Here is a 42,921-nt window from a genome sequence, read left to right on the forward strand (position 1 = left end):
AAAGAAAAGCGGAAGGGGCTCGTTCTGGGGCGACTAGCATAAGGCGAGTCACCCGGAAAGGCGCTCTTTGCCTTTTTGGGTGACTTGACTTATGACCTCGAGCCCCAAGCCGCCGGAGCTGGACAAAAGAAAAGCGGAAGGGGCTCGTTCTGGGGCGACAAGCATAAGGCGAGTCACCCGGAAAGGCGCTCTTTGCCTTTTTGGGTGACTTGACTTATGACCTCGAGCCCCAAGCCCCTGGAGCTGGACAAAGAAAAGCGGAGGCGGCTTAGTCAAGCCCGACAAGCATATCATCTACTTTCCTGTTACTGCCTTTCCCCGTGAACATTAATAGCTTTCCCATGAAAAAAGCCACTCTCCCTAAGAAAAGTGGCCCTACTTTTATTGCTGTGTTTTTGCCTTTAATTGACTATGTGCTTCTTCGATCACGTCATCCGGTGTGGTGGTAAGAAGGGACTCCCCTTTACCCTCTTGACCCGGCCATTTAAGATGAATGAGGAATTCTATATTCCCATCCCCGCCTGTAATGGGGGAATAAGAGAGACCTGCTATATGATAGCCTTCTTTAATTGCTAATGTCATGATTTTTTCGATGACCATTTTGTGTACGGCAGGATCTCTTACGATCCCTTTTTTCCCGACCTGATCCTTACCCGCTTCGAATTGCGGCTTGATTAAAGCGACACAATCCCCTCCAGGAACCAATAAGGTTTTCAGGACAGGCAATATCAATGAAAGGGATATGAAGGATACGTCGATGGAAGCAAAGCTTGGCATCTCCCCTTGAAGATCCGCAGGGGTCACGTATCGGAAGTTCGTCCGTTCCATGACCACTACCCGTTCATCCTGTCTTAGCTTCCAGGCTAATTGGTTATATCCTACATCAAGGGCATAGGACATTTTTGCGCCATTTTGGAGGGCACAATCCGTAAACCCGCCAGTGGAAGCACCGATATCGAGCATCACTTTACCGTCTACATCCACATCGAAGACCTGGAGAGCCTTCTCAAGCTTCAAACCGCCACGGCTCACATAAGGAATCACTTTCCCCTTCATCGTAAGGGGGATATCTTCACTTACTTTTTCCCCCGGCTTGTCCAGTCTCATTTCATTGGAATAAACAAGACCCGCCATGACAGCCCGTTTCGCTTTTTCTCTTGTATCAATCAATCCTCGTTCTACCAGAAGTACGTCTACTCGTTGTTTTTTTACTTTCATCATTAAGCCCTTTTTTGTTTTTTTGGTGTGATCGTTAAGATGCGATCCACTATGTTTTCTTTTGTCATGCCGATTTCATTCAATAATTCCTTCACGCTGCCATGCTCGATGAAGTAATCAGGAATACCGATGCGGTCGATCACGGCGTCATGGAAGCCCTGTTCCTGTGCGAATTCAAGAACTCCACTTCCGAAACCGCCTTGAAGAACGGCTTCTTCGATCGTCAGCACTGGCATATCTTCTTCCAGGATCCTTTTCAGCATGATCTCATCCATCGGTTTAATGAAACGGGCGTTTACAACCCGGACCGAAAGACCTTGTTTTTCAAGGTCTGCTGCCGCTTCCATGGCCATCGGGATCGTCGTTCCGAAAGTAAGGATGGCTGCATCCGTTCCCTGTTTCAATATTTCCCACGTTCCAATCGGGATCGTTGTAAGTTCCCCGTCCATCGGTACTCCATACCCGTTTCCACGGGGATAACGCAGAGCGATGGGACCATCATTATATTGAAGTGCCGTATTGACAAGGTGCTGTCCTTCATTCTCGTCTTTCGGCATCATGATCACCATATTCGGTAAATGTCTTAAAAAGGCGATATCGAATACTCCTTGATGGGTTTCCCCGTCTGCTCCGACCAATCCGGCACGGTCGATCCCGATGAAGACGTTTAAGTTTTGGCGGCAAATATCGTGAACCACCTGATCGTAAGCCCGTTGCAGGAAGGTAGAATATATGGCTAAGAACGGCTTCATATCCTGCGTGGCAAGACCTGCAGCGACCGTTGTGGCATGCTGCTCGGCAATCCCCACATCGAACATCCGATCAGGGAACTCCTCCGCAAACCCGAGAAGTTTGGAGCCGACCGGCATTGCCGGGGTAATGGCGACAATCCGTTCATCCTCACGGGCAACCCTTCGGACCGTCTCACTGACAAGGCCACTCCATGACGGAGGTGCATTCACAGGCTTGATCAGATCTCCGGTATCGATCTTGTAAGGTCCGGTACCGTGCCAGGTTCCTTTTTTATCCGACTCTGCAGGATGAAACCCTTTTCCTTTTTTCGTGATCACGTGTAAAAGGACGGGGCCTTTCGTTTTCTTCGCATATTGAATATTTTCAGCGAGATCATTATAATCATGTCCATCGATCGGTCCAAGGTATGTAAAACCGAGCTCTTCAAAGAACATTCCGGAAACGAATAAATACTTTAAGCTGTCCTTTACCCGTTCAGCTGTACTGGCTAATTTGCCGCCAACAGCGGGGATGCGCTTAAGGATATATTCCATTTCATCCTTCACCCAGTTGTATTTTCCGGCTGTACGCAAACGGCCAAGTACACTGTGAAGGGCCCCTACATTTGGAGCGATGGACATTTCATTGTCATTCAGTACAACGATCATGTCCTTCTTTTCATGACCGATATGATTGAGAGCTTCAAGTGCCATTCCACCAGTCAAGGCACCATCACCGATCACCGGGATAATATATGAATCTTCTTTCTTGACGTCCCTCGCGATCGCCATACCCATGGCTGCCGATAATGAAGTGGAACTATGACCGGTTTCCCATACATCATGCTCACTTTCATTCCGTTTCGGAAAACCGCATAACCCCTTATATTGACGGAGGGTATCAAACTGACAAGCCCTGCCGGTTAATATCTTATGGACATACGATTGGTGACCAACATCCCAAAGGATTTTATCTTTTGGACTAGAGAAATGCTTATGAAGGGCAACGGTTAATTCGACCACCCCTAAGTTTGGACCAATATGACCGCCGGTTTTGGAAAGATTCTTGATCAGGAATTGGCGAATCTCTTGGCTGAGCTCTTCTAATTGTTCATTCGACATGCTCTTTAGAAAAGAAGGCTCCTTTATTGATAATAGATCCATGGGGTCCACTCACTTTCATCACTAAATATTTTGTTTCTCGCGCTTAAAACCTTTTTTCTTGTTTTTATCTTTTTTGTCTTTTTTATCTTTGATTAGGACGATATGAAATCGATCTTCAAGGAATTGTAGAACTTTACCAACTCTAAATATTATATCCTTAGAATAGGTGATAGCAAACGTTTTTCCAAGCGCTTTGCCTCCGACTGTCAAGGAAGCGATGATACTTGTCAGGGTTACACTTACGATATACTCCTTCAAGGACCCTCCCTTAAGGTGAAAGGAAACCGCCAATTGGACCAGGACAATCGCTGATGCAGTCCCGCTTATGATCCCTGAGATATCACCGATCACATCGTTACAGAAGCTCGCGAATCGATCTGCGTTCCGTACAATTTTGATTGAATATTTCGCTCCGTATACCTTTTTGGCCGCCATGGCATGAAAAGGGGTTTCATCAGCAGCCGTTGAGGCGATTCCCAGCATATCAAAAAAGATCCCGATGAAGACGATGATCAACACGACTACGAGCCCTGTATACCATGCGACTCCATTTAAAACCATATTGGAAGTAACTGAAAAAATAGCCGCTAACACAAATGTGATAACGGCAATGCTGACACTCCATTTTATTGAGTTTTTCATTGTTTCATTCATTATCGTTTAAACACACCGTTTCTACTGTGTAAATAGTTTGGTTATATGTAATTGGGGGGTCATATAAAGAGTAAAAATTGCAGCTTAGGTCCAGTAGGTTTTCCCAATCAGGTACCGGATGTTGCCATACCGGCGGTTTCCCATTAAACCCGACTTAGCCGCGTCACCACAAGCTAGACTGGATTACCACTTAGTCCGCACTATAATCCTCTTTATATGTCCGAATATGAACAGTCTAGGAGTTTTCCTCAACAGTCCTTAACACAATCCTTAGCCTCTTTTGCAAAGAGGATTTCATATGGGCGAAAAAGCACATATCAATGGCCAACTGATGTGTACCCTGTAACCATAATCCCCTCTCTCTTCACTCAAGGCAGGCTACGCTGCTAGTGAATCATCACATCGCAGGTTCATACTTTGTTCTTATTGCATATGCTTTGAAGCCAGCATAAGAAACAAAGCCTCCGCGGCTCGCGGGTCAACGCCCACATGCCATTGTGGATCGCCCTCAAGCCTTACTCCCAGATATGACCCAAAGCTGGGCGCCTCAAGCCAATTCCAGGAACTTCATCGATGTGCCCTTTAGTGGATTTTTAGGCCCACCTTCAGGATTGGTGGACTGACTAGAATACTGCACCACCCCAAAATTTATTCTACCCGTATTATAACATATGTTAAATCACTAGCTCAAACATAGAATGTTTTAATGGTTACGGGAAACGATCAATCGGGCAATTTCTGCCAGCAGACCGGAGTCCACTGGCAAGTCAGCAAGTGCCGTCAACGCCTCGTCCAAATGAAATTGAAGCTTCTCCTTCGCACCTTTCATCGTCAAAAGGCTTGGATACGTACTCTTATGTTTCGATTCGTCGCTCCCCACCGGTTTACCAATCATTTCTTCAGATCCTTCAATATCGAGGATATCATCCTGAATTTGGAACGCAAGGCCGATATGGTAGGAAAATCGTTCAAGCAGCTCAAGCTCATTCTCTGACGCCCCTGAAATGATTCCCCCGGCCAATACGCTGAATATGAGTAACTTTCCTGTCTTATGAACGTGAATATTTTCAAGCTCCTGTACGGTTAACCGCTTATTCTCCCCTTCGATATCGGCAACCTGACCGCCGACCATGCCTTCTGGACCGGCACACCGTGCGAGAAGGGCGATGATCTTCACCTTTTGGTCATTTGATAAGGCTGAATCTTCTGCAATGAGCTGAAAGCTGTATGTCAGCAGACCATCGCCTGCAAGAATCGCTGCTGCCTCCCCAAACATTTTATGATTGGTCGGCTTGCCTCGCCTTAAATCGTCATCATCCATGGAAGGAAGGTCGTCATGGATCAAAGAATATGTATGAATCATTTCAAGGGCGGACGCTGTATTGAGTCCCAGCCTCGTGTCTTGATTGAAAGTCCGGATCACTGCCAGCAGGAGGATGGGACGTATCCTTTTTCCACCTGCCTGCAGGGAATAAATCATGGCCTCCTTTAATACAGGAGGGATCTTTAGGCCTTCTACGGCCTCAACCATATGTTTGGTGATCAGTTCCCCATGCTCCTGTTGAAACTCTTTCAATGTAATGGGAGGATACATGTATTATTCCTCCTCATCGAGATCAAAGGATTTTTCCCCTTCATCCGTCATCATTTTCGTTAATTGATTTTCTGCTTTTTGCAACGTATCATGACAATATTTTGAAAGGTCCATCCCTTTTTGATAGAATTCCAACGCCTTCTCGAGGGGGACTTCCCCTTCTTCTAATTTCTCCACGATTTCTTCCAACTGATCCATAGCTGTTTCAAATGATAATTCTTCTTTAGATTTTGCCATTTTGCTCACGCTCCTCAACGGATTCAACTTCACAATGTATTTTTCCATCTTTGACATTAATCTCGATGCGGTCGCCTTCCTTTACCTGCCGGGATGACTTTATCAGATCTCCTTCGTCACGGTAAACGAGGCTGTATCCCCTGTCCATGATCTTCAATGGACTGAGGGCATGTAAGGTGGACAGCGCTGAAGTGAAACGATGATTCTTTTCTTTCAACACTTGTTTAAATTGCTTCTCAAGCGCGGTCTGCATAGATATTACCCGTTCATGCTGCACCTTGATGATCTGGGATGGATGAACACGCTCTAGCCTTGAATGAAGAACGGATAATCGATCCCGGTCTTGTTTCACATGCATACTTATATTTCTTTGCAGCTGATCCGTCAGCCGGTCGACGGCCTCGATCTTCTGCTGATAAAGATTTCTGGGATTTCTCAAAGCATACGATTTGGTTAATCCATTTAACCGGTTTCTTTCGCTTTGCAGCTTAGTTTTAAACGATTTAATCAGCCTTAGTTTCCTGTTCATGATCCTTTCCAATAGATCATCAATATGAGGAACAGCTAACTCCCCGGCAGCCGTCGGTGTAGGTGCCCTGAGATCCGCCACAAAATCGGCGATCGTAAAATCCGTCTCATGCCCCACGGCAGAAATGACGGGAACCTTTGACTCGACAATCGCTTTCGCCACTACTTCCTCGTTGAAAGCCCACAACTCTTCAATCGAACCGCCCCCCCGGCCGATGATCAACACGTCGATATCACCGTGCTCATTCACCTTCCTCATGGCGCCGGCAATCGAGCCTGCCGCTTGATCGCCCTGGACCAGAGCAGGATAGACGAGTATTTCTCCGATCGGATACCTCCGCTTGATCGTCGTGATGATATCACGGATCGCGGCACCCGTCGGGGAGGTGACAACGGCGATCCGCTTCGGAAACTTAGGGATCATCCGTTTGCGCTCCTGGTCAAAGAATCCAGCTTTCTCGAGCTTCTCCTTCAGCTGTTCATACGCTAAATAAAGCTCGCCGATTCCATCGGGCTGCATTTCTTTCACATAGATCTGATATTGCCCGCCTGACTCATACACGGATATATCTCCGCGGATCAATACATTCATCCCATTTTCCGGCCTGAATTTCATTGACTGATTGTGACTTGAAAACATCACAGACAATATCCTTGCCTTTTCATCTTTCAGAGTAAAGTACATATGTCCGCTTGAGTGCCTTTTGAAGTTGGAAATTTCGCCCCTTACAAACAGGTTGGACAGATGCGGGTCCCTGTCGAATTTACGTTTTATGTATTTTGTCAGAGCTTGTACCGTTAAATAACGTGATTGATCAAGTTCCATGCTCACTGACTCCTTTGTCCCTTGCAATAAATGAATTTTATATGCAGGAATACGGAAAGGGACCAGCGATTAGCCGTCCCTTTCCTTTTATGTTACGTATATTGTACTATTTTTTAACCGTTTTGGCGATTCCCGAGAGCCCATTCTGCAGATTTCACGGTGTTATAGAGGAGCATGGTGATGGTCATAGGACCGACTCCACCGGGAACAGGGGTGATTTTCCCTGCTTTTTCCTTTACTTCCGCAAAGTTCACATCTCCGCACAGCTTGCCATCTTCGTTGCGATTCATGCCAACATCGATGATAACCGCACCGGGTTTGATGTCTCGAGCCCCGATCAGATTCGCTTTCCCTACGGCAGAAACGATAATATCCGCCTGCTGTGTGAAGGAAGACATATTGTCCGTTTTGGAATGGCAGAACGTCACGGTGGCATTCCGATTCAGGAATAAGTGACCTGCCGGCTTTCCGACAATGTTACTTCGCCCTAATATGACGACGTGTTTTCCTTCCACCGAGATGTTTTCATATTCTAGCATTTTCATGATCCCAAGTGGCGTGCAGGAATAGAAAGTATCTTGATTCGTCACCATTTTCCCTATGGAAACGGGATGAAAGCCGTCCACATCCTTCGATGGAGAAATCGTCTCAATCACGGTAATCGGGTTGATATGTTCCGGCAGTGGAAGTTGAACGAGAATACCATGGATATGATCCTGTTCATTCAATTCCCTGATTTTCCCAAGCAGCTCTTCTTGTGTAAGAGTGGATTCATATAAATAAAGCTCTGAATGGATCCCAAGATTACTGCATGCCTTCCTCTTCATTTTCACATACGAATGGGAGGCATGGTTATCACCCACCAGGATGACAGCCAGTCCAGGTACGACTTCCTGCTCCTTCAGCTGTTCAATCTGACTCTTTAATTGCTGCCGATAATGATCTGCAATGAGCTTGCCATCAATTATAGAAGCTGACATTCACTCGCCCCCTTACATTGTTAAGATTGACTTACCTTTGAAAGGACACCATTGATAAATTTACTGGATTGATCATCACCAAAGATCTTTGCTATTTCAACCGCTTCATTAATGACCACATTATTCGGGACGTCTTCTACAAACAGAAGCTCGTACACGCCTAGACGCAGAATATTACGGTCGACTTTTGCCAGACGGTCAAACGACCATTTCTCCAGGTTTTCACGAATATGTCCATCAACCCGTTCCTGATTCTCGATGAAGCCGAGAACAATCTGCTCAAGATACGCATCCATCTTCTCCTCTTCCTCCAGCACGTTCCTTAACGCAACCTTCGGCTCAATCCCACTCATATCTATTTGAAATAACGCCTGTAAAGCCTTTTCACGGGCAACTCTTCTCTTCATCTTATATTTACTCCTTTTAATCCATCAATTTTCATACCTTTGATAATAGCACAAACCAAGGGCATTACGCACGCGTATGTAAAAAAATCAATATTCTGAAAGAAAAGCGGAGGGGCTTTGGTCAGAGGCGACAAGCATATGACGAACCAGCCGGAAAGGCGTTCTTTGCCTTTTTGGCTGGTTTGACATATGACCTCGAGCCTCTAAGCCCCGTAGCTGGACAAGTAGAAAAGCGGAGGCGGGTTGGTCAGGCCCGACAAGCATTTCTGGGAAATCCCTGAAGGCGCTTTTTGCCTTTGGGGATTTTTCAGAAATGACATCGAGGGACTACCCGCCGGAGCTGGACAAATAGAAAAGCGGAGCCGACTGGGTTGGCCCGAAAAGCATAAGATGAATGGGCTTTGAAGGCGCTCTTTGCCTTCATAGACCATTTAGCTTATGACCTCGAGGGACAAGGAAGCGGAGCTGGACAAATAGAAAAGCGGAGGGGCTTTGCCTAGAGGCGACAAGCATATGGCGAACCAGTCGGAAAGGCGTTCTTTGCCTTTTTGGCTGGTTTGACATATGACCTCGAGCCTCTAAGCCCCGGAGCTGGACAAATAGAAAAGCGGAGCCGACACAAATCAAAAATCCAGCCGAAATCCCTGCAAATCCAGCCGTTTTGATGAAAAATCCAGCGGAAGCCGATAGTAATCCAGCCATTTCAGGAAAAAATCCGGCCAATCTACGGAATAATCCAGCCGTTTTACATAAAATCCCATCCTCGCCCCGATCCACGGTACACCTCCTGACACAAAAAAAGAACGGCCCCCTAAAAGGACCGTTCTTCCCCGTTACATTTCGTCTTCAATTTCAGCTTCAAACTTTTGGTTTTCAAATTGAACGCCGACGATATGAACATTCACTTCGTCTGCTTCGAGAGCAGTCATGTTAAGCAAGGCTTGACGGATGTTGTCCTGGATTTTTTGAGCGACCGTCGGGATGGCTACACCAAATTTCATGATGCAGTATACATCTACGATGATCCCTTCTTCGGCCAGTTCCACTTTGACACCCTTACCGTGGTTTTTCTTTCCAAGACGCTCGACGACACCTGTTGCGAAGTTTCCGCGCATTTGGGATACGCCTTCTACTTCTGACGCGGCGATTCCTGCGATTACTTCAATCACTTCAGGTGCGATTTCAATTTTCCCAAGACCGTCTTTACCGTGAGACATTTGTAAAAGGTTTTGATTTTCCGCCATGTAAGGCACCTCCTGAATTCACACTAGGATTTCATTACTTCGTATTTTTCTAAGAATTTCGTATTGAATTCCCCACCTACAAAGGTTTCATGATCTAATAGTCTGAGATGGAACGGGATGGTTGTGTGTATACCTTCAACCACAAATTCACTTAGAGCCCGTTTCATCCTTGAAATGGCTTCTTCACGTGTCGCTCCATAGGTAATCACTTTGGCAATCATGCTATCGTAATATGGAGGGATCATATAACCAGGATATGCGGCTGAGTCGACTCTTACGCCAATGCCGCCCGGTGGAAGATACATTTCGATCCGGCCCGCTGAAGGCATGAAATTCTTCTCTGGATTCTCAGCATTAATACGACATTCGATGGCCCAGCCAGTGAACGTCACCTCTTCCTGTGTCAGGGAGAGCTTTTGTCCTGATGCCACGAGAATCTGTTCCTTAATCAAATCGACCCCTGTTACTTGTTCGGTTACAGGATGTTCAACCTGGATACGCGTATTCATTTCCATAAAGTAGAATGATTGATTCACGTAATCATATATAAATTCTACCGTGCCGGCGCCTGTATAATCAACCGCTTTGGCTGCTTTTACTGCTGCTTCCCCCATTTTAACACGATTCTCTTCTGTTAAAGCGGGTGACGGTGTTTCTTCAATCAGTTTTTGTAGGCGGCGCTGAATCGTACAGTCCCGTTCACCAAGATGGATCACGTTTCCGAAGTTATCGGCGAGCACCTGAATTTCCACGTGCCTGAAGTCCTCGATGAACTTCTCGATATATACACCCGGGTTTCCGAATGCAGTCATGGCTTCCTGCTGGGTGATCGTCACCCCTTTGATAAGCTCTTCCTGACTTTTCGCGACACGGATCCCTTTACCTCCACCACCGGCAGTGGCTTTGATGATGACGGGATAACCCATGGATTCTGCAAGCTGGACTGCATCGTCTGCATCTTTCACAATGCCTTTTGAACCAGGGACAATCGGGACGCCTGCTTCCCTCATCGTTTCACGAGCCACGTCTTTGGTCCCCATCTTGGAGATGGCTTCAGGTGAAGGACCAATGAAGATGATGTTGCAATCGCGGCACAACTCTGCAAAATCAGAGTTCTCGGCTAGAAATCCGTAACCCGGGTGGATGGCATCACAATCCGTCAGTTTCGCTACGCTGATGATGTTTGTGAAATTCAGGTAGCTGTCTTTCGATGCAGTAGGTCCGATGCAATAAGCTTCATCCGCTAATTGAACATGAAGTGCCTCTTTATCTGCTTCAGAATAAACGGCTACACTTTCAATGCCTAAATCTCGGCATGCACGAATGATACGTACAGCAATTTCTCCTCGATTGGCGATTAATACCTTTTTTATCATATCTATTTTCGCTCCTTATTCAGGTTTAACCAAGAATAACGGCTGACCATATTCCACTAATTGACCGTCTTTTACTAAAATTTCTACGATTTCGCCTTTTGCTTCGGCTTCGATTTCATTAAATAGTTTCATCGCTTCCACGATGCATACCACTGAGCTTTCATCGACTTTATCCCCGACTTTTACATATGGACCTGATTCGGGTGAAGAGGATTGGTAGAACGTCCCGACCATCGGAGACGTGATTTTATGTAATTTTGCATCCTCAGCGCTAGCTTGTGGAGCTTCTTTTTCTGCCTGTGCAGGAGCAGCAGCTTCCTGTACAGGTGCTTGTTGAATGGCTTGTGCAGCAGGTTTCACTTCTTCGACTGCCTGTACCACCGGCTGGGCCGATACGGTAACGCCATTATTTTTCTTTAGATTGATCTTGGAACCATCATGCTCGTATGTAAACTCTTCAACACTTGATTGATCTACGAGTTTGATTATTTCGCGAATTTCTTGAATTTTCAACACTGTTGACACCCCTCTTATAGTTTAAAAAATTATGACTAGCTACTAACATCATACGATAATACCTCGTATAAATTCAATATGCGATTCCTACCATCCTTTAAAAGCGCATACAACCCTACCTCTATTCTAGACCTTTTTCGGAAAAAAATAAAATAATAGAAAAGGATTTTTCATTTATCTGATAAAAAGGGGCGTTAATTTCTGGATAAAACATAAATAAGCCGCCTAAAGAGTCTGCTTTAGGCGGCACCGTGTCCTCGATCCGTTTAGTTTGCCGGCTGGAATTCCACTGCGACCGGCTTCAATTGACCCACTTCACTCATGACCAGGCGAATGATTTCATTGGCATCGGCTTTAGAGTGCTCTTTGTCTGATTTCACCGTGATACGGATGTTTTCACCGTTCGCTCTGACAAGGGCATCCTCGTAACCCATTGTTTTAATCATCGTTTCAAGAACCGATTCCGTCATCGCAAGTTCTCGAAGGTTTTCCATCTGCTCATAGGCTGCACTCTTTTCTTCCGCTGACACATCCGCGTTTGCTACCTTCGCTTCCAGCTCTTCACGAAGCTGATCACGCTGGTCTGTTACTTCAAGACGCAATGCTTCGAACATTTCATTTCCAGCGGCATCCGTGACGACTTCCATGTCATTGCCTGACATTGTCTCTTTATCTCCACCTTTAGCCTGCTCTTTCGCATCCTTTTCCTGATAAGCCATATCTGTCGCTTGTTGTGTTGGTGACGTAATGTAGTAAACCGAAAGGACAATCACAAGACTCAACATCGTTAATAACCAAACCGTTTGTTTTTTCAGTAACATCTATCATTTCCCCCTTATTGTTTGGGCAGGACCGATACCCGGTGACTTGGAACATCAAGGGCGCGGGTGACGGCCTCTATAATCCATTTTTTGATTTGTATGTTATCGGCTCCCTTTGCTACTACAAGGACACCGGTGACTTTAGGTTTTTTTGTTTCTTTCACAATGGGAACTTCTTTATCACCGTTGTTGACAATGACGATTTCTTCTTCCCGGGATTTATCTTCTATCGACCGTTTTCCGCCTTCTTTATCTTCTTCATCAGTGGATTGTGTTTTTGTCGATTCATTTTTCTCATAAACTTTTGATTCCGTTGCATCCACATTGACCACGACATATACATCGCTAACCCCTACAATCTGATCCAGGGCTTCTTTCAACTGATTTTCGTATCGATCTTCGTAATCCCTCATGGACCCATCCGACTCCTTTTGACCGGATCCGAATGCCGCCACTTCTTCAGGGGTACCTCCATCCACCTGCTTAGCGACCTCAACCCCTTGATCACCGCTCCACAGGTCGCTGATCAGCATGAAGGCCACTCCTATGAGAAGCACAATGAGAAAATAATGCAGCCTTTTACCTTTTTTTCCCCTGGGTGGAGAGTTCGCGTCTTCTTTTGACAACCATTCCTTCAGCATATTCAGCGGACCTTTATTAAAGTTCATTCGCTTCCCCAGTCCCCCCTTCAACTGTAATGATTATTTTGTCTTGTGTTAGATTCCATTGTTCGGCTAGTAAGGAGGCCAGTTGGGACGTATCTTCGTCGGATGTTTTCTTTCTCGTTTCAGATCCCGTATCGATCTCCACGTTTTGGACTGTTTCAATCGTGCTGTCTTTTTCACTTTCCTTTTCTTTCACAATTACTGTCACTCCTGTAATACTGTCGGGAAGATTTTCTACGTCATCTGCCTGTATGGTCACCTTCTCAATGACTTTGCCGTGCTCATCCATCATCTCCTTTTCTGCTTCTTGTTTCATTTGGACAGCCATCTGTTCTAAAATATATGCACGTTGTGAGGCTTGTATTTCTTTTTTCTTCATTTCTATTTCATTTTCCACCGATTTATTCTGAGAAGGACCATTTAAATCGATGGAATTCATCACCTCATCAAAATCCGTGGACATCAATTTAAAGAGCGGTGTAAGGATGATGGTGATCAATAATAAGCCGGTCACGATTTTGGCATATTTCTGCATGTTGGAGCTTGGAAGCAGCATGTCAATGACGGTGGCTAAGAGAACAAAGATGATGATATTTGTAATCCAATCGGTTAGAAATGACATGACGGGACCCCCTTATCGCATCATCATCGTAATATTTCCCGCTGCAATGATGACGGTAAGACTTAAGAAAAACATAAAGGACACGATCGCCAGGGCCGCAAAGACATAAATCACACTCTTTGCGATCGTATCCAGGCATTCAATCACCGGTCCTCCCCCGAGAGGTTGAAGGAGAGCGGCAGCCAGTTTGTATATGAAGGCAATCATCAAGATTTTGATGGCCGGAAAGGCTGCTATGATCAAAACGATGGCGACACCCGCTATCCCCACCGTATTTTTCAGGAGGACCGATGCGCTGATCACAGTATCCGTTGCATCCGTGAACATCCTGCCGATGACCGGGACAAAGTTCCCTGTCACAAATTTCGCTGTGCGGATCGTTATGCCGTCCGTCACGGCTGCCGTGGCACCCTGTACGGATATCACCCCGAGAAAGACCGTCATGAAGGCCCCTAACAGCCCGATGCTCCAAGTTCTCAATAATTGAGCGAGCTGAGTCACTTTGTAATGGCTTGAAAGGGTGCTCACAATGCTCAAGAGGGCGGATAGGAATAAGAGGGGCAGCACGACATTTTGAATGAGTAAGCCGCTTGTATTCATCAGGAAGATAATGACGGGATGAAAGAAAGCTGCCGAAACCACGCCTCCTGAAGCGGCAATCAGGGCAAGGAGCAGGGGGATGAGGGCGATGATGAAATGAACCATGGTGGAAATCGCATCCCGGGTGTAGTCGATGGCAACATGAAAACTATTCAGTGCGATGATGATCAACACCATGAAAATGATGCTGTATGCCACCTTACTGACGCTTCCTCCTTCGAAAGCATTCTGCAGGGACTGGAGAAACATGCTGAAGATCGTGAGCATAATCAGGGTCCCCAATAACTTTCCATTCATCACAAGCTCCTGAAAGGCAAATTTGAAGATGCCACTGAACCATGCCTTAAAGGAGAACTCTTTCTCGCCTTTCATGAAATCGATCAAACTGCCTTTTTGACTTTCGGGAAGATAGCCTCCGTATTGATCCACGATACTATTCCAGTATCCCGTTAATTCTTCAACCCCTAACCGGTCCAACTGCGCATCGATCATTTCCTGCTGGATGTTTGTATCGGGAGGATTCTGTTCATCTCCTTCCTCTGCTTGTCCACTTGAGGCTGCGACGAAAAAGATAACGAGTGCTGTGACGAGAATCCGATATAATTGCAACATTCATTCCACCTCTTAACGTTTCGCTTATCCAGTCGGAATCATATTGATGATCGTTTCGATGATGACTGTCAGAATGGGAACAGCCATTGCCAATATTAATATCTTTCCGGCAAGCTCCACTTTCGCTGCCAGTGCCCCTTGACCGGCATCTTTCGTAATGTGTGAAGCGAATTCCGCTATGTAAGCGATGCCGATGATTTTAAGGATGGTTTCCACATACACCATGTTCACGTTTGCGTTTGCAGCAAGCTTTTCAATCATATGGATGATGGAATAAATTTGATCAATAAGAAATAAAAAAATCGTACAACCTGTAAACACAATGAGCAGGAAAGCAAAATTAGGTTTTTGTTCTTTTACGATCAAAGCAAGAAAAGTCGCAACCAATGCAATACCTACAATCTGGATGATCTCAATCGCGGACGCCCCCTTATCCTTGATATAAGAAGACCGATTTTATCTTCTGGAACAAATCATCGACAATCGAAGCCACCATGAACAGGATGTAGATGAATCCGAATAATGTCACCCACTGGGCATATTCCTTCTTCCCCACCTGATCTAAAATCGTATGCAAAAAGGCGACGACAATCCCTACTCCGGCAATCTTGAAAATAATATCCACGTCAATTCCCATATTTGTTTCCCTCCTGGTTTCTAAGCCTCATCCCGCATGCGGACCGCAAGTCAGAGCAGTAGAATGATCAACAAAAGTCCTGATAGAAAACCTAAACTTTTCGTCATCTTTTCATATTTCTTCTGCTTTTCAACGGCTTCCGTTTCTTCCCTATCCAGATGTTTGAGAGCAAGCTGGATATGTTTTTGCTGAGTCATCATGTCGTGTCTGCCAAGGTTTTCTCCGAATTGCTTCAGGATTTCATACTCACCCGCTTTAAAAGCCGTTAACTTCCAGACATCATTCAGGCTTTCTTCCCATGCTTTCTTCACTGAAATCTCCTGCTCTGTCAATTTCTTCGAGAACGTTTCAAAAAACCAGGAAACAGGCTTTTGCAGTTGTTTGGAAATCTTTCTGGTCGCTTCATGCAATGGGGTATGACTATAGGTGATTTCAGCTTCCAATGACTGAAGGGCCAGCTTCAATAGCCGAAGCTGCCTTGGTCTTTCCGTCAAATATTTCGAAGCTTCGAACCCTGCCCAGGAAGTGGAAAGGAGAATAAATACAGCGCCAACAAGTTTTATCATTTACGTCACACTCACTTTTTTCAGAAGAGATAGTCCGTGTTCGTCCCACACCTCATGGACCTTACCCGGTTCATCCCCCCTCCTCAGTTCCACGAATCGTTCAATCGTCTGCAGATTCACAATATCCTTGATAACGGGTCTCTTTCTTACTTCTCCTAAAGAAGATCCATGCGTCGTCATGATAAGGGTTATACCGGCATTCACGGCTTCCTGAATCGCTTGACCGTCTTCCGCCCGTCCGATTTCATCCACGACCAGGACATCCGGACTCATGGAGCGGATCAGCATCATCATGCCCTCAGCCTTTGGACAGGCATCCAGCACGTCCACCCTCGGACCGAACATCAGCTGAGGGATGCCGTTCACGCAGCCGGCAATCTCTGATCGTTCATCAACGATCCCCACTTTGAATGGGGGGATATTTCTTTCAGGGACCCCCGTCGAAATCATCCTGGCCAGATCCCGAAGCAGAGTGGTTTTGCCGGTCTGAGGGGAACCGATCAGCATCGTATGTTTCCAGCCGTCATTGTACACATATGGAAAGATGGACTGAGCTATGCCAAGCTTTTCCCTGGCAATCCGGATGTTAAAAGAAGAGAGATTCCGAATCCCCTTCACGACTCCGCCTTCTAGTATCACCTTCCCGGCAAGCCCCACCCGATGCCCGCCTTCAATCGTGATATAGCCACGCTTCAACTCTTCTTCCAATGTATAAAATGAATGGCGGGATAATTTGTTAATGAGCTGTTCACTATCTTCTTCTGTCACCGTATAGGAAAGAAAGTATGGCTTCCCCCGTGCCGTTACCTCTAATACACGGCTGGTACGAACCCTGATTTCTTCTATCCGGTCAATCAGATCTTGTGGAAGGGAAAGGACTTTGTCAGTTATAGTGCTGGGTAGAAAGGCTAGAACTTCTTGCATATGGAGACCTCCTAATCTTGTTCCACTCCGGGTTGAAGGATATGGACCCTTCGTACATGCTTCCCGATAATACAATGTATTCTAGTGAATGGAGATTATGACAGTAGAGTTGGAAGATTTGAGGTGGTCATTGGGAGTCGTGAAGGGAAGAGGAGGGAATGGGGAAAGACCAAAAAAAGCCTGAACGGGATTCATCCCGTTCAGGCTTTTCATATTTATTCTTTATCCACGTGATACGTAAGATCCGTCCGTTGTGTTAATGATCAGTGTGTCCCCTTCGTTCACGAAGAATGGAACGTTCACCACTAAACCTGTTTCAACAGTAGCAGGCTTGGATCCACCGGAAGCCGTGTCACCTTTGATTCCCGGTTCTGTTTCCGTCACTTTTAATTCAACAGAGTTTGGAAGCTCGACTCCAAGCGTTTCTCCACCGTACATCATGATGGATACTTCCATGTTCTCTTTTAAATATTTCAATTCATATTCAATGGAAGAAGCAGGAAGCTCGATTTGATCGTAGCTTTCGTTATCCATGAATACATGCATATCCCCATTGGCATACAGGTACTGCATTTTACGGTTGTCGATCTGGGCCTTTCCTACTTTTTCACCGGCACGGAACGTTTTTTCCTGGATCGCTCCCGTGCGAAGGTTACGAAGTTTAGAGCGGACGAACGCGGCTCCCTTACCTGGTTTAACGTGTTGGAAATCGATTACCCGCCAAATTCCGTTGTCGACTTCAATCGTTAAACCAGTACGAAAATCATTTACTGAAATCATGTTTATTCCTCCTATTGTCTAGTAGGCCTTTTTCAGGACTAAAATGGTAGAATGATTAGATCTTTTGTTGAGTGTGTCAGTGTTTCATTGGAATCTTCCGTTATGAGTGTATCATCTTCGATACGTACGCCGCCGACTCCCGGTACATAGACACCTGGTTCAACCGTTACGATCATCCCGGGCTCAAGCACCACGTCGGAGCGTGAGGACAATCCTGGTCCTTCATGTACTTCAAGACCAATGCCGTGCCCCAGTGAATGTCCGAAATACTCTCCATAACCTTTTTCTGTTATGTAATCACGAGCGATTGCATCCGCTTCTTTTCCAGTCATGCCCGGCTTGATTTGTTCCATGGCAAGAAGCTGTGATTGAAGGACGACATCATAGATCTCTTTCAATTTATCGGTTGGTTCCCCTACAGATAAAGTACGCGTCATGTCGGAGCAGTATCCTTTATAGTATGCACCATAATCCAAGGTTACAAAATCACCTTTTTCAATGACTTTATCGCTGGCCACCCCGTGAGGAAGGGCAGAACGATTACCTGAGGCAACGATGATATCAAAAGAGGATGAAGTGGCTCCTGCTTTTCTCATGAAGAATTCTAATTCATTTGAAACCTCTAACTCTGTCACACCCGGTTTGATGAAATCTAATATATGCTTAAATGCTGCATCGGCAATATCCGCCGCATCCTTAATTATATTAAGCTCTTCAGGTGTCTTAATCAAGCGTAACTTTTCCACTAAACCGGATACCGGCACCATATCCGCTTCCACTCTATCCCGGTAGCTTTCGAATGCACTGTACGTCATGTCGTTCTTTTCGAAACCAAGTTTCGTAATACCAAGGTTCTTCGCCTGTTTCGCGACTTCTTCATGAATCGGACCGGTATGCTGCACAATTTCATAATCAGCCGCCTGTTCCGTTGCTTGTTCTATGTATCTGAAATCGGTGATGAATAATGCCTTCTCCTTTGAAATCAACACCACTCCGGAAGAACCCGTAAAGTTCGTCATATAGCGGCGATTATACGTACTCGTCAATAAAATACCGTCAAGTTCATTCTCTGATAAGGTTTCACGTAATCGTTCAATTTTCATCGTGTTCCACTCCCTTAATGTTCTTTATAATCGCTTTGAGGGCCAACTCGTAACCGAACAGTCCGAATCCGACAATCTGCCCAATTGTCTCTGCTGCCACGACAGACTGATGCCTGAACTCTTCCCGTGCATGAATATTTGATATATGCACTTCCACAACCGGAACGGATACAGACGCCACTGCATCTCTTAACGCATAGCTGTAATGCGTGAATGCACCGGGGTTCAGTATGATCCCCGCATATCCTTCATCTTCACACTTGTGGATGATGTCAATCAATTCCCCTTCATGATTGGATTGAGCGGCAAGCAATTCATAACCGTCTTTTTCTGCCTTGCTTTTTAAGGTTGATTCCAGCTGAGCCAGTGTGACATGACCGTAAATAGCGGGCTCCCGTTTCCCTAATCGATTTAAATTGGGCCCATTTAACAGTAAGATTTTCACCATATGTAAACTCCTAAAAAAATAGAATGTTCATCATGAACATTCTAACATAAACCTTTTACCTATACCTACTTAATTGTCTGATAAATTAATGAGAAACTTCCCCTGATTTTTCCTTTTCATCCTGATGCCTTAATTCATTTTCTTCATATGAAATCGAGTAACCTATAAATACACCGTAAAGAATATACAAACAGAACGTCGTGATCAATGTGTGATAATCAATGGCTGTAAAGGATTTTATGCTTGGGAAAAGTGGATTCAGCACCAGAAAAAATGCCAGGTACAGAGCGATCCCATACGCTGCACCCACCCACATGGACTTGAATTTTCTCAACAGGCCATAATAAATGAGGGCCACACCGATCGATATGACACCGTAAGCCACAATGGATAGAACGATACCGATCCATTTGTCCACCCAGTCCCCGACTGCCCAAGGTTCGAATATGATATTGGGTTCAATTTTCGTAAAGGAAAAGAAGTAGCAAATGTATGCAATTCCGCTCCATAGCATCCCGGCAGTAAAGCCCGTCACGACGACCATTGCCGTGAAAGAAAGCGGTTTTTCACTTTGATTCTGCTCCAGCCGTGGATTTTCTTTACTTTCTTCCGTCCCGTCCTGGACCTTCTCATGTTGCCCTTTCTGTTCTGCCATCTGTAACACCTCCATTCGTAGTATGTCCCATAGAATGAAACATTTGCATGGAATTGTTTATTTTTATTTCATTAATCGGTGACAGGGATCGTCGATAAATAACATTCAGGAAACGCTCCCTCTAGTGCTTTTCTTCAATATTTAGTAAAATAGATACTATCTTTAAAAGTTTCAGAAAAAAGAAGTGGGTTTGTCACATTCATTCCCTTATAAAAAATCAATTTTTACGGTTAAAGAAGACCGAAATGGTCTAGAATAATAGTATAGATAATATCTAAGATGGATAGTGATGTAAGGAGGTGGCTTTGTTGAACGCTCGTAATATCTTTGTTTTCACACTCATTTTGTTGGCTATAATCGGGCTCGGAACTTCCCTGTTCGGAAATCTTTTAGGTCTTGCAAGGCAATTGCTGATTACAGCAGCCGTCATCGGGATCATCTATTTCATTTACAAAAGATGGTTCAGTGGAAGACGGGCTGGAAATAGCAATGAACAGAGAGCGTTTGTTAAAGCAGCCAAGCAATCGAAGAAGCGGCATAAGAAGAAGTCTACAAGTAAACCTCAAGTATCCAATGTTTCAAAGAAACGTTCGATGCGAAAAAAATCCAATGCCAAACTAACCGTAATTGAAGGAAAAAAGAATAAAAAAAACAATCGAGCTTCGTTTTAGGAGCTCGATTGTTTTTTTAATGTGTCCATGTCTGTAAAAAGTCAGTTGCCTTCGTTTTCCCGTATTGAACGAGTTCAATCTTCCGCTCAGGAGTGAGTTCGAATTCCGTGGTGAGTACCCCTTCTGTCGGAATAAAGATTATGTTCTTTTCAAGTTTTCTGGAAATATATCTTGAGTCATGAGCGTCCTTCATGGTTGTAAACAGGGCTCCATATAAATCAATGGCATTTTTGATCGGTTTTTTCGGCTTACTTATCAAGTCGTGACTAAGCTTCACTCCGAGTACCGGCCTTACCTTCTTCACATTTTCCCTGTCAAAGAGCCACATGGGGAAATTACTGAGTACCCCCCCGTCCACCATAAAACTGGTCCCTTCAAGTGAACGCAATTTAACAGGTTCAAAGAAATAAGGAAGGCTCGCACTCATCCGTATCGCCCGGGCAACGGGAAAGGTTTCTTTCGGTATTCCGTACTTCTCAAGGTCATCAGGAAGAACAAGAAGTCTTCCGTTTGATAAATCCGATGCAATGACACGGAGGGACCCGGGGGGCAGATCGGCAAACGTATAAATCCCCCTCGCTTTCAGCTTTTCTTCCACCCAGCTTTCAAGTGCCGCTCCTTTATATAACCCTAAACGATAATAAATCCGAAACCACTTGAGGATAGGCAGGGAAATGATTGCGTTTGAATCCAACAGGTCTTTCAAATCAAGATCATCCATGATTTTGAATAATTCACGGCTTGAGTATCCTGCAGCAATAAATGCAGCGATGACAGCTCCTGCACTGGTTCCTGCCAGTCTCTTGAAGGTGTAGCCTTTCTCTTCAATCGCCTGGTATGCTCCAATCATGGCGAGCCCCTTTATACCTCCACCGGAAAATACGCCATCGATGTCCAAAGGCTCCACTCCTTTTAGTGTATTACTACATCTTTAATTCACCTGGAAGGATTTTAGACTAAAAAAAAGGAGGGGAACCAGTCCCCTCCTGCGCATTTCAATGATTATAGTCCACACTTCAGCTGAGCGCCGCAGTTTGTACAAGTATTGCAGCCACCCATATCTTTTACCGTACCTTTACGGCAGACCGGGCACGTATTCCCCACTTCGGAACCGATGGTCACGTCCGTTGAACGCACGTCCTGGATCGTATCCAGTAAAACGATCGGCTTTTTAGCCGTCGGAATATCATGTTGTTCCTGTTCATTCCCATCATCAAAGCTGTTTTCTTCCGCTTTAAGGGTGAGCACCTGAGAATCACGGCTTCCGTCCACATACACGGTACCGCCCTTTGCTCCGCCTTTATACAGTCGCTCATATACTTTTTCTACTTGTTCCACCGTATAACCACGAGGGGCATTAACGGTTTTCGAAATGGAGCTATCGATCCAATTCTGGATGACGCATTGAACGTCGGCATGTGCTTGTGGAGCCAGGCTCATGGAAGAAATAAACCATTCCGGAAGATTGTCTGCATCCGCATCCGGATTTCTCTTCAAGTAATCCTCTACAATATCTGCCTTTACTTCAATGAATTTGCCGAGACGTCCACTTCTGTAATAGGTGAAGGAGAAGTATGGCTCAAGACCCGTCGACACCCCGACCATCGTACCTGTGGAACCTGTTGGGGCCACCGTCAGCAGATGGGAGTTCCGGATTCCGTACTCTTCAATATCATGACGCACGTCTTCAGGCATTTTCTTCATAAAGCCTGTTTCCACGAATGCCTTACGCAGGGCCTTCGTTTCTTCATCAGTGCTTCCAGTCAGGAATGGGAAGCTTCCTTTTTCCTTCGATAATTCAACAGAAGCACGATAAGCAGTTGTCGCGATGACTTCAAAAACTTCATCCACAAGCCTGTTGCCTTCTTCTGAACCGTATTCTTTTTCACAGTAGATCAATAAGTCAGCAAGACCCATTACCCCAAGGCCTACGCGTCGCTCTCCGAGAGCCTGCTTCTTATTTTCATCCAGGAAGTATGGAGTCGCGTCGATGACATTGTCCTGCATGCGGACACCTACTTCCACCGTCCGTTTCAATTTTTCAAAATCAACGGTTTTCGTTTCTTTATCGGCGAATTGGGCAAGGTTGACAGCTGCCAGGTTACATACTGAGTACGGTGCAAGGGGCTGCTCACCACAAGGGTTCGTAGCGACTACCTTCTGCCCATATGCTTTCGCATTCGTCATATCATTGGCGTTATCGATAAAGAAGATTCCAGGTTCAGCTGAGTACGTTGCACACACATTGATCAGGTTCCACAGTTCTTTCGCCTTGATCTTGCGGTACGTGCGAACTTTGTATCCAAGCTTTTCCCATTCACGCACATCGCCTACATTGTGCCATTCTTCATTATAATAGTTCATTTGTTCTTCGTTATAGCTTTCCACATCAGGGAAGCGAAGATCATATTCACGATCGTGCTCCACGGCTTCCATGAAGTCGCTTGTCAGGCAGACGGAGATATTCGCCCCTGTGAGAAATTCTGAATTATGGACGCTGTATGTGCCCCCTGTACGCAGTTTTTCTTCTGCATTCTTAAGGATCTTCGCATCGAATCCACCATAGCCGGGGATCTGTCTGTAGTTCAGGATCCCTTGATACATCGCTTCCTCTTGTTCAGTCAGCGGGGTGAACTTCAACTTATCCTGAGCTGCCTTTTTGATGGTTTCATCTTCCGTGTTTTCAAGAAGATAACGCAGGATACGCGGGTTTTGCATTTTAGAAATAATGAATTCAATAATATCGGGATGCCAATCTGAAAGCATGATCATTTGTGCCAATATGTTACGTTGATTCGTTACATCAACTCTCTAAGTCGCCTTAGAGTTCAGACCATATCTTACACTCATTTGAGTGTCCTCGCACTTCGGAGTCACTCGACTCCTACTCTACTCGCTTCCGCCAGATGCAGCGTGCTTTCGATGGTCGTTGAACCTTCTCCATTTCAGAGGAGCTTGGCTGCTGATTGTCTTTATCCACTTACTGTTTTTGAGCATTCACGTTTGCCGTTTCCGGCTGCGTTGTAGCCAGTAAGTCATGTATGATGTTTTTAACATAATCAAAATTATTGAGTATGTCATCTTCCCAAAAACGTGTGATGTGATATCCATTGCCTTGAGCAATCTCATTTTTTTCCAAGTCGATTTTCATTCTTTCTTTTTGCCAATCTTTTGGTTCTGGATAGAACTTGGGATTAGCATGCCAATAATCTCCATCGCATTCAATAATAATTTTATATTCAACAAGCAAAAAGTCATATTGCCTTTTTTGAAGAATGAATGAGTACTTATACTTCACATTCAATTCTTGTAGGTATTTCTCCATAAGGAATTCTATTTTGGTTTTACGAAATACCTGTTCTTCAAATTGTTTTATTGTTGCTTGTCGAATCTTCTCTATGGTTTCTTCACTGTAAATACCAGTCTTGCCACTATTCCAAGAAGGGGTTTTGTTTGCTTTTCGAGTTTTCGCAGTCTTGGATATGATTTTTTGAAAGTGTTGAAGCTTTTCTTCTTCCTTCAATGACTCATGCCAAGATTTTGCCAAGCTCTTTTTAAGTTGCTTATGGCAAGACTCACTGCAGGTGCTCACCCTAAGATCTTCTTTTTCAAAATCTTTTGAGCAAACCTTACACTTTCTTAAACGGCTTTGGCGCCGTCCACATCCTTTACTACAGTATTTATTGGGTTTGCCTCTTCTCAGCTGTACAATACTTTTGCACGTCTCGTTACAGCACTCCAGGTCATCCCTAGTGTAATAGTAGCTAACCAAGTAATCTTTCAATGAAAGTCCATGTTCATTTTTTAAATGCGATGTAAATCGTCCTTGTTTGTTATGAGAAATTTTGAATCCACAAATCTTACACGTCTGAGATTTTTTTGCATCATATGGTATCATGCTATTCACCTCACGATAGGTATATTTTCATTATACTGATCAGGAGGCTGAACAACACACTACCTTAAAGAGTTTCCAGCAATTCACGAGGTTTATTTATAGACGAGGCACTTATGCTGTTTTACCACGTCTTGATCCGCCCTGCTCAACCAAGTGAGTCAGTTTAGCGATGTCATCCAGCCAGGAAACGGAACCTGATGATTTACCGTTGACACCTTTCGCTAGAGTATTACGTGGACGAAGGGTCGATCCGTTCGTTCCGACTCCACCGCCGCGGCTCATGATCTCCATCACCTGCTTGCGGTGTTCTGAGATACCTTCGCGGGAATCCTGTACGAATGGCATCACATAACAGTTGAAGTAGGTTACGTCCGTGCCTGCACCAGCTCCGTAAAGAACACGTCCGGCAGGAACAAAATGCAGGTTCACTAGCTCATGATAGAATTTTTCAAACCAAATCTGTCTCTTTTCAGGAGTTTCTTCCACTTCTGCCAAGCCTGTTGCGTTACGCTTCGCAATTTGTTCATAGTAGACTTCAAGTGGTTTCTCAATGACATCCAATGTCCTCGAGACAATCCCCGTTTCCATCTCCTCCGGTTTATCGATGGCACTTCTGTACTCTTCTTCGATCCAGACAGATGCTTTTTTCGTTTCCCAATCGATACTTGAAATGTAGCCCAATCCCCTTGCAGGGAACTTGGGATCCTCCTTGATGGTCAGGACCACGAAGTCTCCTTCGCTAAGTGTGATCTTTTCCGTATCCTTGAACGAATAACGATCGATCATGACCAGACGGGATACACCTTTGTGTGTAGTAGTCATATCCGGTGTGACGGGATGTACTTGAGGAAATAATCCAATATCCTTATTTAATCTCTCGGTGTTTAATTTCATCGCATTTTTCGACGCAACAGTCATAAAGACAACTCCTTCTATCTCATATGTTTCAGTTTCTGTTTTCTTCGCTGATGTCTTATATCAAGTATTAAGATATCATAGCCATTCTGGAAAAGCAATAAATAAACACAACATATTGTGTACGAAAAATTATTCGACACACCATATATTGTGTTTCAGGTCAATAGGTCATTTGTTTGTCAAACGGTTAAAATGCCAATAAAAATAGAAAACGGGAGAAAAGAATAGAAAAACATCTATTAATCCGGCCATTTCTATTAATTTTGAACTTGATATAATATAAAGCACCGTAATCGTTGGTAAAATAGGAAAAAAGCGACAAGCATCGCTTTTTTTCAACAAAAAATTTTTTAACGTTTAAAATTCCACTCATCAGATTCGTATCGTGATTCGGCAAGATCCACAACATATTGTGTTTCCTCTTCAGAGAGCTCATAAGGCTCGAGATGGATATTCAATCCTTCCTCAAAACCTTTTTTAAATGCTTCCTTCGCCATATCCATCGTGACCGGTACAGAACTGATTTCATTCATTGCAACAGCCTTGCTTTTAAAAGCCCGCTGCATACGCTCTTTTACCCTGTCGGATGGGTAGTTAAACAGGCTGAACAACTTATCCTCATCAAGATCCAATAGAATCGAGCCGTGCTGAAGGATGACACCTTTTTGTCTGGTCTGTGCACTTCCTGCCACTTTTCGTCCTTCCACGACAAGCTCATACCAGCTCGGAGCATCAAAGCAAACCGCTGAACGCGGGTTCTTTAATCCTTCCCGCTCTTCCGCCGTCCTTGGTACAGCAAAGTAGGCTTCGAGACCGAGCCCTTGAAATCCCTTCAGAATCCCTTCTGAAATCACACGGTACGCTTCTGTGACGGTCCTCGGCATTTCCGGATGCTCTTCTGACACGATGACGCTGTACGTCAATTCATGTTCATGAAGAACCCCTCTGCCTCCCGTAGGCCGTCTTACAAAACCAAGTCCGTGTTCTTTGACAGCGTCAAGATTGATTTCCTTTTCTACTTTTTGAAAGTAACCGACAGAAAGTGTCGCTGGATCCCATCCGTAAAACCGGATCGTAGGAGGGATCTTCCCTTCACTGTGCCAATCGAGCAAGGCCTCATCAAGGGCCATATTATAAGAGGGAGAACAATTCCCGGAGTCAATGAATCTCCACGTTTCCTTTTTCATGCAGCATACCTCATTTGCGTCTTCTATTTATATTGTTATGTAAAAATTCATCTTCATTCAAGTCCGTTACTAGTCTATCAAATCCAATCGAAAAAACAAAGAAAAACAGATTGGAAAGTCTTTGCTGTAAAATAATAAATTTGTTTTGATTCTTACGCACTTCATGAATATAATAGAAGGTAGCGCATTTGTAGAAAGGAGCATGAATGATGGAAGGATTATATATTCTTTTGGTCGTACTTGGTGGAATCATCATCTATTCACTTTTTACGTTCTTCTATCAAAAGAGAATCGTGAATACATTGAATGAGGAAGAATTTCGAGCAGGATACCGTAAAGCTCAATTGATAGATGTTCGTGAAGCGAATGAATTTGAAAACGGCCACGTCCTCGGTGCACGGAATATTCCTTTGTCACAGATCAAAATGAGACAAAAGGAAATCCGTTCAGATCAACCTGTATACCTTTATTGCCAAAGCGGACTCCGTAGCGGAAGAGCAGCTCAAATGCTGCACAAAAAAGGCTACCGCAATCTTCACCAGTTGCAGGGTGGATTCAAAAAGTGGACAGGGAAAGTAAAGCATAAAAAATAATGCAGAGAGATCGCCAAGGGGCGATCTTTTTTTGATTGGATGTGGGCGGGGTTCGTGCATGATCCGGTTCACATGCATTCCGCAAATGGAACTAAATGGTATTCGGCTGGTTTTCTCCTGAAAACGGCTGGATTTTTGGATCTTTCCGCTGGATTATCAACCAAAGCGGCTGGTTTCCTATTCACTTCGGCCGGATTTTCACTGGAATCGGCCGGATACCCCATCACAAACACTACATATCGAAGGTCCGTCCCTCAAATAAAAGCCCTGCAGAGATTTACCTGCAGGGCTTTCGGTGTTAATGGTATGTTTAGCTCTCTTTTGTATAACGGAGTACCGGTTTTCTTGCCGCCAGTGTTTCATCCATACGCTTCACGATGGTTGTGTGAGGGGCTTCCTGGACGATTTCCGGTGTTTCTTCTGCTTCTTTGGCAATTTGGATCATGGCATCAATGAAGGAATCAAGGGTTTCCTTGGATTCTGTTTCCGTCGGTTCGATCATCATGCACTCTTCCACGTTTAACGGGAAGTAGATGGTTGGTGGATGATATCCGAAGTCCAGTAGTCGCTTCGCAATATCCAATGTTCGGACGCCGAGCTTCTTCTGACGTTTCCCACTGATGACAAACTCATGCTTACAATGACGATCGTATGGCAGGTCAAAGTGAGGTGCCAGTCGACGCATCATGTAGTTGGCATTCAGGACCGCGTTTTCCGTTACGGCTCTCAGTCCGTCCGGCCCCATCGTCCTGATATACGTATACGCACGGACATTGATTCCAAAGTTTCCATAGTAAGGTTTTACCCGTCCGATGGATTCAGGTCTGTTGTAATCGAATTCGAATGTGTCACCATTTTTCACCAGTACCGGTTTAGGAAGGTATTTAATCAAGTCTTCCTTCACGCCGACAGGACCGCTTCCCGGACCGCCGCCTCCGTGAGGGCCAGTGAATGTTTTATGGAGATTTAAATGTACGACGTCAAATCCCATATCCCCCGGTCTTGCTTTTGAAAGGACGGCATTTAGATTGGCACCATCATAATACAGCTTTCCGCCAGCTTCATGAATGATGGAAGCCATTTCCATGATGTTCTCTTCGAATAATCCCAGGGTGTTCGGGTTTGTCAACATCAGGGCAGCCGTGTCATCCCCGACGACGCGCTTAAGATCGTCCAAGTCGACGAGCCCATTATCGTTTGACTTCACCGTTACCGTTTCAAAGCCGGCAACCGTTGCACTGGCCGGGTTTGTTCCATGAGCTGAATCGGGTACGATGACCTTCGTACGGTGTGTATCACCATTTGCTTCATGATAAGCACGGATCATCATAAGTCCGGTCCATTCACCATGGGCCCCTGCAGCAGGTTGAAGGGTGACTTCATCCATACCGGTGATTTCTTTCAAATGCTCCTGCAGGTCATACATTAGTTCAAGGGCACCTTGAACGCTTTCCGGTTCCTGCAGCGGGTTGATATGGGCGAATCCGTTCAAGCGTGCAACGTTTTCGTTCACTTTCGGATTGTACTTCATCGTACAGGATCCAAGTGGATAGAAACCGGAGTCCACACCGTGATTACGTTTGGATAAGGCCGTATAGTGGCGCATGATATCGAGTTCCGAAACCTCCGGGAGTTCCGGTGCTTCTGTGCGGATGTAATCTGATGGAATGAGCTCGGATAAATCTACCTGAGGTACATCCATTTCAGGTAAGCTGTAACCAATTCGGCCTTCTTTAGATAATTCAAAAATAAGAGGTTGATCTTGCTTATTCATGACAATCCCCCAATTCTGCTGCGAATGCGTCGATTTCATCTTTGCTGCGAAGTTCCGTGACAGCCACCAGCATATGCTGCGTTAAGCTGTCATCCATAAGTCCAAGGTCATATCCACCAATCATGTCTTTTTCAAGTAGCTTTTGATTGATTTCTTTGACAGGCCTATTTACCTTTATGACAAACTCATTGAATGATGGTCCTTCAAACGCGACGAGGAACCCTTTCGCTTTCAAGGCTTCTTTGGCGTAATGAGCTTTTTGGATATTCTGAATGGCCATTTCTTTGACACCCTGTTTTCCGAGTGCCGTCATCGCGACGGATGCAGCGAGTGCATTCAATGCCTGATTGGAACAGATATTTGATGTCGCTTTGTCGCGACGGATATGTTGTTCACGGGCTTGGAGGGTCAAAACGAAACCGCGGATGCCGTCTTCATCAACGGTTTGACCGACCAGGCGTCCAGGTACCTTGCGCATAAGCTTCTTGTTCACGGCGAAGTATCCGCAGTGAGGTCCACCGAAGGCGCTCGGGATACCGAATGGCTGTGCATCCCCAATGACAATGTCCGCCCCTAATTTCCCCGGAGGTGTAAGTGCCCCGAGTGCGAGGGGATTTGAGGACACGACGAACATCGCTTTTTCCCCATGTGCCACTTCTTCGATCGCTTTCAGCTCTTCCACACGCCCAAAGAAGTTAGGATATTGAACGATGACCGCTGCAATCTCATCACTCATTAATTTCTTAAGTTCTTCCACATCGGTTACACCATCCGTGTGCGGAATCTCCACCACTTCGATATACTGACCTTTTGCATATGAGCGCAAAACATCACGTGATTCGGGATGGACTGTGCTTGAAACAAGTACCTTCTTCCGGCGGGTCTGGCCTGCACTCAGCATTGCTGCTTCTGCAAGAGCCGTTCCTCCATCATACATAGAGGAATTGGCTACATCCATTCCTGTAAGCTCACAAATCATCGTCTGGAATTCAAAAATGGCTTGAAGCTCCCCTTGGGAAATTTCAGGCTGATACGGCGTATACGCTGTATAAAACTCTGAGCGCGATAATACGTGATCTACGATGATAGGCATGTAGTGGTCATAGACCCCTGCCCCGAGAAACGATGTATGACTTTTCAGGTCAGCATTCTTCGCTGCCATTTTAGTCAGTTCTTTTACCAATTCCGTTTCTGACTTCGCTTCTTTGATGTTGTAATCCCCTTTGAAACGAACCTGTTCAGGAATATCTTCAAATAGATCGTTTACGCTGTCTACTCCTATTAGATCTAACATTTCCCTTTGATCCTGCTCTGTCATCGGTAAATAACGATGCTTCATGACCGTCATTCCTCCCCTATTTCTTTGGTCTTTTATAAAAAGGTGTTGATGCCACTTTCGCTTTAAGCTTTTTCCCTCGGATTTCAACCAGTACTTCTGTATCCAGTGAAGTGAATTCTTTATTAAGCAATGCCAATCCTATATTTTTCTTTAATGTAGGTGATTGCGTCCCTGTTGTGACTTCCCCTATTTCTTCTTCACCTGAAAATACTTTGTAGCCATGACGGGGAATACCGCGGTCGATCATTTCGATACCCACGATCTTTCGAGGGGCACCTTCTTCTTTTTGTCGTTTCAGTACTTCCTGACCGATGAATGGAATCTCTTTATTCACTTTGACAGCGAAACCGATTCCCGCCTCGATCGGTGTGATCGATTGGGATAATTCCTGTCCGTAAAGGGCAAGATTCGCTTCAAAACGCAATGTATCGCGTGCACCAAGTCCGCACGGAAGGACGCCTCTCTCCTTGCCGGCAGCCAGGATTGCCTTCCAGATCGCAGCCGCATCACCTGCATCACAGTAAATCTCGAATCCGTCTTCCCCTGTGTAACCTGTACGGGAAACGAGTGCGAGCTTTCCATCTATGTTCACTTCAGTCTGAAATTTAAAAAATCCGATGTCACTCAATACATGTTCATTTGTGATTGTTTGTAAAACCTCTTCAGCAATCGGACCTTGAAGTGCCAATTGCGCCATATTTTCAGAGATATTGTTAATCTCAACTTCTTCTGTCTGGTGTTCTTTCAGCCATTTGAAATCTTTATCTATATTTGCTGCATTGACAACAAGCAAATAATCATTGTCTTTTATCTTATAAACAAGTAAATCATCGACCGTCCCACCGTTTTCGTAGCACATAGCCGTATACTGAGCGCCTCCGTCTTTCACTTTGGAGACATCATTCGTCATCATTTTTTGTAAGTAGTCAAGAGCCCCTTCACCCTTCACTTCAATTTCTCCCATATGAGAAACGTCGAATAGACCTGCCCGGGAACGTACCGCTTCATGTTCTTCCTTAATACTCGAGAATTGCACTGGTAAAGCCCAGCCACCGAAGTCGATGGTCTTTCCTCCATACTCTTTGTACACTTCGTATAAAGGTGTTTGTTTTAACTCTGACATGACTTTTCCCCCTTTATCTTCCTTACATGCATAATCCTTAACCACGTTTTATTCCATGAAAAAAGGACAGAAAAACCCCTTTTCATAAAGAAGTTTTCTCTGTCCTGGCACCTGAAAGTTTACCGAAGAACGGCTTTCCCCTTTGGTGGTTTCCTGGGTAGGAAACACTCTCCAGAGTTGCGTCCAACAAGAGTCTTTTTGCCTGAGAGATTCACACTTAAACGTGCTTGCTCCTTCGGCGCTGTATGCACAGTCTCTCCCCTTGTCATCATTCGCCAATATTCCTTGAAACAATTGGTCATACTAGAAATATACAGAAGAAATGTTGTAAATGTGAATGTTCGGATTTTCGAGTTTTTCTAACAATTGAAAATCTATTTTCATCCTACCATTAAATACGAGTTTTGAGCAATCATTTTTATAAGAATTAAGGAGATGTTTTTCAGATGAATGTTGAAGTTATGTTTGATGAAGAGTGGGGAGAAGGTCTCGGGAATTTAATCGAAAACGATGGACCATGGGGAAACTGGGAACTTTATAAGCTCGCCATCGAATTCGAGCACCATCTTGCAATTCCGAACTTTGAAGGCCTCCAGGCTCCAAAACATTTGGCAAACGTCACCCCTCTCCCTCATCAGCTGGAAGCAGCGAAGCAGGTTGTGGAAACGATGAATGGAAAAGCCATCCTTGCAGATGAAGTCGGACTCGGGAAGACGATCGAGGCAGGATTGATATTAAAAGAGTACATGATTCGGGGATTAGTAAAAAAAGTATTGATCCTTGTTCCCGCTTCCCTCGTTTCTCAGTGGGCTTATGAATTGAACAGCAAGTTCTTCATTCCCGCCGTGCCCCAGAGAAAGAGCTATGTGTGGGATCAATGTGACATCGTGGTCTCTTCAATGGACACTGCTAAAAGAAGTCCTCACAGGGAAAAGGTGTATGAACAGAATTATGACTTGGTGATCATTGACGAAGCTCACAAACTGAAAAATCATAAAACAAAAAACTATGAATTTGTGCAGAATCTAAAGAAAAAATTCTGCCTGCTTTTGACTGCCACGCCCATCCAAAATCGTGTAGAGGAAATCTTTCATCTCGTTTCCCTATTAAAGCCGGGGCATCTTGGCAATGAATCAGGATTTACAGACAGATATAAAAAAGGAGATCGTTCGCTTCAGGAGGATGAACATTTAAAGAGCCTCATTAACAAAGTGATGATCCGTAACAGACGTGGGGATACAGGTATCGAATGGACAAAGCGCCATGTGAAGACGGTGTTGATCGATTTCAATGAAGCCGAAAGAGATCTGTATAACAGTATCGATCTGCTCAGGGGGAGATATGATGACTGGGCCAATTCAAGTTCCTTCTCCCTTTTGACTTTACAAAGAGAAGCATGCAGCTCACGTGAAGCTGTTTTTTACACCTTGAAGAATATGCTTGAAAAGAAGGAATCACCTACCCCGGCCTTCCAACAGGTGATTGGGACTTTGATGAAAAAAGTAGAAAATGTCACGATGAACTCCAAGGCTCAGAAAGCATTGGAAATCGTACAATCGATTAATGATAAAGTGATTATTTTCACGGAGTACCGGGCGACACAGCTTTACCTTCAATGGTTTTTGAAGCAGCATGGAATCAGCTCGGTCCCATTCAGGGGAGGATTTAAGCGTGGAAAAAAAGACTGGATGCGTGAACTATTCCAGAAGCATGCGCAGGTGCTGATCGCCACCGAAGCCGGCGGAGAAGGAATCAACCTTCAATTCTGCCATCACGTGATCAATTTCGACCTTCCCTGGAACCCCATGAGGCTTGAGCAACGTATAGGCCGTGTGCACCGCCTCGGCCAGACGGAAGATGTTCATATCTATAACTTTGCAACTAAGAATACCGTTGAAGAACATATCCTGAAGCTTCTGTATGAAAAAATCAATCTTTTTGAGCGGGTGATCGGACAATTGGACGAAATCTTGACGCGCCTTGATTTCAGGGATTTTGAAGAGCATGTTACAGACATCCTCTCCTCCTCCCGTACAGAAGGGGAAATGAAGATCAAAATGGAAAATTTGACGAGTATGATTCAATTCGCTGAACAATTAAAGGAGGAGAAATCAAATGCAGCAGCACGAAATTCATCGATTTCTTGAGAGGTACTTCGTCGCCAACGGCTGTGATATGGTTACGAACGGCAATGGATATATGACCGTACAGCTGACCATCGATTTGGATAAAGAGCTTATGAACCGTCCGTTCTACTGGCATTATCTTGAAAAGACAGGCGGGACACCAAATCCTATGACATTATCTCTCGTCACGAATCCCGACCAGGCCCCGGAAGATATGAAAGGAGAACCGATTCACTTTGGTTCCCCGCGGCTGCATCAGATCTTTCATTCGACGCGAAATTTGGCAGGGTATATCCGACTATATGAGAACCGCTACACACCAAGCGGACAGCAGACGCCCCTGCACCCTTGGCTGGGCCTGAATATTAAAATATCCTATCAATCCAATCGAAAGAAAGACAGCATTAAGAGCATCGGATTGAACCTGATCAACGGCGTCATAGAAGAGGACTTTCATTCATCATTATTATCCAAAAATCTGACGCCAAAGATTCCTGACTTCTCATTCACTTTGACACCGATCATCAAGCCGAAAAGCGGGGTGAACCGGATTCAGACTTATCTTTATGAAGAAATTAAAAGGGAGCCCGTCGAATGGGCGGAACAAGCAAGGAAAGCCTGGGAGGAGGACCTTCAACTTCTGAATCACTTCTATGGAGATCAAGAAGAAAAGCCTGAATCTTATTTTCTTGAACAGCAGGCGTTAAAGGAGCAGTATGAACCGAAAATCACCATTGAAGTCATAAACGGCGGGATTTTTTATCTGCATCAGTCAAAGTGAGGATTCAGGGGGAGGCAAGCTTTATTTCTCCCCCTTCTGCTATCAAAAAAAAGGACTACCATAAAGGTAATCCTTTTCCATTATTTATTTTTCTTGAACATGATCATGAAAGCATATGGGATGATGCCGAACCACCTGAAGAGAAATGGTTCCCGCTCATTCTTTCTCTGCTTTTTTAATGTTTTACGTTCATGGGGTGATTTTTCATAATGCTGGACAAATGTTTGTGTTATGAACTTAACATAATCATTTACTGACATAAAAGCACCACCTTCCGCTTTTATCAGTATCCCCATTCGAACGGAAATTATACAGCCTAACTCTCGATATAGGGCAATATCGTTTGAACCACTTCATCGACAGATTTATGATCTGTATGAATGGTCACAGAGCTCCCTTCTTCATACAGGGGAAAACGATGTTCGAAAAGGTCCGATAATTTGTCTTTTGAATTATTTTGTACCAGAGGACGATTCTCATCCCCTTCAAGCCTTTCCCAAAGTACATCAAAAGAGCATGTTAAGTGGAACACAGAGTCGTTCTGCCTTAGAAAATCCCGATTCGCCTTTCTTTCCACCACTCCCCCACCAGTAGTGATAATGGCTTCTTCACTTTCCAATTCAAAGAGCACCTTGGTTTCCAGATCCCTGAAATACGATTCACCATGCTGAAGAAAGATATCTTTGATTGCACTTTTTTCTATACTTTCAATATAATGATCCATATCGATAACCGGAAGATTCAATACGTCTCCAAGTCGTTTTCCGATCGTTGTCTTTCCTACCCCCATAAAGCCAATAAAGAAAATCGGTTTCATATTCTACTCCCAACGTATGATTTGTTTTGTTTCCCTATTATACACAACCGTCGCAGGAAGAAAAACCTTCTTATCCCGTGAAAATGTCACTTCCAATTGGACTTCTTGCGGGTTAATCATCTGACTGGTGGTCATGATATCACCAAATTTGGTTTTTACATCCCCCGAAGGATGTGGTCCATTCTCGATTTCCATTAAGATAGCGTGGGAGACACTTACATTTCTTTCCTGGATACTCTTAATATTAGAGAGATACTGATACTTACTGATAAACAAATCTTTTGATGCAAGTGCTAAAACCAGGACAATCATCAATAGCAGCAGTGTATACGGGAGAATAAACCCGCTATTGTTAAGGAGAGAATCCCTCCTCAATCGCTGAAAAGTAGAAGAAGTTCCCTTCCACTTTTTCCCCACCTTCAAATTCCAGATCCAAATGCACCCCCTGATCGATGACATTAAACTCAAACCCATCCACTGACTGAAGGACGATTTCATGACCCCTATTATTCACCCTCCTTCTGATGGACTGATTATATTTTTCATACAGAATCGTTTCCCCGTCCATGACGAAGGAGATTTGATTGGTCATTACATTTACATCCTTTGCATTCCTTAATTCATTTCTTACACTTTCATGAAATAAATTCCATTCATAATAACGGGGAGGGACCAAATCATGCTTGATCGTTGAAAAACCTTTCATCATCAGGGGAATACTGAGGGAAATCATACAAAACAAACTAAAGCTTAACAGAGCTTCAATCAATGTGAACCCCTTCTCATCCATCCGTCCCGACACAAACTTCATGGAAGGTCTCCGTCTTTTCATCAAAGCGCACACATGCTTCACCACTCCCTCCGCTTTCCCAAACGAGCTCATACCTGACCCCCTTATAGGTTCTTGAATGGTCGACAAACTCATGTGTAACGATTGCCTCCTCCACCCCTTCCCGAAGGAATTTCAATGCTTCCACTTCACGTTGGAGCTTTTGAAGCCCCGACGCATAATGAATGAGGAAAGGGATGAACAAGCCGCAAATCATGAGGACACAACTAAACGCGACTAGTGTTTCCGGTAATGAGAAACCCTTAGTATTCCTGTACATAAAATCTCCCTTGACCAATTTGGAACATCAGAAACAAGGTGATATCTCCCATTTTAAAATTCACCCTGCCAAATCGGTTTGTATTTCCATCAGGATAAAAAGTGATTTCTTCCAGGCTGTTCGTAGAATTTATCTGTATGCCGTCAGGAAGCTCTCTCGAAACAATCGTTTGTCTTGCGTCCGTTTTAGCAACATATTTATTTGTAAATGGATAAAAAGTGAGGAAGAGAGGTGTTTGATGATTGATACTGTAACTCTGGATCTGGTAGAGGTCTGATTCGAGCTGAGAAATGAACAGTTCCTTTTCAGTGTGGTCTTTCAAAGGGACGATGGAAAAACCAACCCACGATAATAAAATGGTAAAGATCAATAAGACGATGAGCATTTCAACGAGGGTATATCCCCGTTCAGCTTTTATCCCATCATTAATCATCTGTCACCACCTTCCCCTCAGTATCGATGGATATGGCCCTTCCGTCGGGGCAGGCTTTATAGTCATCGTTCAGATAACCATCGGCAACCAGGGTATCTATGGTCACTGGATCTGTATTCCCATCCATTTTATACGCTTCAATCTGCCCTTCCACCATATGAACGAATGCTTCACAGCCCTTAGAGTTGATGGAGTTACTCTGATTTGTGACATTCGGGATCGTGATAAAAAGCAAGACGGAAATGACGAGCAAAACGATCATCATTTCGATTAATGTGAATCCTTTTTCATTTTTGATCATATTTTCCCTCCTGGGTATGGATTTCTTTTTAGATTCCCTGCATCATTTGAAAGAGAGGCATCATGATGGAGAAATAGATCGCCATGATGAATAGTCCGACAAAAGTAAAGATTGCAGGCTGGATATACTTGAGCCAGGCATGTGTTTTCTCCTCTAATTCCTGAAAGCAGATATCACTGTAAATACGAAGCTCCTCTGCCAATCTTCCGTTCGTCTGCCCATGCTGGACAACGAATGACATTTCCTCTTGAAAAAAAGGCATAGTGGAAAAACACTCATGAAAAGGCATCCCGGCTTTAAGTTGTTTGATGCAACGGCTGGCAATGTATTGTAAGGTCGGACGGAATGATTGTTTTTCGATGATGAGAAGGGATTCCGTGATGGATACTCCGCTTGAGAGCAGGAAGCTTAATTCCCTTGAAAAAAAGTGGGAATGACCAAGCTTCATATAAGTGGAGATAAATGGTATACGACACACGGCAACCGAGAGCTTCACAGGGGAAATTTTCTTTCTGAAAAGGAAAAAGACGATTGTCAGAAGCAGAAGAAACAGTAATCCTGCACAGAAAATCATGGGGAAGTTCTCGATGAAGTATAAAAGATACGTAAGTTTGGCTGAAGGTTCATAGCCCATCGAGGAATAAAGGGACTGAAATCTTGGAAATAATACCTTTCGAAGTAATACCATCATCATGATGGATATGAAAATTAACATGAGTGGGTATTGAAAGACCTTTTGCAATTGCTCCTGATTTTTTCTTCTTTTTATGAGATAGCTTCCTGCCTCAGACAGGGTATGTCCCATTTGGCCATGGTGCTCGGCGAAAAAAATCTGTGCGCTGACATGAGCGGGGATGTTGAGTTGTTTATTCATCACGGAGGAAATGGACTCTCCTTTTTGGAGGGAGCCGATCAATCTCTTTTTTAATTTGATGGTTTTCTTTTCTTTGGGAAGCAAGAGAAAGTCGATGGCTTCTGTAAAGGAATAGCCTTTTTGAAGGAGGTCACCAAGCCTCTTCAGAAATTTACCCTGATCATCGCTTTTCTTCATGAACCCATTTCCTATATTCATGTTCTGAAACAAATCCGAGTGCCACCCCCTTACATATTAAAGCCTGCAATGTGCGATACTGATGTTCCGCCGTCTCACCCCTAGCCTCTTTCAATACTTCCTTCAAAGCACTTCCCGTAATGATTTCATAGACAGAAGCCCTGTTGCGGTTTTTCCCCCTAAGACATTGACCGCCACATTCTGCTTTGCAGATCGGACAGATGAGCTTCAGCAACCTCTGAGCAGATACAGCGAGCAGCGTCTGTTCGATATCATGCCACTCGATCCCCAATTCCATCAAGCGATATATCGCCCCTTTTGCATCCCTTGTATGCAAGGTGGATATAACCAAATGACCTGTCAGGGACGCCCGTATCGCAATCTCTGCCGTCTCCCGGTCCCGGATTTCCCCCACCATGATGATATCGGGATCATGCCGCAAAATGGCTTTTAATCCCGTGGAGTACGTAATCCCAGCTTTTTCATTTACCTGGATCTGCACCATTTCATCATGCTGCTTCTCCACGGGATCCTCAAGGGTGATCACATTCCGGTTCAGGACGACGGAACAATGGTGCACGAGGGAATACAAAGTCGTCGTTTTACCACTTCCGGTCGGTCCTGTAAACAGGATGAGCCCATGGGAATGCATAAGAAGTGCAAGAAGTTTTTTAGCTGATGACGGGTATAGTGACATTTTTTCGATGGGAATCTGGTATTTTTGTGGGAGTATCCGAATAACGAGACTTTCTTTTAAGTGGGTGGTTGGCAGGGTGGAAATTCTAAGAGATAGGGGTGTGTTTTTTACGGTTAGGCTGAAGGAGCCGCTTTGGGGTTTACGCTTTTCTCCGATATCCATGGAGGCCATGAACTTCAGATGGGCAATCAAGCGGTCTGCCTGATCCGGGTCTATGGTCTGGAACGGAACCAGTACCCCGAGCTTTCTGAATTGAATCAAGTAATCTTTCGTTCTGGGAATCAAATGTACATCTGTTGCATCATTGCTGAAAGCTTCTCCGATCATCACTTCCGATAATGATTCGACTGAGTGAAATATGGATTGGCACCACCTTTCTGTTTTCTTAAAGTAAATATACGACATTAATTGGCAAAATCCTTCTTTTTTCGAAAGTTTTATTAAACTTTATGTCTCTCTCCGATTCACACTTCAACCGCCCACCCATATATTAAATAAGAAAGTCAGCCATCCGAAAGTGGTGATCATCCCATGACGAAATATATGGATTATTCTTCTCCAGATGCTCAATTCTCTTATGATGTGAATGAAAGTCCCCTATTCAAAAAAGATAATCAAAACCTGATCAATATATTAGGAGTAAATCAGCTTAATACATTGGACAATACTTCACTCCTTGATATCTATTTAAGTAAACACAACTTTGTAGAACCTCATTACCACCAAAATGCTGCGGAACTGGTCTATTGTATTTCCGGTGCAGCCATCGTCTCCATACTTAATCCATTTACGAAAGAGATACTAAATTACCGGATTTCGCCTGGACAAGTGGCGAATGTACCTCAAGGATGGTGGCATTATGAAGAAGCCAGGAAGGACAATACCCACCTACTCGCTATATTTAATTCTCCCGTTCCAGAAGTTGTCCTTGGCTCCGATATTTTAAAACTTACACCCTCAAGCGTCATGGCTCAAAATTATTGCATGAATGAAAACGCATGGATCAAAACGACAGAGAAAGTAAAGCCAGGCACGTACATCGGTCCGGGCTGCCTAGAACAAGAGAGGCATTCACCAGTACGACAAACACACTTCAATTGTCCTCCATACTATTATCAATATCAGCCAAACCCTTATTACAACAGACAATGCATTCCGAAAACATATTAAAAACTTTTTAATAATGCATGAATAGAACCTCAAAATACATCCATACTATACTTTGTAAAGACGATTCAATGGGCTATAGCCAAGCGGTAAGGCATCGCACTTTGACTGCGACATGCGTTGGTTCGAATCCAGCTAGCCCAGTATTTAAAGCGGAGGGGCTTTGCCCAGAGGCGACAAGCATAAGATGAGGAACCCGGAAAGGCGCTCTTTGCCTTTTTGGGTTCCTTAGCTTATGACCTCGAGCCTCTAAGCCCCGCAGCTGGATAATCGAAAAGCGGAGGCGGCTCGTTCAGCCCCGACAACTTAATAACCATTGAAAAAGGCAGGCACTTGAATTTCAAGTGCCTGCCTTTTTCAATTCAACCATCTAGCTGCTTTTCTTCAATGATCTGTTTTTGTTCGCCAAACTCTGAAGTCCTTCTGGATTATAGCCGACGACCAGTTTTTTTCCGTCTGTCAAAAGGGGCCTGCGAAGAAGTTTGGGTTCATCGATGATTAGTTTGATCACTTCTGATAACGGAAGATCGTTCACGTCTTTTCCCAAGTCTTTGAACGTTTGGCTTCTCGTGGCAAGTATCTCATCAAGACCATCTGTCGTTAAGGATAATAAATCCATTAGCTCTTTATGTGTAGGAGTCTCTCTGAATAGGTGTCTTTCATCAAAATCGACGGAATGTGCGGTTAACCACTTTTTGGCTTTTCGGCAAGAGGTACAGCTTGGATAAGTAAAAAATGTAAGGTTGTTCACTTTATTGACCTCCTTGAAATTGAACTTCTTATTCGTTAAACATATTGTATATTAATTGTATAACTTTTGTACAGTGATATCACTTGGAAATTTGTGATTATTTTTTTACATAAACTGGTTCAGGATAAAAACTAAGAAAAGAATAGAGTTAATGAAAGTTTCATGTTTAGTTAACAAGCATTCGTCACAAACTAACTTCAAACACATATTTACTTTTATGGTAGTATTCATTTATAATATTGAGTGATGGACTTAGGGTGCAAAGGAGGGTTACATATGGATCGTATGTTTAGAGTTCTTGGGTTTTGGACTGGTATTTTTGCCGTTATGTTCTATCTTGGTGATATGACCACGACATCATTAATCTTTTTAGGCCAAACCGGATTCTTCATTATGCTTAGCTATTTAAAACTGTCCGAACGCATGTATATTTATGTTTTCGGTGCCTACTTAACAGTGTTCTTTGCAGGTTTTACTTATTGGACGACCTTTATGATGACTCCTGGTGCAGGAGGACACTAAAAAAAATCCCTTCAGCTTTTAGCTGAAGGGATTTTTTTATTTAAAAGCCGTTTAAAAAGGGATTGGAATCCATTTCCGCTTCTACCGACGTTTCAGGACCGTGACCTGGTAGAACCGTGGTATCTTCAGGCAGGGTCAATAGCTTATCGTGAATACTTGCTAATAGTTCTTTCTGATTTCCACCTGGCAAATCAGATCGTCCGATACTTCCCATGAATAAAGTATCTCCTGCTAATACGATTCCACATTCTTGTACATAATAAGAAATACTACCGGGTGAATGACCAGGTGTTTCGAATAATTGCAGCTGAAAATCACCAATTTTCAAGTTCTTTTCATTTGTCAGTATGTAATCCGCTGGCTTCAGTCTGACGTGTTCCCCCATCATGAATAGCTGTGATCCATTCAATGAAGGATCCAATAACCACTGAGCCTCTTTTTCATGTACATATACAGGGATGCTGAAGTGGTCCCTCATTTGATCGACCGCTCCAATATGATCAAAATGAGCATGAGTGAGAAGGATGGCTAACGGTGACAATGATTGATTTTCCAACCATTGTGTCAGTTTCTCCCCTTCTCCTCCGGGATCAATGACCAGACAATCATTATTAGTGTTCCATAGGATATAACAGTTGGTTTGCAAAGGGCCTAAGGGCATTTGTTTCCATTGCAACGTTTCCACCTCCATTTGTGATACTATTATTGTATCAGAACTTCCATTATCATAAAAATGGGGCGACATAGAAGTGTCAAACTTTTTGACCTCGACAAACAGAAGAAAAACCTATAAAATGTTAATGGGTGCATTTATGTACATAATGTTACAATAGAGTCAGTAAAACGCATTTTAATGAAAGGGGTCATATAAATGGGTCTTGTAATTATTACTTCACTGGTTACATTATTAGCTTTATTCGCAGTAGTAAGCACATTCAAAAACAAGAATGCAATGGGAATCCTTTTCTCACTGGCGACATTAGGTGTCTTTGGATGGTTTACAATTATGACTGTCCTTCACTCTGGATACCCAGGTGGCCATTAATTAAAAATGTTTCACATTGAAAAGCCTTCCACTTTATTATGGAAGGCTTTTTAATTTTTCCCGCTCCCCTTATAGGCACCCTAAAGTACCCTATGGACCTTTTAGATGTGTACGCTATAATAATAGTGAAATGTATCTTCAAGGAAATGGGATATTCCTTTTCCTTGAAGCTGATTCTATATAGTATTCGACCATAGATGGGGAGGCAATGATATGAAAAAATACAATATACCCGTAGAAGCTTCCTTGGAAGTGATTGGTGGCAAGTGGAAGGTCGTCATCCTCTGTCATTTGATTAAAAGCAAGCGGAGAACCAGTGAACTAAAACGTTTGATGCCTGGAATAACTCAGAAAATGTTGACCCAGCAATTGAGGGAACTTGAAGCAGATGGAGTCATTAACCGGATCATTTATAATCAGGTCCCTCCAAAGGTTGAGTATGAACTGACAGAATACGGATGGTCGTTAAAAGAGCCTCTGGATATGTTATGTGCATGGGGTGAACAGCACATCGAAAAAACTTATCCCGACAAAAGTGAGGTCCTTTGGGAAAGTGAAGAAGTTTAATCGGTTCCTATAAAAAGAGTGGGCTTAGACGCGAGGCCACTGAAGAACTATTGCCTCTCAGAGATAGTTAAATAAAAAATGGCCCGTTTGGAGTGAATTTTTCCAAACGGGCCATTTTTTTAGAAGAAAAAGGGGGCTCTCTC

General features: G+C 44.1%; 49 protein-coding genes, 1 tRNA gene, 2 pseudogenes and 2 riboswitches. Of the genes and pseudogenes, 9 read left to right on the top strand and 43 right to left on the bottom strand.

Translation table 11 applies throughout. The features are described 5' to 3' along the window. Positions 1-381 precede the first annotated feature (381 nt). The 24 genes from V8G47_RS18235 to V8G47_RS18350 form a co-directional block, all read right to left on the bottom strand. A complete protein-coding gene (locus tag V8G47_RS18235; protein WP_336201334.1) occupies positions 382-1,218 on the bottom strand; it encodes a TlyA family RNA methyltransferase in 837 nt (278 codons plus the stop codon). A gap of 2 nt (positions 1,219-1,220) precedes the next feature. Then, positions 1,221-3,113: a 1-deoxy-D-xylulose-5-phosphate synthase gene (dxs, locus tag V8G47_RS18240; RefSeq protein ID WP_336201335.1), complete on the bottom strand. Its 1,893-nt coding sequence runs from the start codon at positions 3,111-3,113 to the stop codon at positions 1,221-1,223. Between the two features lie 21 nt (positions 3,114-3,134). Continuing rightward, a complete protein-coding gene (locus V8G47_RS18245) occupies positions 3,135-3,767 on the bottom strand; it encodes a hypothetical protein (RefSeq protein WP_336201336.1) in 633 nt (210 codons plus the stop codon). Between the two features lie 703 nt (positions 3,768-4,470). Continuing rightward, positions 4,471-5,361 carry a polyprenyl synthetase family protein gene (locus tag V8G47_RS18250; RefSeq protein WP_336201337.1) on the bottom strand — a complete coding sequence of 297 codons (891 nt, stop codon included), beginning with the start codon at positions 5,359-5,361 and terminating at the stop codon, positions 4,471-4,473. Between the two features lie 3 nt (positions 5,362-5,364). After that, the gene (gene xseB, locus V8G47_RS18255) at positions 5,365-5,598 is read right to left on the bottom strand and encodes an exodeoxyribonuclease VII small subunit (RefSeq protein WP_060672217.1); all 234 of its coding nucleotides are present in this window, start codon (positions 5,596-5,598) and stop codon (positions 5,365-5,367) included. Next, positions 5,585-6,952: an exodeoxyribonuclease VII large subunit gene (gene xseA, locus V8G47_RS18260; protein WP_336201338.1), complete on the bottom strand. Its 1,368-nt coding sequence runs from the start codon at positions 6,950-6,952 to the stop codon at positions 5,585-5,587. The genes xseB and xseA overlap by 14 nt, the downstream gene beginning before the upstream one ends. 113 nt (positions 6,953-7,065) lie before the next feature. Beyond that, positions 7,066-7,932 carry a bifunctional methylenetetrahydrofolate dehydrogenase/methenyltetrahydrofolate cyclohydrolase FolD gene (gene folD / locus V8G47_RS18265; protein WP_336201339.1) on the bottom strand — a complete coding sequence of 289 codons (867 nt, stop codon included), beginning with the start codon at positions 7,930-7,932 and terminating at the stop codon, positions 7,066-7,068. Between the two features lie 20 nt (positions 7,933-7,952). Continuing rightward, on the bottom strand, positions 7,953-8,339 hold the full coding sequence (gene nusB / locus V8G47_RS18270) for a transcription antitermination factor NusB (protein ID WP_336201340.1): 387 nt from the start codon (positions 8,337-8,339) through the stop codon (positions 7,953-7,955). Positions 8,340-8,962: 623 nt separating this feature from the next. Next, positions 8,963-9,133, bottom strand: a complete 171-nt coding sequence (locus V8G47_RS18275) for a hypothetical protein (RefSeq protein ID WP_336201341.1) — start codon at positions 9,131-9,133, stop codon at positions 8,963-8,965. Positions 9,134-9,172: 39 nt separating this feature from the next. Beyond that, entirely contained in the window at positions 9,173-9,583 is a 411-nt protein-coding gene (locus V8G47_RS18280; RefSeq protein WP_034758025.1) for an Asp23/Gls24 family envelope stress response protein, read from the bottom strand. Between the two features lie 23 nt (positions 9,584-9,606). Further along, a complete protein-coding gene (gene accC, locus V8G47_RS18285) occupies positions 9,607-10,959 on the bottom strand; it encodes an acetyl-CoA carboxylase biotin carboxylase subunit (protein ID WP_261750428.1) in 1,353 nt (450 codons plus the stop codon). 15 nt (positions 10,960-10,974) lie between these two features. After that, positions 10,975-11,475 carry an acetyl-CoA carboxylase biotin carboxyl carrier protein gene (gene accB, locus V8G47_RS18290; protein ID WP_336201342.1) on the bottom strand — a complete coding sequence of 167 codons (501 nt, stop codon included), beginning with the start codon at positions 11,473-11,475 and terminating at the stop codon, positions 10,975-10,977. A 266-nt stretch (positions 11,476-11,741) separates the two neighbouring features. Further along, positions 11,742-12,296, bottom strand: coding sequence for a SpoIIIAH-like family protein (locus V8G47_RS18295; protein ID WP_336201343.1), 555 nt, complete (start codon positions 12,294-12,296; stop codon positions 11,742-11,744). A gap of 14 nt (positions 12,297-12,310) precedes the next feature. Further along, positions 12,311-12,964, bottom strand: coding sequence for a stage III sporulation protein AG (gene spoIIIAG / locus V8G47_RS18300; protein ID WP_336201344.1), 654 nt, complete (start codon positions 12,962-12,964; stop codon positions 12,311-12,313). Next, entirely contained in the window at positions 12,954-13,583 is a 630-nt protein-coding gene (spoIIIAF, locus tag V8G47_RS18305) for a stage III sporulation protein AF (protein WP_336201345.1), read from the bottom strand. Before spoIIIAF ends, spoIIIAG begins: the two co-directional genes overlap by 11 nt. A 12-nt stretch (positions 13,584-13,595) precedes the next feature. Beyond that, a complete protein-coding gene (gene spoIIIAE, locus V8G47_RS18310) occupies positions 13,596-14,795 on the bottom strand; it encodes a stage III sporulation protein AE (RefSeq protein WP_336201346.1) in 1,200 nt (399 codons plus the stop codon). A 24-nt stretch (positions 14,796-14,819) separates the two neighbouring features. Beyond that, entirely contained in the window at positions 14,820-15,212 is a 393-nt protein-coding gene (spoIIIAD, locus tag V8G47_RS18315) for a stage III sporulation protein AD (protein ID WP_094075148.1), read from the bottom strand. 13 nt (positions 15,213-15,225) lie between these two features. Then, complete coding sequence (gene spoIIIAC / locus V8G47_RS18320) at positions 15,226-15,432, bottom strand: stage III sporulation protein AC (protein ID WP_034758004.1); 207 nt, start codon at positions 15,430-15,432, stop codon at positions 15,226-15,228. Positions 15,433-15,482: 50 nt separating this feature from the next. Then, positions 15,483-15,998 carry a stage III sporulation protein SpoIIIAB gene (spoIIIAB, locus tag V8G47_RS18325; RefSeq protein ID WP_034758002.1) on the bottom strand — a complete coding sequence of 172 codons (516 nt, stop codon included), beginning with the start codon at positions 15,996-15,998 and terminating at the stop codon, positions 15,483-15,485. Then, positions 15,999-16,922 (bottom strand): stage III sporulation protein AA, encoded by a 924-nt coding sequence (gene spoIIIAA / locus V8G47_RS18330; protein ID WP_336201347.1) that lies wholly within the window; start codon positions 16,920-16,922, stop codon positions 15,999-16,001. It abuts the gene before it with no gap. A 222-nt stretch (positions 16,923-17,144) separates the two neighbouring features. Then, positions 17,145-17,702, bottom strand: a complete 558-nt coding sequence (gene efp / locus V8G47_RS18335; protein WP_034757996.1) for an elongation factor P — start codon at positions 17,700-17,702, stop codon at positions 17,145-17,147. Between the two features lie 38 nt (positions 17,703-17,740). Further along, entirely contained in the window at positions 17,741-18,805 is a 1,065-nt protein-coding gene (locus tag V8G47_RS18340) for a M24 family metallopeptidase (RefSeq protein WP_336201348.1), read from the bottom strand. Then, entirely contained in the window at positions 18,795-19,253 is a 459-nt protein-coding gene (aroQ, locus tag V8G47_RS18345; RefSeq protein WP_336201349.1) for a type II 3-dehydroquinate dehydratase, read from the bottom strand. The genes V8G47_RS18340 and aroQ overlap by 11 nt, the downstream gene beginning before the upstream one ends. An 85-nt stretch (positions 19,254-19,338) precedes the next feature. Then, the gene (locus V8G47_RS18350; RefSeq protein ID WP_336201350.1) at positions 19,339-19,908 is read right to left on the bottom strand and encodes a YqhR family membrane protein; all 570 of its coding nucleotides are present in this window, start codon (positions 19,906-19,908) and stop codon (positions 19,339-19,341) included. A gap of 308 nt (positions 19,909-20,216) precedes the next feature. Here V8G47_RS18350 and V8G47_RS18355 point away from each other — a divergent pair, with 308 nt between their 5' ends. Beyond that, positions 20,217-20,579, top strand: a complete 363-nt coding sequence (locus tag V8G47_RS18355) for an SA1362 family protein (protein ID WP_336201351.1) — start codon at positions 20,217-20,219, stop codon at positions 20,577-20,579. Between the two features lie 16 nt (positions 20,580-20,595). Here V8G47_RS18355 and V8G47_RS18360 read toward each other — a convergent pair whose 3' ends face one another. From V8G47_RS18360 to V8G47_RS18380, 5 genes and pseudogenes are all read right to left on the bottom strand, one after another. Next, entirely contained in the window at positions 20,596-21,477 is an 882-nt protein-coding gene (locus V8G47_RS18360) for a patatin-like phospholipase family protein (RefSeq protein WP_336201352.1), read from the bottom strand. A 104-nt stretch (positions 21,478-21,581) separates the two neighbouring features. Beyond that, positions 21,582-23,357: pseudogene (locus tag V8G47_RS18365) on the bottom strand (vitamin B12-dependent ribonucleotide reductase); the annotation flags it as partial. 202 nt (positions 23,358-23,559) lie between these two features. Continuing rightward, on the bottom strand, positions 23,560-24,477 hold the full coding sequence (locus tag V8G47_RS18370; protein ID WP_336201353.1) for an endonuclease domain-containing protein: 918 nt from the start codon (positions 24,475-24,477) through the stop codon (positions 23,560-23,562). A 123-nt stretch (positions 24,478-24,600) separates the two neighbouring features. Next, positions 24,601-25,395, bottom strand: a pseudogene (locus V8G47_RS18375) (ribonucleotide reductase N-terminal alpha domain-containing protein); the annotation flags it as partial. Between the two features lie 350 nt (positions 25,396-25,745). Beyond that, positions 25,746-26,582, bottom strand: a complete 837-nt coding sequence (locus V8G47_RS18380) for a lipoate--protein ligase family protein (protein WP_336201354.1) — start codon at positions 26,580-26,582, stop codon at positions 25,746-25,748. A gap of 209 nt (positions 26,583-26,791) precedes the next feature. On the opposite strand from V8G47_RS18380, the gene V8G47_RS18385 reads away from it, so the two are divergent. Continuing rightward, complete coding sequence (locus V8G47_RS18385; RefSeq protein WP_034757979.1) at positions 26,792-27,175, top strand: rhodanese-like domain-containing protein; 384 nt, start codon at positions 26,792-26,794, stop codon at positions 27,173-27,175. Positions 27,176-27,485: 310 nt separating this feature from the next. On the opposite strand, the gene gcvPB is transcribed toward V8G47_RS18385, so the two are convergent. From gcvPB to gcvT, 3 genes are read right to left on the bottom strand one after another with little or no spacing between them, the layout of a single operon-like run. Next, entirely contained in the window at positions 27,486-28,949 is a 1,464-nt protein-coding gene (gcvPB, locus tag V8G47_RS18390; RefSeq protein ID WP_034757969.1) for an aminomethyl-transferring glycine dehydrogenase subunit GcvPB, read from the bottom strand. Continuing rightward, the gene (gene gcvPA / locus V8G47_RS18395) at positions 28,942-30,288 is read right to left on the bottom strand and encodes an aminomethyl-transferring glycine dehydrogenase subunit GcvPA (RefSeq protein WP_336201355.1); all 1,347 of its coding nucleotides are present in this window, start codon (positions 30,286-30,288) and stop codon (positions 28,942-28,944) included. Before gcvPA ends, gcvPB begins: the two co-directional genes overlap by 8 nt. Before the next feature lie 16 nt (positions 30,289-30,304). Beyond that, entirely contained in the window at positions 30,305-31,411 is a 1,107-nt protein-coding gene (gene gcvT / locus V8G47_RS18400) for a glycine cleavage system aminomethyltransferase GcvT (protein WP_336201356.1), read from the bottom strand. 97 nt (positions 31,412-31,508) lie between these two features. Further along, a riboswitch (glycine riboswitch) is annotated at positions 31,509-31,588 on the bottom strand. Positions 31,589-31,591: 3 nt separating this feature from the next. Next, positions 31,592-31,683: riboswitch (glycine riboswitch) on the bottom strand. A gap of 174 nt (positions 31,684-31,857) precedes the next feature. Here gcvT and V8G47_RS18405 point away from each other — a divergent pair. Continuing rightward, on the top strand, positions 31,858-33,558 hold the full coding sequence (locus V8G47_RS18405) for a DEAD/DEAH box helicase (protein ID WP_336201357.1): 1,701 nt from the start codon (positions 31,858-31,860) through the stop codon (positions 33,556-33,558). Continuing rightward, a complete protein-coding gene (locus V8G47_RS18410; RefSeq protein WP_336201358.1) occupies positions 33,527-34,318 on the top strand; it encodes a YqhG family protein in 792 nt (263 codons plus the stop codon). Before V8G47_RS18405 ends, V8G47_RS18410 begins: the two co-directional genes overlap by 32 nt. Before the next feature lie 80 nt (positions 34,319-34,398). Here V8G47_RS18410 and V8G47_RS18415 read toward each other — a convergent pair whose 3' ends face one another. The 9 genes from V8G47_RS18415 to comGA are packed head-to-tail and all read right to left on the bottom strand — an operon-like array spanning position 34,399 to position 39,131. After that, complete coding sequence (locus V8G47_RS18415) at positions 34,399-34,578, bottom strand: YqzE family protein (protein WP_034757956.1); 180 nt, start codon at positions 34,576-34,578, stop codon at positions 34,399-34,401. 56 nt (positions 34,579-34,634) lie between these two features. Then, on the bottom strand, positions 34,635-35,135 hold the full coding sequence (locus V8G47_RS18420) for a shikimate kinase (protein WP_336201359.1): 501 nt from the start codon (positions 35,133-35,135) through the stop codon (positions 34,635-34,637). A 3-nt stretch (positions 35,136-35,138) separates the two neighbouring features. Beyond that, positions 35,139-35,447 (bottom strand): hypothetical protein, encoded by a 309-nt coding sequence (locus V8G47_RS18425; RefSeq protein WP_336201360.1) that lies wholly within the window; start codon positions 35,445-35,447, stop codon positions 35,139-35,141. 40 nt (positions 35,448-35,487) lie between these two features. After that, positions 35,488-35,946: a competence type IV pilus minor pilin ComGF gene (gene comGF, locus V8G47_RS18430; RefSeq protein WP_336201361.1), complete on the bottom strand. Its 459-nt coding sequence runs from the start codon at positions 35,944-35,946 to the stop codon at positions 35,488-35,490. Then, positions 35,918-36,244: a type II secretion system protein gene (locus V8G47_RS18435; protein ID WP_336201362.1), complete on the bottom strand. Its 327-nt coding sequence runs from the start codon at positions 36,242-36,244 to the stop codon at positions 35,918-35,920. The genes comGF and V8G47_RS18435 overlap by 29 nt, the downstream gene beginning before the upstream one ends. Continuing rightward, positions 36,228-36,677: a competence type IV pilus minor pilin ComGD gene (gene comGD / locus V8G47_RS18440; protein WP_336201363.1), complete on the bottom strand. Its 450-nt coding sequence runs from the start codon at positions 36,675-36,677 to the stop codon at positions 36,228-36,230. The genes V8G47_RS18435 and comGD overlap by 17 nt, the downstream gene beginning before the upstream one ends. Beyond that, complete coding sequence (gene comGC / locus V8G47_RS18445; protein ID WP_442970875.1) at positions 36,670-36,978, bottom strand: competence type IV pilus major pilin ComGC; 309 nt, start codon at positions 36,976-36,978, stop codon at positions 36,670-36,672. Before comGC ends, comGD begins: the two co-directional genes overlap by 8 nt. A 28-nt stretch (positions 36,979-37,006) precedes the next feature. Then, a complete protein-coding gene (gene comGB, locus V8G47_RS18450; RefSeq protein ID WP_336201364.1) occupies positions 37,007-38,029 on the bottom strand; it encodes a competence type IV pilus assembly protein ComGB in 1,023 nt (340 codons plus the stop codon). Next, a complete protein-coding gene (gene comGA, locus V8G47_RS18455; RefSeq protein ID WP_336201365.1) occupies positions 38,013-39,131 on the bottom strand; it encodes a competence type IV pilus ATPase ComGA in 1,119 nt (372 codons plus the stop codon). The genes comGB and comGA overlap by 17 nt, the downstream gene beginning before the upstream one ends. 126 nt (positions 39,132-39,257) lie before the next feature. On the opposite strand from comGA, the gene V8G47_RS18460 reads away from it, so the two are divergent. Both V8G47_RS18460 and V8G47_RS18465 read left to right on the top strand, forming a co-directional pair. Then, complete coding sequence (locus V8G47_RS18460; protein WP_336201366.1) at positions 39,258-39,896, top strand: cupin domain-containing protein; 639 nt, start codon at positions 39,258-39,260, stop codon at positions 39,894-39,896. Between the two features lie 69 nt (positions 39,897-39,965). After that, positions 39,966-40,037 (top strand) — tRNA-Gln (locus V8G47_RS18465). 226 nt (positions 40,038-40,263) lie between these two features. Here the strand turns inward: V8G47_RS18465 and V8G47_RS18470 are convergent. Continuing rightward, a complete protein-coding gene (locus tag V8G47_RS18470; protein WP_261750359.1) occupies positions 40,264-40,644 on the bottom strand; it encodes a Spx/MgsR family RNA polymerase-binding regulatory protein in 381 nt (126 codons plus the stop codon). 276 nt (positions 40,645-40,920) lie between these two features. Between V8G47_RS18470 and V8G47_RS18475 the strand changes: the two genes are divergently transcribed. Beyond that, entirely contained in the window at positions 40,921-41,166 is a 246-nt protein-coding gene (locus V8G47_RS18475; RefSeq protein WP_034757675.1) for a DUF2626 domain-containing protein, read from the top strand. A gap of 40 nt (positions 41,167-41,206) precedes the next feature. Here the strand turns inward: V8G47_RS18475 and V8G47_RS18480 are convergent, their stop codons facing one another. Continuing rightward, the gene (locus V8G47_RS18480) at positions 41,207-41,842 is read right to left on the bottom strand and encodes an MBL fold metallo-hydrolase (protein WP_336201367.1); all 636 of its coding nucleotides are present in this window, start codon (positions 41,840-41,842) and stop codon (positions 41,207-41,209) included. Between the two features lie 195 nt (positions 41,843-42,037). On the opposite strand from V8G47_RS18480, the gene V8G47_RS18485 reads away from it, so the two are divergent. Further along, positions 42,038-42,211, top strand: coding sequence for a DUF2759 domain-containing protein (locus tag V8G47_RS18485; RefSeq protein WP_034757672.1), 174 nt, complete (start codon positions 42,038-42,040; stop codon positions 42,209-42,211). A 213-nt stretch (positions 42,212-42,424) separates the two neighbouring features. Further along, positions 42,425-42,778: a winged helix-turn-helix transcriptional regulator gene (locus V8G47_RS18490; RefSeq protein ID WP_336201368.1), complete on the top strand. Its 354-nt coding sequence runs from the start codon at positions 42,425-42,427 to the stop codon at positions 42,776-42,778. Positions 42,779-42,921 lie beyond the last annotated feature (143 nt).

This window comes from Rossellomorea sp. LJF3, from assembly GCF_037046045.1.
Lineage (GTDB): Bacteria > Bacillota > Bacilli > Bacillales > Bacillaceae_B > Rossellomorea.

Coding starts and splice junctions, on each gene's coding strand:
- V8G47_RS18235 (WP_336201334.1), bottom strand. CDS start 1,218: ATGAAAGTAAAAAAACAACGAGTAGACGTACTTCTGGTAGAACGAGGA.
- dxs (WP_336201335.1), bottom strand. CDS start 3,113: ATGGATCTATTATCAATAAAGGAGCCTTCTTTTCTAAAGAGCATGTCG.
- V8G47_RS18245 (WP_336201336.1), bottom strand. CDS start 3,767: ATGAATGAAACAATGAAAAACTCAATAAAATGGAGTGTCAGCATTGCC.
- V8G47_RS18250 (WP_336201337.1), bottom strand. CDS start 5,361: ATGTATCCTCCCATTACATTGAAAGAGTTTCAACAGGAGCATGGGGAA.
- xseB (WP_060672217.1), bottom strand. CDS start 5,598: ATGGCAAAATCTAAAGAAGAATTATCATTTGAAACAGCTATGGATCAG.
- xseA (WP_336201338.1), bottom strand. CDS start 6,952: ATGGAACTTGATCAATCACGTTATTTAACGGTACAAGCTCTGACAAAA.
- folD (WP_336201339.1), bottom strand. CDS start 7,932: ATGTCAGCTTCTATAATTGATGGCAAGCTCATTGCAGATCATTATCGG.
- nusB (WP_336201340.1), bottom strand. CDS start 8,339: ATGAAGAGAAGAGTTGCCCGTGAAAAGGCTTTACAGGCGTTATTTCAA.
- V8G47_RS18280 (WP_034758025.1), bottom strand. CDS start 9,583: ATGGCGGAAAATCAAAACCTTTTACAAATGTCTCACGGTAAAGACGGT.
- accC (WP_261750428.1), bottom strand. CDS start 10,959: ATGATAAAAAAGGTATTAATCGCCAATCGAGGAGAAATTGCTGTACGT.
- V8G47_RS18295 (WP_336201343.1), bottom strand. CDS start 12,296: ATGTTACTGAAAAAACAAACGGTTTGGTTATTAACGATGTTGAGTCTT.
- spoIIIAG (WP_336201344.1), bottom strand. CDS start 12,964: ATGAACTTTAATAAAGGTCCGCTGAATATGCTGAAGGAATGGTTGTCA.
- spoIIIAF (WP_336201345.1), bottom strand. CDS start 13,583: ATGTCATTTCTAACCGATTGGATTACAAATATCATCATCTTTGTTCTC.
- spoIIIAE (WP_336201346.1), bottom strand. CDS start 14,795: ATGTTGCAATTATATCGGATTCTCGTCACAGCACTCGTTATCTTTTTC.
- spoIIIAC (WP_034758004.1), bottom strand. CDS start 15,432: ATGGGAATTGACGTGGATATTATTTTCAAGATTGCCGGAGTAGGGATT.
- spoIIIAB (WP_034758002.1), bottom strand. CDS start 15,998: ATGATAAAACTTGTTGGCGCTGTATTTATTCTCCTTTCCACTTCCTGG.
- spoIIIAA (WP_336201347.1), bottom strand. CDS start 16,922: ATGCAAGAAGTTCTAGCCTTTCTACCCAGCACTATAACTGACAAAGTC.
- efp (WP_034757996.1), bottom strand. CDS start 17,702: ATGATTTCAGTAAATGATTTTCGTACTGGTTTAACGATTGAAGTCGAC.
- V8G47_RS18340 (WP_336201348.1), bottom strand. CDS start 18,805: ATGAAAATTGAACGATTACGTGAAACCTTATCAGAGAATGAACTTGAC.
- aroQ (WP_336201349.1), bottom strand. CDS start 19,253: ATGGTGAAAATCTTACTGTTAAATGGGCCCAATTTAAATCGATTAGGG.
- V8G47_RS18350 (WP_336201350.1), bottom strand. CDS start 19,908: ATGGCAGAACAGAAAGGGCAACATGAGAAGGTCCAGGACGGGACGGAA.
- V8G47_RS18370 (WP_336201353.1), bottom strand. CDS start 24,477: ATGATACCATATGATGCAAAAAAATCTCAGACGTGTAAGATTTGTGGA.
- V8G47_RS18380 (WP_336201354.1), bottom strand. CDS start 26,582: ATGAAAAAGGAAACGTGGAGATTCATTGACTCCGGGAATTGTTCTCCC.
- V8G47_RS18385 (WP_034757979.1), top strand. CDS start 26,792: ATGGAAGGATTATATATTCTTTTGGTCGTACTTGGTGGAATCATCATC.
- gcvPB (WP_034757969.1), bottom strand. CDS start 28,949: ATGAATAAGCAAGATCAACCTCTTATTTTTGAATTATCTAAAGAAGGC.
- gcvPA (WP_336201355.1), bottom strand. CDS start 30,288: ATGAAGCATCGTTATTTACCGATGACAGAGCAGGATCAAAGGGAAATG.
- gcvT (WP_336201356.1), bottom strand. CDS start 31,411: ATGTCAGAGTTAAAACAAACACCTTTATACGAAGTGTACAAAGAGTAT.
- V8G47_RS18405 (WP_336201357.1), top strand. CDS start 31,858: ATGAATGTTGAAGTTATGTTTGATGAAGAGTGGGGAGAAGGTCTCGGG.
- V8G47_RS18410 (WP_336201358.1), top strand. CDS start 33,527: ATGCAGCAGCACGAAATTCATCGATTTCTTGAGAGGTACTTCGTCGCC.
- V8G47_RS18415 (WP_034757956.1), bottom strand. CDS start 34,578: ATGTCAGTAAATGATTATGTTAAGTTCATAACACAAACATTTGTCCAG.
- V8G47_RS18420 (WP_336201359.1), bottom strand. CDS start 35,135: ATGAAACCGATTTTCTTTATTGGCTTTATGGGGGTAGGAAAGACAACG.
- V8G47_RS18425 (WP_336201360.1), bottom strand. CDS start 35,447: ATGATTGTCCTGGTTTTAGCACTTGCATCAAAAGATTTGTTTATCAGT.
- comGF (WP_336201361.1), bottom strand. CDS start 35,946: ATGAAGTTTGTGTCGGGACGGATGGATGAGAAGGGGTTCACATTGATT.
- V8G47_RS18435 (WP_336201362.1), bottom strand. CDS start 36,244: ATGTACAGGAATACTAAGGGTTTCTCATTACCGGAAACACTAGTCGCG.
- comGD (WP_336201363.1), bottom strand. CDS start 36,677: ATGATTAATGATGGGATAAAAGCTGAACGGGGATATACCCTCGTTGAA.
- comGC (WP_442970875.1), bottom strand. CDS start 36,978: ATGATCAAAAATGAAAAAGGATTCACATTAATCGAAATGATGATCGTT.
- comGB (WP_336201364.1), bottom strand. CDS start 38,029: ATGAAGAAAAGCGATGATCAGGGTAAATTTCTGAAGAGGCTTGGTGAC.
- comGA (WP_336201365.1), bottom strand. CDS start 39,131: ATGTCGTATATTTACTTTAAGAAAACAGAAAGGTGGTGCCAATCCATA.
- V8G47_RS18460 (WP_336201366.1), top strand. CDS start 39,258: ATGACGAAATATATGGATTATTCTTCTCCAGATGCTCAATTCTCTTAT.
- V8G47_RS18475 (WP_034757675.1), top strand. CDS start 40,921: ATGGATCGTATGTTTAGAGTTCTTGGGTTTTGGACTGGTATTTTTGCC.
- V8G47_RS18485 (WP_034757672.1), top strand. CDS start 42,038: ATGGGTCTTGTAATTATTACTTCACTGGTTACATTATTAGCTTTATTC.
- V8G47_RS18490 (WP_336201368.1), top strand. CDS start 42,425: ATGAAAAAATACAATATACCCGTAGAAGCTTCCTTGGAAGTGATTGGT.